Raw genomic sequence first — 48524 nt, forward strand, 5'->3', positions numbered from 1 at the left:
TGCGAGGGGCCGAGGCGCGGCAGGGCGGCGATGTCAGCGAGCAGCGCCCGGTCATGCAGCGTGGGCCGGGCATAGTCCGCCGCCCGGGCGAGCGGCAGAACCATTGCGCCGCGGGTGCCGGCGGCGTTGCGCATGACGATCTCGCGCCCGCCCTGGCCCTCGCGCACGCGGGCGAAGGCGAAGGCGGGCGTGGTGGCAGGCAGCACCACCCCGCGCTCGCGGAACGAGCCGGGCGACAGCGCCGCGTCCGGCGCGGCGCTGGGGGCGACGTCGCTGGCCGTGCTGGCAGGGCTCGTGCGGGCAAGGACTGGCATTGCCCGAGACTAGTCAGACAGACGTAACCGCTGCCTTAACCGGACCCCGCCCGGGCGTGCCTAGAGCAGCGCCCGACCTTCCGATCGATTGATTCCAATCCATCGGATCGTGCTCTAGAGGCTCAACGCCCCTGGAAAACGGGCTTCTTCTTCGCGAGGAAGGCGCGGAAGGCGTTCTGGAAGTCCTCGGTGCGCACGAAGTCGTTCACCGCCGCCTCCTGCTCCGCCGAGATCGGCAGCGGCCCGCGCAGCGCGACGAGCGCGCGCTTGTGAAAGCGCGCCGACAGCGGCGCTCCCTCGGCGATGCGGCGGGCGAGCGCCATCGCCTCCTCCTCCACCCTGTCGTCCGGCACGACGCGCGACAGCAGGCCCTTCTGGTACGCCTCCGTTCCGTTGAAGATGCGCCCCTCGATGAAGATCTCGGCGGCCACGGCGGTGCCGGCGATCTGCACCACCGGGTCCATCTCCGCGTAGGGGTACCAGATGCCGAGGTTGCGCGCGGTGATGCCGAAGCGGATGCCTTCGCCGGCGACGCGGAAGTCGCACATCGTGGCGATCCCCGCGCCGCCGCCGATGCAGACGCCGCGGATCATCGCGACCGTCGGGTGGATGCAGGCGCGGATCGACTGCATGCCCTGGTGCACGATCTCGCCGTAGTGGTCCTCCTTCTCGCGCGTGCCGCGTTCGGCCTCGAAGGCAGAGATGTCGGCGCCAGCGCTGAACGCCTCGGCGCCCGCGCCGCGCAGCACCACGGCGCGGAGCGAGCCGTCATCGGACAGCGCCCGCATCGTCGCCGCGAGCGACTGCCACATCGCGAGGTTGAAGGCGTTGCGCTTCTCCGGACGATCGAACACCACGACGGCGATCTCGCCGTGCCGTTCGGTGCGTATATGGGCGTTGTCTGTCACGAAGTCGGTTCCTTCCGGGTTCGTATCCGAGATCAGCTGTCGAAGGCGGGGCGGCTCTTGAGGTGCCGCCAATGGTGCCAGAGAAGCCGGGCGGCGAGGCCGCGATACGGCGCCCAGGGTTCGGCGAGCGCGCGCAGGCCCTTCTCCGAGGGCCGCGCGTCGAGCCCGAGCAGGGCCTGGGCGGAGCAGGCGAGCGCAAGGTCCGCGGCGGGGAACACGTCGCGCCGCTGCATGGCGAACAGGAGGTAGATCTCTGCCGACCAGCGGCCGAAGCCGTTCAGCGCGCTGATCGCCTCGATCACCGCCTCGTCCTCCATGGCGGCGAAGCGCTCGGGGTCGATCCGCCGGGTGACGACCGCTTCGGCAAGCCCGCGCGCATAGGCGATCTTCGGGCGCGACAGCCCGGCCTCGCGAAGCCGCTCGTCAGGCAGCGCGAGCAGGCGCTCCGCGCTCGGCGGCGCACCAAGCAGCGCGACCACGCGCGTCCAGATCGCCGCGGCGGCGAGGTTGCTGATCTGCTGGCCGACGATGGCGGCGAGAAGCCCCGGGAACCCGGCCTCGCGGGTGCGCCAGGGAAGCGGGCCGGCCGCCCGCAGGACCGGCGCGAACTCGGGCGCGCGCGAGACGAAACGGCGGAGCGCGGCGCGCTCGGCGGGCGGAAGGGGAGGGGGCAGGGCGGCATCGGACACGGCGGAGAGAATGCCTTCCCGCCGCGCCGAGGCAAAGCCGCCGCGCGCCACGGCCCCCTGTCGCGCGCGGCCCGACCCTGCGGCCCCTTCGGGGTCAGCCGATCCGGCGGACGCGACCCGTGTCGCGGTCCATCGTGAAGCGGGCGATGACGCCGCCGTTCTCGGTGGTCAGCGTGAACTCCGCGGCGCGGCTGCCTGCGTCCTTCACCTCGCCGATGCGCCAGTTGCGCTCGCCGAACCAGAGAAGCCCTGCCTCCGCGATCTTCTTCACGTCGTCATTGGTCAGGTTCTTGTTGTCGCGGTTGATGAAGAACTGCGCGAACGTGCCGCCGCGGCCGCCATGCGCGTGGTAGCCGCGATGGTCGCCGCGCCGGCCATGCTCGCCCATCATCCATTGCGGCTGGCCGCCTTCGCCGCGCGGACCCATCATTCCCGGACCCATCCCGGGGCCGCGCGGGCCGCCCTCGGTCATCATGCCCGGGCCGGGGCCGGGGCCGCCCTGGGCATAGGCGCCCATCTTGCCCGCGCCGTAGCCGACGAGGCCCGCGCTCGCGAGCCCGCCCGCGACCAGCGTCACCTTGATCCAGCGATTCATGGCTGCTCGTTCCTTCTCCGTGTTGCCCCGTCGGTCCGGGGATGGGGCGAGCATCCGCCTGCGAGGTTGCCGGCGTTTGTGGCGCCGTTGCGCGCCTGTGAGCGAGTGTAACGGCGTGTTGCAGGCGCCCCTCCGGCAACGCGGCGTGACAGGCCGGCGATTGCCCGCCCGGCGTGCCCCGCGCCAGAGTGCGGCCATGGCAGAGCCTCTTCCGCACATCCTCGTCGTCGACGACGACCGTGAGATCCGCGACCTGCTTGGCCGCTTCCTCGAGAAGCACGGGTTCCGCGTCACCACGGCGCGCGACGGGCGGGAGCTTCGCCGGCTCTGGCCGTCGGCGCGCTTCGCGCTGGTCGTGCTCGACCTGATGCTGCCTGGCGAGGACGGGCTCGCGCTTCTCCGCTTCATCCGAGGCGAGGGGCGCACGCCGGTGGTGATGCTGACGGCGATGGGCGAGGAGACCGACAGGATCGTCGGGCTCGAGCTCGGGGCGGACGACTACGTGCCGAAACCCTTCAACCCGCGCGAGCTGCTGGCCCGCATCCGCGCGGTGTTGCGTCGCGCCGAAGGCGCGGCGGAGGACGCCAACCCGTCGGCCGCGACCTACCGCTTCGCGGGCTGGACGCTCGAGACGGCGCGTCGGCGGCTGATCTCGCCTGCCGGCGTCGAGGTGCCGCTGACGGGGGGCGAGTACGAGCTTCTTGCCTGCCTCGCGGACAGGGCCGGGCGCGTGCTGACGCGCGAGATGCTGATGGACCTTCTGCACGGCCGCACGGCGGGGCCGTTCGACCGGGCGATCGACGTCGCGGTCAGCCGCGTGCGCCGCAAGCTCGACGACGATGCGAAGAACCCCGCCCTGATCAAGACCGTCCGTGGCGGGGGCTATGTGCTCGCCGCGGAAGTGGAACGGGCATGAAGCTTTGGCCCCGCTCGATCGCCGGGCGCACCTTCCTCGTGCTCCTGCTTGGCCTGTTCGCCGTGCAGGTCGTGGCGCTGACCATCCATGCCTTCGACCGGGTGGAACTCCAGCGCGCGGCGCAGGCGCGCGAGGCGATCGGGCGGACCGCCGCACTTTGGCGCGCCATGCAGATGACGCCGCCCGACCGGCGCGACGCTGTCGCGCGAAGCTACGACCTCCCCGACGGCCTTGCCGCGACCGTCGATGCCCGCCCGCTAGCGCCCGAGTACGGGCTCGCGCCCAACCCCGCGCTCGACCGCCTCGCGGCAGGGCTCGGTCGCCTCGGCCCGCCGGCGATGCGCCCGAGGGAGGTTCTCGTGGGCGGCGAGCCGCGCCGGGCGGTGATGGCGAGCCTGAGGCTTGCGGACGGCACCTGGCTCAACGTCGCGCACCGGCCGCCGCCGCCGCGCCCCTGGTCGAACCCCGGCTTCCTCGCAGCGCTCGCGCTGATGACGGGGGCGGTCGCCGCGCTCTCCTTCTGGGCGGTGCGGCGGACAACCCGGCCGATCAGCGATCTCGCCGCCGCGGCAGAGCGGCTCGGGCGCGACGTCAACGCCCCGCGCCTGCCCGAGGCGGGCCCGGCCGAGGTGGCGCAGGCGGCAGCGGCGTTCAACACGATGGCCGATCGCATCTCCCGCTTCGTGGCCAACCGGACCGCGATGCTCGCCGCCATCGGCCATGACCTGAAGACCCCGATCACCCGGCTCAGGCTTCGCGCGGAGTTTGTCGAGGACGACGCCGTGCGGGGGAAGATCCTCGCCGATCTCGACGAGATGGAGAGGATGATCGCCGGCACCCTCGCCTTCGCGCGCGACGAGGCGGCAGCCGAGCCGATGGGGCGCGTCGATCTCGCGGTGCTGCTCCGCACGGTCGCGGACGAGGCGAACGACGTCGCCGGCGAGGAGGTGGTGACGCTCGCGGCCCCCGAGCACCTGCCCGTGCAGGGCCGGCCGCTCGCGCTCAAGCGGGCGGTGGCCAATCTCGTGGGCAATGCGGTGGCCTATGCCGGGCGGTGCGTGGTGCGGCTCTCGGGACCCGAGCATGGGCTCGTTCGCGTCGCCGTCGAGGACGACGGGCCAGGCATCCCGGAGGCCGAGCTCGAGCGCGTGTTCCAGCCCTTCCACAGGCTCGAGGCGAGCCGGAGCCGCGAGACGGGCGGCACGGGGCTCGGGCTCACCATCGCGCGCTCGATCCTGCGCGGCCATGGCGGGGACGTGACGCTCGCGAACCGAACCCCGCGGGGCCTCGCGGCAATCGCGACGCTGCCGGCCTGACCGGGGCTTAGGCGAGCAGGGCGCGCAGCCGCTCCACCGCGCTGTCTGGCGTCGTCAGCACGCGCCTGCCCGTGGCGGCGGCGACCGCTCCCGCAGCGCGGGCGAGGCTGAACTGCGCGAGCGCGATCACGTCGGCCCCCGCGAGCGTGGCGGCGACCGTCGCCGCCTCACGGTCATGCCCCACGCCGTCGCCGGCATCGAGGGCGGCGAGCGCGGCCGGCGCGCAGGCCTCCTCGAGCGCGAGCGCCACGCCGCGTGCGGCGGCCGCGTCGGCGAATTCCGGCCGCATCGAGGGAAGCGTGGCGGGAAAGGTCGCGAGAAGCCCGATGCGTCCCGAGGGCGCTGCCTCGAGCGCGGCGTCGATCATCGCCTCGTTCGGCTTGAGCACGGGGATGGTCGGGTGCGCGGCCTTCACCGCATCGATGCAGGGGCCGAAGGCGGAGCAGGTGAACAGGATCGCATCCGCCCCGGCGCGTCGGACATAGGCCGCGAGTTCGAGGAAGCGCTGCGTCATCGCCTCGGTGATGCGGCCGTCGCGGGCGAGGTCGGCAGAGAGGCTGTCATCTAGAAGGTTGGCGAGCGTCGGCGCTGGCCAGAGCCGGGCGAAGGCCGCAGCGATCGGCCCAGGCGAGTGGCGCAGCGCGTGGATCAGCGCGATTCGCGGTGTTGCCATGAGGCGCGCGCGCTCAGGGAACCGGGCAGCGGACGAGAGGCGAGGGGAACTCGACGCAGCCCGGGAACTCGATCTCGTGCTCGCCGATGCGGCGCACCGTCAGCACGTTCGGGTTGGCGCAGCCGAAGCCGCCGGCGCTCATCGCCTGGCCGAACTGCCCGCCCTGGCGCGGCAGCGGGCGGAAGCGGAACTCGATGCCGCCATCGGCTGTCGCCCGCGCCGTCTCGACGATGCGCTGGGTGTAGATCGGCTCGAGCAGGGTGGTGCGAAGGACGATGTCGCGCGTGAAGATTACGCTCGGGCTGGCGTAGCAGGCTTCCGCGTCCTGGCCGCGGACAGGCGGCAGGCTTCCCCCTGTCCAGGAGCCGTAGAGCCAGGAATGCGGCTCGTTCTGGGCGGAGGAGGACAGGGGGGCGAGAAGCAGGAGGGCGGCAAGGATGATGCGGTGCACGGCGTCGTCCCGGGTGATGGTGCTGCGCCGAGGTTAGCCGACCGTGGCCTCCTGCGAAACCGGGGCCCCTTCAGGCGCGTGCGGGAACGGGCGTGCGCGGGTCCTTTACCGGCAGGTTCACGAGCGAGGCGAAGCCACCCGCCGCGATCGCGATCAGCCACATCCCGTCATAGCTGCCGGTGCGGTCCCAGATCACGCCGGCGAGGCTCGCGCCCATGAAGCCGCCGATCTGGTGGCCGAGGAAGACGAGGCCGAAGATCGTGGCGAGCCACTGCGTGCCGAAGCGCCGCGCGACGAGCCCCACGGTCGGCGGCACGGTGGAGAGCCAGAGCAACCCCATGGCTGCCGAGAACATGATCAGCGTCGTCTCGTTCTTCGGCGCGAGGAAGAACGCCGTCATCACCGCCGCGCGGGCGCCGTAGATGAAGACCAGAAGCTCCCGCCTCCGCCAGCGGCCGGAGAGCTCGCCCGAGATCATCGCGCCCATGATGTTGAAGAGCCCGATGATGCTGATCGAGGTCGCGCCCCAGGAGGGGTGAAGCCCGCAGGAGGCGACGAAGCCAGGCAGGTGCACCGTCAGGAACGAGACATGCACGCCGCAGACGAAGAAGCCGAAGAACAGGCACCAGAAATGGCTGGTGGACAGCGCCTCCTTCAGCGCCGCGCCTGCCGCCTGCGGCCGACCTTCGTGCTTGGGTTGGGGACGGTCGGCGAGCGGCAGGGCGAGCGGCATCGCGAGGATCGCCACCCCCGCCATGGCGAAGAGAGCGCCCTGCCAGCCGAAAAGGTCGATGCCGGCCTGCACGATCGGCACGACGGAGAATTGCCCGAAGGAGGAGCCGGCCGTGACGAGCCCCGTCGCCCGGCCGCGCATCTCCTGCGGCAGGAGCCGCGACAGCCCGGCCATGACGATGGGAAATCCGGCGGCAGAGACGGCGACGCCCAGCACCAGCGCCGCGCCGAAATAGAACAGCGCGAGCGACCCGGCGATCGCCATGACCACGAGCCCGATCGCGTAGAGCACCCAGCCGCTCCAGAGCACGGTGCGGCCGCCGAACCTGTCCGCCACGTTGCCGCAGATCGGCTGGCTGATGCCGTTGAGCAGCACCTGCAGCCCGATGGCGAGCGCGAAGGCAGAGGCGGTCCAGCCGTGATGGGCGGTCATCGGCCCGAGGAACAGCCCGAAGCTCTGCCTCAGCCCCATCGAGATGGCGCAGAGCACGACGGCGCAGGTCAGAAGCAGGCGGGGGCTCACGGGCATGCGCGCGGGAGCTTAGCGGCCCGGCACGCCCGACCCCAAGGCATAGGTGTGATGATATCCATGCGCGCCGATGATGGCCGGCTTGCGCGAGGGGGGCGCGGCGTGGCAGGTGCTGCGCGCCGGACCCTCCGCCCTCCCGCCAGGACCCATCCGTGGAACTTCCCTTCATCCGCCCCCTCTACGAGTGGACGCTCAGGCTCGCCGCCCACCCGAAGGCGAAGCTCTGGATGGCCGGCATCTCCTTCGCCGAGTCGAGCTTCTTCCCGATCCCGCCCGACGTGATCCTGGCGCCGATGGCGGTGGCTCGCCCGGAAGGGTGGTGGCGCGCGGCGCTGATCTGCACCATCGCCTCCGCGCTCGGCGGCGTTGCCGGCTACCTGATCGGCTGGGGGCTCTACGAGGCCGTCGCGATCCCGATCATCAACGCCTATGACCTGCACGAGGCGAACGAGCGGTTCCGCGAGCTCTATCTCGAGTATGGCTGGGTCGTCGTCGCGATCGCTGGGTTCACGCCCATTCCCTACAAGCTCGCCACCATCGCGTCCGGTGCCGTCGGGATGGCGATCATCCCCTTCATCCTCGCCTCGGTGCTGAGCCGCGGGGCGCGGTTCTTCATGGTCGCCTTCGTCGCCGCACGGTTCGGCCCGCCCGTGCTCTCGATGATCGAGAAGCGGCTGACCTTCTTCACGATCCTCTTCCTCGTCCTGCTCGTCGGCGGCTTCGCCCTCGTCCGCTTCATCTGACGATCAGCGTGGCGCAACGAGGGCGCTGATCTCCTCGAGGCTCGCAGGGTCGTCGATCGTCGGGGGCACGGTGAAGCTCTGGCCGTCCGCAATCCTGCGGATCGTCGCGCGCAGCACCTTGCCCGACCGCGTCTTCGGCAGGCGCGGCACGACGCGGGCCGACTTGAAGGCCGCGACGGGGCCGATCCTGTCGCGCACCATCCGGACGAGCTCCGCCTCGAGCGTCGCCTCGTCCTTCGCCACGCCCGCCTTCAGCACGACGAGGCCAAGCGGCACCTGGCCCTTCAGCGTGTCGTGCACGCCGACGACGGCGCATTCCGCGACGTCGGGATGCGCGGCGAGCACCTCCTCCATCGCGCCGGTCGAGAGCCTGTGGCCGGCGACGTTGATGATGTCGTCGGTCCGGCTCATCACCGAGACGTATCCCTCCTCGTCGATCATCCCCGCGTCCGAGGTCGTGTAGTAGCCGGGGTGCTGGGCGAGATAGGCGTCGCGGAAGCCCTGCTCGTTGTTCCAGAGGGTGGGCAGGCACGAGGGCGGGAGGGGAAGCTTCACTGCGAGATCGCCGATCGTGCCGGCTGGGACTTCCCGCCCCGCCTCGTCGAGCACGCGCACGTCGTAGCCGGGGGAGGGCTTGCCGCCCGAACCCGGTTTGGTCGGGAACAGGCCGAGGCCCCGGAAATTGCCGGTGATCGCCCAGCCCGTCTCTGTCTGCCACCAGTGGTCGATCACCGGCTTGCCGAGCAGCCGCTCTGCCCAGACGACCGTGTCGGGGTCGCACCGCTCGCCGGCGAGGAAGAGGGCCTCGAGGCGGGAGAAGTCATGCCGCCGCATCAGCGCGCCATCGGCATCCTCGCGCTTGATAGCGCGGATGGCCGTCGGCGCGGTGAACAGCGCCTTCACCCGATGCTCTGCGCAGACGCGCCAGAACGCCCCGGCATCGGGCGTTCCCACCGGCTTGCCCTCGTAGACGATGGTGGTGCAGCCGGCGAGAAGCGGGCCGTAGACGATGTAGCTGTGGCCGACCACCCAGCCGACATCCGACGCCGCCCAGAACACGTCCCCCGCGCCGACGCCGTAGAGCATCGACATCGAGGTCGCGAGCGCGACCGCATGCCCGCCATTGTCGCGCACGATGCCCTTCGGCCGCCCGGTCGTTCCGGAGGTGTAGAGTATGTAGAGCGGATCGGTCGCTGCGACCGGAACGCAGGGATGCGGCGCGGCGGCCCGCTCGGCCTCCGCCCAGTCATGGTCGCGCCCCGCGGTCATCGCCGCCTCGAGTTCGGGCCGCTGCAGGATCAGGCAGGCGGAGGGCTTGTGCGGGGAGAGGTCGATGGCCGCGTCGAGAAGCGGCTTGTAGGCGACGGTGCGCCCCGGCTCGAGCCCGCAGGAGGCCGAGACGATGACGCGCGGCGTCGCATCGGCGATGCGCGAGGCAAGCTCGGCCGCCGCGAAGCCGCCGAACACGACGGAATGGACGGCGCCGAGCCGCGCGCAGGCGAGCATCGCGATAACCGCCTCGGGCACCATCGGCATGTAGACGATCACGCGGTCGCCGGCGCGGACGCCGAGCGCGGCGAGCAGGCCTGCGACACGGGCGGTGCGCTCGGTGAGTTCGGCGAAGCTATAGCGCACCTGCCGACCCGTCATCGGGCTGTCCCAGATCAGCGCGGCCTGATTTCCGCGCCCGGCGAGGACGTGGCGGTCGAGCGCGTTGTGGCAGGTGTTCAGCGCCCCGTCCGGAAACCAGCGGCCATACACGCCTGCCTCGGCGTCAAAGGCGCGGCGCGGCTTCACCTGCCACTCCAGCGCTTCAGCCTTGGTGGCCCACCAGGCGGCGGGGTCTGCGCGCCAGGCGGCGTACGCCTCTGCATAGCCCGAGGGCGGGGATCCTGTTGTCATTGCTGCATTTTCCGCTTCGTCCCAACCGCGTCCGGACACCGTGCGCCTGCCTGCCGCGGCGTGCCAAGACTGCGCCGTACGGCGCGGTGCTGCAACGACTCTCGCGCCGCGCGCACCACTTCGCGCTTTCGGTTCTGTCTTCTCGCCTCGGACAACAGAGCGTAGATTCCCTCTAGCGACTCACACTCATGGGTTGTTTTCTCACGAAAAAGAGAGCACGGTTGTCGCGTACACAGTCGTATGCGCTGAACCGGGAGCACCATGACCGCGTCATTCCGTCCCCCGCCCCCCTGCGCCTCGCCTGCGGGCCTGTTCGAATGCCTGCGCGTGTTGGCGGAGGAGGCGCGTGCGATCGGCCTCGACGAGGCTGCCCGCACCATCCTGCTCGCCGCAGACTTCGTCGCCATCGAGGCCGAGGAGCATGGGCTCTCGGTGCGCGACTCTCCAAGACGCCCACGCGACGCACGCGTCGGCTGAGGACTCTTCCCCGGCGCTGCGTGCCGCGGCGGGGAGGCTGGCGCATCGTCACGCAGCCGGCTGCTGCGCAGCCGATGCGTTCTACGCGCCATCTGGTGCAAGCATCTTCACGCATCCCGTTGCTGCGCAGCGGATGCGATCTGCTCTAGCCTTTACCGCGGATGGCACCGCCACGACATCGCGGGCAGGGACCCGGGCTGATCGGCCGCATTCTGCGCGCCGCCGCGGATGCATTGCTGAGCCCGAACGCCGAGGAACGCAGGGCACGCCACGCCGCCCCGCTCCTGCTCCCCGAAGGCCCGCTCGCGTCCTGCCGCTATGTCGTGTTCGACCTCGAGACGACCGGCCTCTCCCCGAGCTTCGGCGACAGGATCGTTTCGATCGGCGCAGTGCGGGTCGAGCAAGGGCGGGTGCTCGAGGCGCCGCGCTTCGCGAGCTTCGCCCAGCCGGGTCGGCCCATCCCGCCCGCCGCGACCGCCATACACGGCATCACCGACGCGATGGTCGCGCACGCCCCGACCTGGCCGGAGGCAGTGGCCGCCTTCCACGGCTTCGTGGGCGATGCCGTGCTCGTCGCGCACAACGCCGCGTTCGACATCGCCTGCCTGCACGCTGCGGAGGGCCAGGCGGGCGTGCACTTCGCCAACCCTGTGCTGTGCAGCCTTCGCCTCTCGCAATGGCTCGACCCTGACGAGGCGGCGCATGACCTCGATGCGCTCGCCGCACGCCACGGCCTCGTCGTCTCAGGCCGCCACGATGCGCTGGGCGACGCGGAGGCGACGGCGCATCTCTTCTGCGACATGCTCCGCCGTGCCGAGGCCCGACGCATCGCCTCGCTCGGCGAGCTGTTCCGGCGCACCCGCATGGCCGAGCAGATCGCTGCCGGCGCGGAACGGTTCTGACGCTCAGACCCCGCCCGTCAGCGCAGCGACCGTCGCTCGCTGGAACGAGGAGACGGCCTTCAGCGCGTCGCGCAGCGCCGCGCGGTCGGGTTTCGCGAGCGCGGCCGTGTCGACGAGGTTGCCCGCCTCCAGACCCTGGGCGAGATCGTCCAACTGTTGCCGCAGCATCCGCTCGACGATCAGGCCGAAGGCGTCCTCGAGCGCCCTGCGGTCGCCCGCCGACACGCTGCCTTGGGCTGCGAGCGCGGCAAGCCGCGCGCGCGTGCCTGTCTCTGCCACGCCATGGTGGAGCGCGAGAAGCCGCACCGAGGACACGAGCGGCATCAGCCCCGACAGCTTCAGGTCGGTCCGCGTTCCAGGGCCCGGTTCGTCGTCGCGGAACCCGCCCCAGAAGGAGAGGCCGACGGAGAATTTCGCATCCTCCGCCGCAAGCGCTGCGAGGAAGGCGGGCCTTGCGACCAGCGCTTTGGTCAGGTGCGCGCGAAGCTCCGCCGCCGGCCCGGCCTCTCCGCAGGCCGGGCGGAAGTCGAAGGCGATGTCGCCGAAAAGGAGGGCCGCTGGCGTGCGCCGTGCCGTCCAGAGCGTGAACTGCTCCTTCCACTCCCCGAGCGTCTTCCGCCACAGCGGGTTGCGCGCCATCACGCCCCCCTTGCACAGCGTGAAGCCTGCCGCGGCGAGGCGTGCGTTCAGGTCCTCGGAGAAGGGGATGAACCAGGCATCGACCTCCGCATGCCGATCGTCGGGCCGGTCGCCGAGGATCAGGCCGTTGTCCTGGTCGGGGAACAGGAAGCTCTCCCCGCGCCCGGCCGAGCCCATGACGAGGAGCGTGAACGGGACCGGCGGGGGCGAGCCCATGTCTGCGAGCGCGCGGGCGACGCAGGCGCGATGGATGTCGAGGTTGATCTCCGAGACGACGCCGATCACGTCGGCTGCGGCCACGCCGTCGTCGAGCAGGGTGCGGGCGAGGCCGGACTGGGCGGCGCGGGTGCGGGCGAAGCCTGCCTCGTCATCCTCCGCCGCGAGCGATTCCAGCATGTCGAGCAGCCGCCCGGACGCGGCGGCATAGGTCTCGAATCGGTGCAGCATGCCGACGGGCCGCCCGAGCCCGTCGAGCACCGGGAGGTGGCGAAGCCGCCTCAGCCGCATGCGGCCCACGGCGCGCCAGAGCTTCTCCTCCGCCTCGACGCCGAGCACGGGCGCGGTCATCACCGCCCCCAGCGGCGTTTCGGGGGCGGTTCGGAAGGCGATGCGGCGGGCGATGTCCTGCTCGGTCAGGATGCCGATCGCACGGCCCTCGGCATCGACGACGAGCACGGAGGACTGCCGCGCCGCCGCCATCGCCGCCACCGCCTGGGCGACCGGGGTGTCTGGTGGGAGGCAGGGCGGAGGCGGCACCATCGCCGCCCTGGCCGTTCCGGTGAAGGCGGCCGGCCGCCCTGTCATGGGGGCAGCGCGGCGAGGGCCGCCGCGAGGGGGACGGGCTCGAACTGCCGCTCGAGATCCTGCTCCGCCGAGACGAGGTGCATCCTCAGCGCCCCGAGGATCGAGGGGGTTTCGCCCTTCCTGAGGTTCGGGTGGATCGGCAGCGTCTCGAGAAGCACGGGCGCGGCTTCCATGGGCAGCTCCGTCACCTTCCTGGGCGCGGCGAGCTGCAGCCGGGAGAGGCGGGGGGCGAGAGCGGCGATCGCGGCCTCCGCCTCCCGGCTCAGGTCGTCCGGCACGCCAGCGGTCCTGATCGCCGCTGCGGCGAGGCCGGCGAGGGGGGCGACGAGCCGGGCAGGCTCGGCGGCGTGCGGGCGGAGCCAGGCCTCGGCCATCGCCGCGACATCGCCCTGCGCGGCGAGATAGGTGCGCCAGCGGCAGGCGGTGAGCGGGGTGGTGAACACCGGGTCGTGCAGGGCGTTGTGCCAGTTCACGCCGAGCTTCACGGCGCAGTAGTCGAGCACCGTCTTCTGCGCGAGATAGGCGCCGCGTGCTGCGAGGAAGGCGGCGAAGCGGTCGGTGTCGGCGCTTTTTGTGCGGCGCAACAAACGGTTCAGCATCGCCGTGCCGGGCGTTTGTGAAAGACCTGAAAAGCGCTGTAAACGTTTCGCATTACTTCACAAACCCGTTGGCGACGCGACGGGCACCGTGCTACCAGCGAATCAGACGTCTGGGGAAGCACCGTGTCGCGGCGCCACGCCGTGGCCCGATAAGACGACCGCAGGACGCGACATGGCGGCACCAGCCGCAGCGAGGGGAGAAGCAATGGCAGGAATAGTCGAGCCAGGGAAAACCGCGCCGGCAGCGCCGCCCGCAGTGGTCGATCCCGCGACGGCGGCTGCATACTGGAAGAAGACGTCCGGGCTGATGTGGACGATGCTCGCCATCTGGTTCGTTGCGGGCTTCTTCATCCACCTCTTCGCGCCGACGCTGAACACCATCCACGTCTTCGGCTTCCCCTTGGGCTTCTACATGGCCGCGCAGGGCAGCCTCATCATCTTCGTCGTGCAGCTCTTCTGGTTCGCAAGGCGCCAGAACGAGATCGACGAGGAATTCGGCGTGGCCGAGGAGTGACCTGACCATGGCCGCAGAGAAGGACGCCTTCCTCTCCCAGCTCAACAAGATCTACGCCGGCTATGTCGGCGGCTTCGCCGTGTTCGTGGTGATCCTCGCGGTCCTCGAGCAGATGGGCGTGCCCGACCGCGTGATCGGCTACCTGTTCGTGGCGCTGACCATCGGCGTCTACGCCTATATCGGCATCCTCAGCCGCACGATGCAGGTCAGCGAGTATTACGTCGCGGGCCGCCGCGTTCCCGCCATCTACAACGGCATGGCGACGGGGTCCGACTGGATGTCGGCCGCGAGCTTCATCGGCATGGCGGGCAGCCTCTACCTGCTCGGCTATGGCGGGCTTGCCTTCATCCTCGGCTGGACCGGCGGCTACGTGCTCGTCGCCATCCTGCTCGCGCCGTATCTCCGGAAGTTCGGCCAGTACACGGTGCCCGACTTCCTCGGCGCGCGCTTCGGCGGCAACGCCGCCCGCTTCGTGGGCGTGATCGTGCTGATCACCGCCTCGTTCACCTATGTCGTGGCGCAGATCGTCGGCGTCGGCATCATTACCCAGCGCTTCCTCGATGTCGGCTTCGCGGTGGCGGTGTTCATCGGGCTCGCGGGCATCCTTGTCTGCTCGATGATGGGCGGCATGCGCGCCGTCACCTGGACGCAGGTGGCGCAGTACATCGTGCTGATCATCGCCTACCTCATCCCGGCGATCCTGATGTCGGTGAAGCTCACCGGCGTGCCGATCCCGCAGCTGATGTACGGCGTCGCGCTCGAGAAGATCGAAGGGCTCGAGGCCGCGATGCGCGCCGCGGGCCAGGTGGTTCCGTTCCACACCGGCGCCTTCGTGACGCCGACCGGCGCGTTCTCCATGCCGGCGGCGATCAACTACTTCGCGCTGATCTTCTGCCTCATGGTCGGCACCGCCTCGCTGCCGCACATCCTGATGCGCTACTTCACCACGCCTTCGGTGCGCGAAGCGCGGCAGAGCGTGGCATGGTCGCTCTTCTTCATCTTCCTGCTCTACTTCACCGCGCCGGCCTATGCCGCCTTCGCCAAGCTCGAGATCTACCAGAACGTGATCGGCCAGCCGATCGCGAGCCTGCCGGACTGGCTGCAGAACTGGCAGCTGATGTCGCCCTACGGCACGCCGTGGATCAACATCACCGACCGCAACAACGACGGCATCCTCCAGCTCGCCGAGTTCGCCATCCATCCTGACGTGATCGTCCTGGCGACGCCCGAGATCGCGGGCCTGCCCTACGTGATCGCCGGGCTGGTGGCGGCGGGCGGCCTGGCCGCTGCGCTCTCGACCGCGGACGGGCTGCTTCTCGCGCTGGCCAACGCGCTCAGCCACGACATCTACTACCGGATGGTCGACCCGCACGCGCCGACCAAGCGTCGCCTCTATGTCGCGCGCGTGCTGCTCATCGTCGTGGCGCTCATCGCGGCCTACACTGCGGGCAATCTTGGCGCAGACATCCTGTTCCTCGTCGCCTGGGCGTTCTCCATCGCCGCCGCGGGGCTCTTCGCCGCGCTGGTGATGGGCGTCTGGTACAAGCGCACGACGAACACGGCAGCGATCCTCGGCATGGCCGTCGGCTACATCGTCACCTTCGGCTACCTGCTCTGGACCGAGTTTGCCGGCCTCCACTTCATGGAGATGTTCGGCACGAAGGAGACGATCACCGCCGCCTACCGCCAGTATGTCGGCATCGCCGCGATCAGCGCCGAGGCGAAGGCGCCGATCCAGGCGCTGCTCGCCAGCCCCGACCAGATCACCGCCGGCCCGCTCTCCGGCTGGCTGTTCTGGGCGGACTCGGCTGTGGCGCGCAACCGGGTTGGTGCGAGGCTCTGGGGCATCAACAACATCGCCGGCGGCATCTTCGGCGTGCCCCTGTCGTTCCTTGTCATCTACGTCGTGAGCCAGATCACCCCGGCTCCGTCGAAGGCGATGCAGGACTTCGTCGAGAGCATCCGCATCCCGAGGGGCGGCGTGAAGCTGGTCGACCAGGAGCATGCCGTCGACTGACGCCGGCGTCTCCCTGGCTTCCCGTGCGGGGCGGGGCGGATCATTCCGCCCCGCCCCTGCCTTTGCGCCCTTCGCCTGCTTTGCCACCCCGCCGCCCGCCGCCGGCTTCACCCCGCCCTCGCCATCGGAACGATGACGTCCGAGCCGCACTTCATCCTCTCCTACCTGCCCTTCTGGGTGGTGACCTACGGGCTCGCCGTGCTTGCCTGGACGTCGGCCGGGCGATTCCTGCTCCAGGTCATGGTCGCTCCCGACAGCCGCAACTACATCTGGCGCGGCTTCCGCTTCCTGACGGACTGGTGGCTCGCCGCAATCCGGTTCGTCACGCCGCTCTACGTGCTGCCGTTCTACCTTCCGCTTGTCGCCGCCTTCTGGGCCTTTCTTCTCCGCTACATCGCGACGCTCGCGATGTTCGCGATGGGACTCGCGCCCCGGCTCTCGACCATGCAGGGCGGCTGAGGCCATGACGCCGCAGACGCTCTTCGTTCTCACCGTCGGCGTCGCCGCGCTGGCCGGCCTCGCCCACATGCTCGGACAGACGCTCCTCTTCGCCATCGTGTTCGCGACCGCACCGATCTGGTGGCCGGAGGTGTTCGGCTTCTACCCGGCGGTGATCGCCTATGCCGCCTCGCTCCTGATCGCCACGGCGACGCTGCTCGCGGGCGGCATTCCGGCTGCCCTTGCCGAACGGTCGAGCGGCCAGGCGGCGCCGTCGGTCTGGCCGATGACGGTCTGGCTCGTCGCGGTCTCAGCGCTCACCCTCGCGGGACTGGCGATAGGGCGGGCTTAGGCGCACAATGGCGGGCTTCAGGGAGCCTCGGCCATGGAGCAAATCGTCTCGGTCGCGGATCAGACCATCAGGCGCGCCTGCGGCTTCGCCGCGTTCGGCGTCTCCGCAACCATGCTCGCCCTCTGTTTCGACCTCGTGCTCGCGCTCCGCGTCGGCGCGGTGCTGACCTCCGCGATCTGCCTCTCGCTGTTCATCCAGGCCTGCCGCGCGCCTTTCGCCGACGTGCGACGGACGGAGCTCTACAGCGTCGTCGGACGGAGCCTTTCCCTGCCGCGCGATCGGACGCAGCGCCTGCTCGGCGAGGTGTTGGCCGAGCGGTATCTCTGGCACGCCGACCGGGCGGCCGTGGCCGCGATCGCGCTCTGGGCAGGGGCGTTGATGCTCGTCTGCCTGCGCCTGCTGCGCGCCCTGCTTCTCGGGTAGCGACGCGAGAACTCAGCCGGTCAGCACGGCCTTGCCGATGCGGGTGACCGACAGCGTCAGCGCGCCCTCCGGCAGAACGGGCGAGAGGCCTGCGATGACGAGCACCGCGCCGGCCGGAAGCTCGCCCACCGCGCCCGCAGCCTCTGCCACGTCGCGCAGCGCAGCCGCGACATCGATGCTGCCCGACCAGGCCACGCCGCCATCGGCGCCGGTGACGGTGGCCATGCGCGGCACGGCCGCCGCCTCCTGCCAGCCCGCGCGCGCCGGACCACCGAGCACAACCGCGCCGAACCCGGCGAGGTCTGCCATGAAGCAGGGAAGGTCGGCCGGCCCGGCCGTGTAGCGGCTCGCGGCGACGTCGAGCGCCGCGTGCAGCGTGCCGATGCGCGCGATCACCTCGCGGGCAGACCAGGGCCTGGCGCGGGCCGGAAGGGGCTTCGCGAGCTGAGCGATGAGCGCCGCCGTCACGGCGGGGCGGTGCAGCGGCGGGGCGGCCACCGGCCCATGCAGGAGGCGGGGTGCGAAGACCGGTCCCGCAATCGGCGGGCCATCGGGCATGCCTTCCGGCCTGGGGACGAGGCGGACCCCGACATTCGGCAGCCCCAGCGCCGCTGCGGCAAGCGAGGCGATGCGGCGCGCCTGCGCAGGCGTCGTCGGAGCGAGCTCGGCCGGGAAGGGGGCGAGCGTGTTGCCGCTCGTCACCGCCTCGACGAGATACTCCGCCGCCCGCTTCTGCGCCTCGGCCGAAAGCCTTGGCATCGGCCTAGTTTAACGACGGCAGCGCAGGCACGAGATCCTCCGTCTGGAAGCCGCCTTCGGGGATGCCCGATGGCGCCACCGCCGGGGCGTTCGGGTCCGGTCCGTAGAGGTAGTCGGGCAGGAACTCGACGATCCCCGGGAACACGTAGACCGCGAACATGCAGAGCACGACGATGAAGATGAACGGCATCACGCCGGAGAAGATCTCCTCGAGCCGCACATGCTTCGGTGCCACGCCCTTCAGGTAGAACGGCGCCATGGCGACGGGCGGCGACAGGAAGCTCGTTTGCAGGTTGAGCGCGACGATGATCCCGAAGAACAGCGGATCGATGCCAAAATTGTCGAGCAGAGGCAGGAAGATCGGAACAAAGATGACGATGATCTCGGTCCACTCCAGCGGCCAGCCGAGGACGAAGATGATTGCCTGTGCGAGCAGCATGAACGTGAAGCTGTTGAGGCCGAGAGAGAGAACGAAGTTCTCCACGACGCTCTGGCCGCCGAGATACCCGAACACCGAGGAGAAGATGAAGCTGCCGATGAACAGCCAGCACACCATCGCTGAGGTGCGCGCCGTGAGGTACACGCTTTCGGCGAGCTTCTCCCAGGTGAAGGCGCGGTAGATGATGGCAAGGATGATCGAGCCGAGGCTGCCCATCGCGGCGGCCTCCGACGGCGTCGCCCAGCCATAGATGATCGCACCAAGGACGAGCGCGATCAGGCTCGCGAGTGGGAAAAACCCTGTCGCAAGCGAAATGAGGACGGTGCCGAACGGCACGTTTCGCTCTTCCGGCGGAAGCGGGGGCGCCCAGCTCGGCCGCAGCATGGAGATGCCGATCGCGTAGGCGACGTAAAGGGTTGCGAGCATGAGGCCGGGAATGAAGGCCGCGGCATACAGCTTGACGACCGACACGCCGGCCGTCGCGCCATAGAGGATCAGCATGATCGAGGGCGGGATGAGAATTCCAAGGCAGCCGCCCGCGCAGACCACGCCGGAGGCAAGCCGAACGTCGTAGCCGGCCCGAAGCATGGCGGGGAAGGCGAGCAGGCCCATCAGCGTCACCACCGCGCCGACGATGCCGGTGGCGGTCGCGAACAGCGCGCACGTAACGAGCGTCGCGACGGCAAGCGCGCCCGGGAGGCCGCCGGAGGCGAGCTGGAGACTTCGGAACAGCCTGTCGAGGATGTTCGCCCGCTCGATGATGTAGCCCATGAAGACGAAGAGCGGGATCGATATGAGCACGTCATTGCTCATGACGGCATAGGTTCGCTGCACGAGCAGATCGAAGATGCGGCCTTCCATGCCGAGATAGCCGAAGAACAGGCCGAGCGCCATCAGCGTGAAGGCGATCGGAAAGCCGAGGCAAAGCAACACGATGAACAGCCCGAGCATCGTCAGGCCAAGCTGCGGATCGGTCATGGCCGCTCTCCCCCCCGGGCTTCAGACATCGCCATGGCGCAGGCCCTCGTCTTCCGCGCGGCGCATCTCGGCGAGACGTCGATCCTCCTCGGCCCTTGCGAGGATGATTTGCTCGAGCTCCTGCACGTCGGACAGACGCTGCGGCCATTCGCCCGTTTGCAGGCACTGGATGCAGCGCACGACCTCGGCAAAGCCCTGGATAAGCAGCAGCACCCCGACGACCGGGATCAACCCCTTGAACGGCCAGATCACCGGCCCGGTGGGGCTGAACATGCTGCGCTCGTTCTGCGCCATCGAGGCTTCGAAAAAGAACCATCCCGAGTAGACGAATGCGATCATCGCGGGGAAGAAGAAGAGGAAGTACAGGACCAGATCGAGGCCAGCCTGCGTGCGCGGCGCCCAGTTCCGATACAGGAAGTCACCGCGCACATGCCCGTTGCGTGACAGCGCATATCCGCCCGCCATCATAAACAACGTGCCGTACAGCATGTACGAGACGTCGTAGCCCCATGTCGTCGGCGCGGTGAACAGTTTGCGCGCCACGATCTCGTACGTCACCGTCAGCGTCAGCACCACGACTGACCAGGCGAAGAGCTTGCCGATGAAGGCGCTCATCCTGTCGATCGCAAGCAGGAGCCCTTGCATGGTCAGGTGCCTCCGAAGCGGTCAAGAAAAAGCCCGCCGGAGCGTGTCTCCGGCGGGCCCATTGCGCCGTCCGCCCTCAACCGCGGGCGAAGAAGTGGTTGAACGAGAGAACCGACGATGCGTCGTAGCGCAGGTAGAAGGTCTGCACCCGGCGGCACCAGGCACGCTGGCTGTCGCACACCTTCTTGAAGAATGCGCCGGCGGCCGGCGACGAGGTGTCGGCCTCGAGCTTCTGGATGACGGCGTCCCAGGCGCGGAGCTGGGCCTCGAGGACTGGCCGGGGCGTCGTCATGACGCGAACCCCCTGTGTCTGCGCCATCTCGTTCAGGTCCTTGGAGTACCGGTCCTGCTGCTTCCAGCTCATGTCAGCCGAGGCGGCCTCGGAGGCATGCCGCAGCACGCCCTTCAGCTCGGCCGGGAGCGCGTCGTACTTCTGCTTGTTGAACAGCACCTCGAAGGTCTCGGTGCGCTGGTGGAAGCTCTGGATCATGTACACCTTCGCCACGTCCGGGAAGCCGAGGACGCGGTCGGAGGAGGGGTTGTTGAACTCCGCGCCGTCGATCACGCCGCGCTCGAGAGCGGGCACGATCTCGCCGCCAGGCAGCGACACCACGGCGGCGCCGAGCTCGTTGAACAGGTCGGCCGCGAGACCCACGGTGCGGTACTTCAGGCCGCGGATCTGCTCGGCACGCTCGATCGGGTTCTTGAACCAGCCGAGCGGCTGCGTCGGCATCGGCCCGGTCTGGAAGCCGACCACGTTCACCTTGAGGATGTCGCCGATCAGCTCGTTGTAGAGGGCCTCGCCGCCGCCGTAGTAGAACCAGCCGAGAAACTGGTTGGCATCGCCGAACCACGGCGGCGCCGTGCCGAACAGGCTGAACGCCTTGTTCTTGCCGAACCAGTAGGCCGAGACGCCATGGCCGCCATCGAGCGTGCCGGACGAGACGGCATCGATGAGCTGGAACGCGCCGACGACCGCGCCAGCGGCAAGCAGCTCGAGCCGAAGGCGGCCACCAGCGATGGTGTTTACGCGCGTGACATAGTCCTGCGCGAACTCATGGAAGATGTCGCGCTGCGGCCAGGTGCTCTGGAAGCGCCACGTCACCGTCTGTGCGCGGCTGACCTGCGGCGCGGCGAGCGTGCCGGCCGCGGCAACGCCGCCGACCGCGGCAGTCGCCATGAAGCGGCGGCGGCCCGCTGCGGGCTTGCCTCCCTGAGTCGTCCCCTTGGTCATTCGTGTCCTCCTGTCCCGGCCGGCTGACCCGCTGGCAGATTTGCCGTTTGCCGGCTTCCGCAGGGCTTAACCACACCGCGCGAGGTTGCACAAGCGCCGCGGAGGGGCGCACGCGGCGGCATGCTCCCCACCGATACGCGCGGTTATACGATCACCGCGGTCGGAAACGAGCCCGGCATGCGCCTGTCACCCGCCCTGTGTCTGATCGCGACATCCCGGACTTCGGGGAAAGCAAGGAGACACCGATGCCGATGACCCGACGACCCTCCCGCCGCGCCGCCCTCACCCTCGCCCTCGGCCTTGCCGGACTGCTTACCGGAGCGGGCGCGATGGCCCAGCCGGCGGGCGATGCCGCACTCCCGCGCGGCGCCCGCCCCGAAGCCCAGCGCGAGCAGCTCACGCCCGAGCAGCGCGCCGCGCGCCGCGAGGAGGCCCGCAAGCGCTGGGAGGCGATGACGCCCGAGCAGCGCGAGCAGGCTCGTGCCCAGGCCCGCGCCCGCTGGGAGGCGATGAGCCCCGAGCAGCGCGAGCAGGCCCGTGCCCAGGCCCGCGCACGGTGGGAGGCGATGAGCCCGGAAGAGCAGGCGCAGGCCCGCGAGCGCATCCGCGCCCATCGCGAGCAGAAGCAGCGCGAGGCCCCCGCAACCCGCCAGAACTGACCCCGCGGCCTTACCCCGTGGGCTGACCCCGCAGGCTAAAGGCCCCGTCGCGGAAGGTTCCGCGGCGGGGCCGCGTTCGGTTCTTGCATCGGCGACCCGATCGTTCGTATACAAACGATCAGGACCCGAGCATGGCAGACGACACCGCCCTCCGAAGCCGAGACAGACGCCCCCGCCCGGGTGGCGAGGACGCCGCGCGCGAGGCGGCGGGGCCAGACTACGTGCTCGAGCACCAGGTCGGCCACCTCCTGCGCCGGGCGCACCAGCGCCATGCCGCCCTGTTCCAGGGCATGCTGGCCGACGCGGTGGGCAGCGACGCGGCGTTGACGCCCACGCAATGGGCCGCGCTGGTCAAGCTCGCAGGCCTCGGCGAGGCGACGCAGAACGCGCTCGGCCGTCTGACGGCGATGGACCCTGCGACCACCCAGGGCGTGGTCCGCCGCCTCATCGCGCGCGGCCTCGTCTCCCGCGCCGCCGACCCGGCCGACCGCCGGACGCTGAAGCTTTCCGTCACGCAAGCCGGCCGCGAAGCCGTCGCCGCCGCGCTTCCGGCCGCGTGCGCGATCAGCGAAGCGACCCTCGCGCCGCTCTCCGACGAGGAGCGCGACCTCTTCCTCGACCTCCTGCAACGGATGGCTTTCGCATGAGCGACCGCGCCCCCTCGGACATCCTCGCGGCTGCCGCCCGCCCGGCGCCGACGAGCGCCCTCAACGTCGAGACGGTGCTCACCGTGCACCACTGGACCGAGACGCTGTTCACGCTGACGACGACGCGCGACCCCTCGTTCCGGTTCGAGAACGGGCAGTTCGCGATGATCGGCATCCCCGTCAACGGCAAGCCGCTGCTCCGCGCCTACTCGATGGTCTCGGCGAACTACGAGGACACGCTCGAGTTCCTCTCGATCAAGGTGCCCGACGGGCCGCTCACCTCGCGGCTGATGCATGTCCGCCCGGGCGACGCGCTCTATGTCGGCCGCAAGCCCACCGGCACGCTGGTGATCGACTATCTCGTGCCTGGCCGTGCGCTGTTCCTTCTCTCGACCGGCACCGGCATCGCGCCGTTCATGTCGATCATCAAGGACCCCGCGACCTATGAGCGGTTCGACCGCGTGGTGCTGACGCATACCTGCCGCTTCGGCCGCGAGCTCGCCTACCGCGACTGGATCGAGAAGGAGCTTCCCGCGCACGAGCTGCTCGGCGAGGAGGCCTCCGCCAAGCTCACCTACTACCCGACCGTGACGCGCGACGGCGCTGGCCCCTGGCGCGAGGGCCGCATCACCGACCTGATCACCTCCGGCGCCTTCTTCGACCATCTCGGCCGCGGCCCGTTCGACCCTGCGTGGGATCGCATCATGATCTGTGGCGGCCCCGAGATGCTCGTCGATTGCCGGCGCATCGCCGAGGAGGCCGGGTTCGACGAGGGCTCCTCGAGCAAGCCCGGCACCTACGTGATCGAGAAGGCCTTCGTCGAGAAGTGACGACGCGCGCGAGAGCGCGCGCGGGCGATTGATCCTGCCTTCGGTCGCGGCCACACTCCCGCGCCGGGAAGGGGAGATCAGCCATGGCGCTTGCCGCTGGGCCCGAGAAGCAGGTCGGTAGACTCGTCATCCGCAATGTCGGGCTGATGCTCTCTGGCAAGCTCGAGGCGCCGATCCTCGATGCCGACACGCTGGTCGCCGAAGGCGGCAGGATCGTCGCCGTCGGCCGCGAGAGGGACGTCGATACCGACGGCGCCCGCGTCACGATCGACGCCAAGGGCTGCGCGGCGAGCCCCGGCCTGATCGACAGCCATGTGCACCCCGTGTTCGGAGATTGGACGCCGCGGCAGAACCAGCTCGGCTGGATCGACAGCATGCTGAACGGCGGCGTCACGACCATGATCTCGGCCGGCGAGGTGCACCTGCCAGGCCGGCCGCGCGACATCATCGGCGTCAAGGCGCTCGCCATCACCGCGCAGCGCGCCTACGAGAATTTCCGCCCCGGCGGGGTGAAGCTCCTCGCCGGCGCGCCGGTGATCGAGAAGGGCATGGTGGAGAGCGACTTCGCCGAGCTCGCCGCCGCCGGCGTGACGCTTCTCGGCGAGGTCGGGCTCGGCACGGTGAAGGCGGGGGAGGAGGCCAAGCAGATGGTCGCCTGGGCCCGCAAGCACGGCATCCAGAGCACCATCCACACAGGCGGGCCCTCCGTTCCCGGCTCGGGCTACATCGATGCCGACACGGTGCTCGAGGCGGATGCCGACATCATCGGCCACATCAATGGCGGCCACACCGCGCTGCCTCTCTCGCAGATCCGCTGCCTCTGCGAGAGCTGCGGGCGTGGCATCGAGATCGTCCACAACGGCAACGAGCTCGCCGGGCTCACCGCGCTTCGCTTCGCCAAGGAACTTGGCCAGCTCGAGCGGGTGATCCTCGGCACCGACAGCCCCGCCGGCTCTGGCGTCCAGCCCTTGGGGATCCTCCGCATGATCGCGATGCTCTCCTCGCTCGGCGACATGCCGGCCGAGCTCGTCTTCGCCTGCGCGACCGGCAACACCGCGCGCATGCGCAAGCTCGACTGCGGCATCATCGAGCCTGGCCGCGCGGCGGATGTCGTGCTGATGGACCGCGCGCAGCACTCCTCCGGGACCGACCTTCTCGACAGCGTCAGGAAGGGAGACCTTCCGGGCATCGGCATGGTGGTAATCGACGGAATCGTGCGCTGCGGGCGAAGCCGCAACACGCCGCCTGCGGAGCGCGTTCCGGAGGTCGTTTCGTGAGCGATGACGCGGATCGGAGTGACCGGGCAAGGATGCTGGCCTCGCTCTGGCGGATGTCGCGCCAGGAGGCTCATGAGGTGAACATGCGCATTGCGATGCTTGAACAGGCGGTCGCCCGGGCGGTCGCCGGTGAGCCGGTGCCCGGCTCCGACGAACGGTGGGCCCAGGCGCTGGGCGACGCGGAGCTCTGGCTCGAGCGAGCGATGGCGAACACACGCGATATCGCTGCGCTGATCGAGGGGCGCGCATCGTGAGCGGCGCGCCCCTCGGCCCGGAGGTCGACGCCACGCCGCGCCCGCTTCCCGCACGCATCGCCCATCGCGGCCGGTCGGTCGATCTCGAGCCGCTGCATGTCCGCCACGTGCCCGATCTCTGGCGCGCCGCGCAGCGAGCGGACGATAGCTGGGCCTATCTCGGCTACGGCCCTTTTGCCGACGAGGCGGCGATGCGCCGCCAGGTCGGCGCGCTCGCGGCGATGCACGACCCGATGTTCTTCGCCGTGCGGCCCCACGTCTCGGGCACGATCACCGGCTGGCTCTCCTTCATGGAGATCCGCCCCGGGGACGGCGACATCGAGGTGGGGCACATCTGGTTCTCGCCCTCGATGTCGCGCACCCGGGCGGCGACCGAGGCGATGGTGATGCTGTTCCGCCATGCCATGGACGATCTCGGCTACCGCCGCCTTGTGTGGAAGTGCCACGCGCTGAACGCGCCGAGCCGCCGCGCGGCCGAGCGGCTCGGCTTCACCTACGAGGGCACGCACCGCAACCACCGCATCATCAAGGGCCGGTCGCGCGACACGGCCTGGTACTCGATCATCGACAGCGAGTGGCCGGCCTGCCGCGCGGCGATGCTCGCCTGGCTCGATGACGGCAACTTCGACCACAAGGGCGTGGCGAAGCGGTCGATGGCCTCGTTCCGCGGCTGAGCCGGCGGCTCAGATGCTGAAGACGCGCATCGTTCCGATGTTGTATCCGCGCTGGGCGCCGAGCGCGGCCTGCACCTTCTTGATGAACTCGGGCTCGAAGGCGTTGAGCTTGTTTGGCTCGCCGAGGCCGGGCGTTGCGGGGTCGCGGATGAAGATGCAGCCGTTCGTCGCCTCTTCCTTGTGAAGGTCGATCCGCACCTTGCCCGTGCGGTAGTAGCCGAGCTTGTCGTCGATCATCAGGCCAAAGTATTTGATGTCGAAATTGGTGTTGCGGTACAGCGACACGCTCTGCCCGTCCCAGGCGTTGTACACCTTGTTCGCCGTATGCTCCGTCCAGATCGAGGGGTGCTTGATCGACAGCGGCCGGCGCAGGAGCGCCGCGGCGATGAGCTTGCCGCTCTTGTCGAAGGCGATGATGAGGTCGTTGTCGTCGAACACGATCTCGGTTCCGGCCGCGCCCGATGTCGTCATGCCGCCGCCCACCGTCACGCGGCTCGCGTCGATGCCTGCATAGGCCGCGTCGAGGAAGCCTTCGCCGCCGCCCTTGACGATGAAGAACTGCAGGCGCCTGGCACCGCCCACGATGACCTTCCCGCCCGAGACATGCTTGATCAGCGCCTTGAGGTAGCCCTCGTCGGTGAGGCTGAGCCCGCCGGGCGGCACGCCGCCGAGGATCGCCGCATCGACCTTCGCCTTCGTCGCCGCCTCCGCGGCCTTCGAGTAGGTACCCATCGCACGTCGCCTTTCGTCGAAGCGCGGCTCCCGACCTCCGCTGGTTTCACGTCTGCCCGCGCTGGCGGCATCGCCGCGCGCGCGGAACCTGCGGGCATCATCGCGAGACTATGTGTGAGAACGATTGCAGCGGTGTGAGGCGGATCAATCGCGCCCGGCGCACGTTTCCGCGCGCGTGGTCACACCGAGAGGTACTGTGCCTTCACCTCGGGCTCGTCCTCGAGCGTGGCGAGCGTGCCCTGCCAGCGCACGGTGCCCTTCTCGATGATCACCGCACGGTCCGCCACCCTGGCCGCGAAGTGCAGGTTCTGCTCCGACAGGACCACCGCGAGCCCCTCCTGCTTGAGCTGGCGTATGGCGTTGGCCATCTCCTCGACGATCACCGGCGCGAGCCCTTCCGACGGCTCGTCGAGCAGGATCAGCCGCGGGTTGCCCATCAGCGTGCGCGCGATCGTCAGCATCTGCTGCTCGCCGCCGCTCATGCGCCCGCCGGGCCTGTCGCGCATCCGGCCGAGATTGGGGAAGATCGCGAAGAGGCGCTCGGGCGTCCATGGCGCGAGGCCCTCGCGCGGCGCCTGGCGGCCGACCTCGAGATTCTCCATCACGGTGAGGTCGGTGAAGATGCGCCGCTCCTCCGGAACGTAGCCGAGCCCGGCGCGGGCGATCTCGTGCGGCGGGCGGCCGGCCATCTCCGCGCCGGCGAAGGTCACCGAGCTTCCCGCGCCGGGCCGCACGATGCCGATGATCGACTTCATCGTCGTCGACTTGCCCGCGCCGTTCCGCCCGAGAAGCACGAGCACCTCGCCCGACGCAGCCTCGAGCGATACGTCGTGCAGGATATGCGCGCGGCCGTAGAAGGCGTTGAGGCGGGAGACCGAGAGCATGCTCAGTGCCCCCCGCTCGTCGCGCCCGAGCCGAGATACACCTCGCGCACGGCCGGGTCGTTGCGCACCTGGTCTGCCGTGCCTTCCGCGATCAGCCGGCCCCGGTTCATCACGATGATGCGGTCGGCCTGGCCGAACACCACGTCCATGTCATGCTCGGTGAAGAGGCAGGCGAGCCCGCGCGCGCGCACGATGCCGCGCGTCAGGTCCATCAGTGCCGTGCGCTCCTTCGGCGCCATGCCGGCTGTGGGCTCGTCCATCAGCAGCAGCTTCGGGTCATTGGCGAGTGCGATGGCGAGCTCGAGGCGCTTGAGGTCGCCATAGGCAAGCACGCCGCAGGGCCGTCCGGCCTGCTCCGCCATGCCGACCTGCGCGAGCAGCGCCTCGGCCTCGGCGCGGAACTGGTCGGTCGCGCGCGCGAGGAACGACCAGAGCATGCGGCGGTGGCTGATCAGCGCCATCTGCACGTTCTCGCGCACCGTCATCGAGGCGAAGGTCGCGGTGATCTGGAACGTTCGCCCGACGCCGAGGCGCCAGATCGCGCGCGGGCGGAGCCCCGCGAGGGACTGCCCGCCGAGCCGCACCTCCCCGCCATCGGCGCGGAGCTGGCCGTTCACCAGGTTGAAGCAGGTGCTCTTGCCTGCGCCGTTCGGGCCGATCAGAGCGAGCATCTCGCCGGCCGCGACCCGGAACGACACGCCAGCGACGGCATGGACGCCGCCGAAGCGCTTCTCGAGCGAGACGGCTTCGAGAACGGGCGCGCTCATGCCGCCTCGAGACCCCTGGCGCGCTCCCAGCGGTCGCGGGCGAAGCCGGCGATGCCTTGCGGAAAGGCGAGCACGAGCACGACGATGGCAAGCCCGAGTGCGGCGCGCCAATACGCGGTCGCCTGCAGGATGCCGACGAACAGCCCGTGATAGGCGATCGCGCCGACGATGGGGCCGGTCACCGTCTGCACGCCGCCGAGCAGGACCATCAAAAGCGCGTCGACCGATTTCGGGATGGAGATGTAGGTCGGGAACACCGATCCCTTGGCGTAGGCGTAGACGCCGCCCGCGAGCCCCGCCGCTGCCGCGGCGATGGCGAAGGCGGCGAGGCGGAGCCGCGCGGTGTCGAGACCGATCGCCTCGGCGCGGAGCTCGGAATCGCGCGCCGCGCGCAGCCCGTAGCCGAAGGGCGAGAACACGAAGCGCCGGAGCAGAAGCGTTCCGCCGATGCAGAGCGCGAGCGCGAGCCAGAGATAGACCGACTTGTCGGCGGCCCACGCGGACGGCCACACGCCGAGGATGCCGTTGTCGCCGCCCGTGACGTCGACCCACTGGAAGGTCGCTGCCCACACGATCTGCGCGAAGGCAAGGGTGAGCATCGCGAGATAGACGCCGGAAAGGCGCACGACGAATACGCCGAACACCACGCCGAAAAACCCGGCGAAGAGCGGCGCGGCGACGAGCCCGGCCTCCATCGGCAGCGCGAGATAGCGCAGCCCGAGAGCGGCCCCGTAGGCGCCGAGGCCGAAATAGGCCGCGTGGCCGAAGCTGACGACGCCGCCCGGGCCCATCATCAGGTGCAGCGAGGCGGCGAATAGAACGAACACAGCGAGTTCGATCAGAACCGTGATGGCGTAGGCGCCCGCCCAGAACGGCGCGGAGGCCGCGATCAGGAGCGCGGCAAGCCCGGCGAGCCCGAGGATGTTGGGCGCGGGCCGCAGCGTCGGCTCGACCGCGCCGGAAGCCGCGCGCGCGTGCGCCTGCGGCTTGCCGAGCAGCCCGTAGGGGCGGACCATCAGCACAGCGGCCATCACCAGGAACACGAGCACGAGCGTGATCTTCGGCAGGAGCACGATGCCGAAGGCCTGCACCTCCGCGATCAGCAGGCTCGCCAGGAACGCGCCCGTCACGCTTCCCATGCCGCCGACGACGACCACGACGAACGCTTCTGCGATGATGGAGAGGTCCATCTGCAGGTTCGCCGACTGCGAGGGAAGCACGAGCGCGCCGCCGAGGCCCGCCAGGGCCGAGCCGAGGAAGAACACGCCGGAGAACAGCTTCTTCTGGTCGACCCCGAGGGCTGCGACCATCTCGCGGTCCTGCGTCGCGGCGCGCACCAGGATGCCGAAGCGCGTGCGGTGGAACAGCAGCCACAGCAGCGCCAGCACCACCGGGCCGATGATCGCGAGGATCAGGTCGTAGCGCGGGAAGCGCGAGCCTGCGATGTCAATGAAGGCGCGAAGCCAGGGCGGACGGGGAAGCGGCAGGTCCTCCGGCCCCCAGATCGCGAGCGTCGCGTCCTGGATCATCAGCACCACGCCGAAGGTGGCGAGAAGCTGGAACAGCTCCGGCGCGCGGTAGATGCGGCGGAGAAGCGTCATCTCCATCGCGACGCCGATCAGCCCGACAACGACGGCGGCGGCAAGCACGCCGAGGACGAAGAGATAGGGCTCGCGCCCGCCCCAGTCCCAGAACGCGCGGACGATCGTCCACGCCAGGTAGGCGCCGAGCATGTAGAAGCTGCCATGCGCGAAGTTCACGATGCGCGTGACGCCGAAGATCACCGTGAGCCCCGAGGCGATGAGGAACAGCGCCGAGGCGTTCGACAGGCCGGTCAGGAACTGGATCAGAACGAAGTCCAAGCAGGCGATCTCCGCAAGGAAACGGCCCGCGCGGTCGCCGCGCGGGCCGCCTCGATTGTCCTGTCGCTACGCGCCCTGCGGCCGCATCCGCCGCACCTCGTCATCGGGCGGCAGGTAGTTCGCGCCGTCCGCGTACCGCCAGTCGACCATCGTGCCCTTGTTGTTCTTCAGCGCCGTCTTGCCGACATAGGCGCCGAGCGTGGCCTGGTGGTCGAGCGCGCGGAAGGTCACGGCGCCGAAGGGGGAGGTGAAGGGAATGCCCTTCATCGCATCGATCACCTTCTCGTTGTCCACCGTTCCGGCCTTCCTGATCCCCTCGGCGATGGCCGAGATCGTGTCGTAGCCGACGACGGTGCCGAGCCGCGGATAGTCGTTGAACCGCGCGCGATACGCATCGCGGAAGGCGGTGTGTTCGGGGGTGTTGATCTGGTCCCACGGATAGCCGGTGACGATCCAGCCCTCGGGCGTCTCGTCCGCCAGCGGGTCGAGATACTCAGGCTCGCCGGTCAGGAGGCTCACCACCGAGCGGCGCTCGAACAGCCCGCGCGTGTTGCCCTGGCGGACGAAGTTGGTCAGGTCGGGCCCGAAGGTGACGTTGTAGATCGCCTCCGGCCGTGCCTGGGCGAGCGCCTGCACCGTCGCGCCGGCATCGATGCGCCCGAGGGCCGGCCACTGCTCGGCGACGAACTCCACGTCCGGCCGCTTGGCGGAGAGAAGCTGCTTGAACCACTTCACGGCCGACTGGCCGTATTCGTAGTTCGGCGACACCGTGACCCAGCGCTTGGCGGGAAGCTTCGCCGCTTCCTCGACCAGCATCGCCGCCTGCATGTAGGTGGAGGGGCGCAGGCGGAAGGTGTAGCGGTTGCCCTTCTCCCATACGAGCGCATCGGTCAGCGGCTCGGAGGCGACGAAGAGGCGCTTCCTCTGCAGCGCGAAGTCAGCCACGGCCAGGCCGATATGCGAGAAGAAACTTCCCGCCAGAAGGTCGACGCGCTCGTTGTCGAGCAGCTCGCCCGCGAGCCGAACCGCATCCTGCGGCCGCCCGGCATCGTCGCGCCACACCACCTCGAGCGGCCGGCCGAGCACGCCGCCCGCGGCGTTGATCTGCTCCACGCGGAGCTGCCAGCCATTGCGGTAGGGAACGGTGAAGGCGGGAAGCGTGGTGTAGCTGTTGATCTCGCCGATCCTGATCGGCTGCGTGCCCTGCGCGCGCACGAGCGCGGGCGCGGCAAGCGTGGCGGCGGAGGCGGCGAGAACGCCGCGGCGTGTTATCCTCATCGTGATGTCCCCTCTGTCCCTGTCGTTCTTGGGTGCCACTCTAGCGCAGCCCGTCCTTGCCTTCGATCTGATCCACCGTGAGCCCGCCGATGCGGGCGAGCGGCCTGCCGCTGTCGGTCACCACGATCGCGACGACGATCTCGTCCCGCCGCGGCGCGTCCGGCACCCGCACCTCCATCGCGTCGAAATGGCTGCGCACGTAGGCCGCGTCCTTGTGCCCGAGCGGCACGTCGATCGCGGTGCCCATGCCGCCGCGCTTCTTGGCCGACGGGATAAGTGCGGCGCCTTTCTCGAGCACGGCGCGCACCGGCGCGCCCAGCTTCGGATGCAGGATGGCGGCTGCGTGCTCGAGCTCGCCATCCTCGCCGACGATCGCAGCCTTGCCATAGCTTTCCGCCTCGCCGCCTTCGATGCCGAGCGCGGCGACGGCGCGTTCGGCGAGAAGCTGGCCGAGCATCGCGCCGACCTCGACGAGCTCCTCGAGATCGGGCGCGTAGCGGCCGGCGAAGGGATTGCCGATGACGGCGACGGCGGCAGCCTTGCGCGTCGGCGGCCCGAGCGCCTCGTCTGCCTCGCGGTGCGTTTCCTCCACCGTCACGAGCAGCTTGCGGATCAGCGGATCGGCCATTCCATCCCCCTTGTGGTTGCGCCCTCAGGCAGCGAGCGCGAGCGGCCCGGCGCCGATGATCGAGCGCTGGGCGCGGAGATGCAGCACCGCGGCACGGATCAGCCCTCGCCTGGCGCAGTGTTGCGCGACACGAGCGCCGGCTTCCAGCGCCGCATCGATCTCGCCCGGCGTGAGGGGGCCAACATCCCAGGTGACGAGGCGGTCGCCGAGATCGCTGTCCGGGTCGATCTCCGAGGCGGGGCGGCGCGCGATCGCGGGATGGCCGCGAAGGTCGACCGCGTTGGCGATCACCGTCGCCGCGGCATCGGCCGCCGCGGCGCTGTCGGCGAGAACCGTCACCGCATCGGCGATGCCAAAGGAGAAGGAGCGGCCCCCCTTGCCCTTGCAGCGCCACCCGCTGGTGGCGATGCCGCCGATGCCGTCACCCGCGCCGATCGCTGCGATCGCGTCCAGCCCCCCGATGTCAAGCTGGGGCGCGGCGAGATCGGCGACGATGCCGCACCGGAAGCCCTGCCCCGGGGCGAGATGGAGCGCGATGTCGCCGCCGTCGTTCACGAGCGCGCGGCTCAGCGTCCGCCCCGCCATGAGCGCGGCGAGAAGCGCATCGGCGACCGCGCCGGCGACGGCTGCCATCGGCGTGATGAACCGCTCGGCGTAGGGAACGGTTGCGGCGTGCATGCGCCGCGCGACGGCGCCATGCGGCATCGGTGCCGGAAGGGGGGTGCGGAGAAGGGTGAGCTCGGCACAGAGCGCGGGGAGGATCGCGGGGAAGGCGCGCGCGGCCTGGGCATAGGCTTCGCGCACCTCCGCCTCCTCTCCCCAGGCCTGCACGATCGCGTCGATCGGGCCGTGCTGGAGATGCAGCCTCCCTCCCGGCAGAAGCGCGGCGACGGCGCTCATGCTGCGGGTTTCTCGAGCGGCCAGGGGTTCGCCGCGTCCCACGCCTCTGCGCGCAGCTTCTCCACCTCGCGCAGCGAGGCGAGGGGGCGAACACGGTCCATGTGCCCGCCCATCGCGGCATAGTCTGCGAGCGGCAGGGTGAACTCGATGGGCGCCACGAGCGCCGGCGTCGGCACATGGCCGAAGGAGCCGTCGGGCATCGCGAGCACGTCGGCCATGTAGGTGATTCCGCCGCCCGGCCAGAGATACACCGGTGCCCCGCCGGATGTGACGCGGGTGAGGGAGGCGCGCACGGAGCGGGTGAGCCGCACGGGATTGTCCGTCACGCCTGCGCGGAGCGAGCCGCCAGCGCCCGCCATGAACACGACGGAGGCGAGCGCGGGCTCGCAGTTCTCGCCGATGCGGTCGACCACCTGCGCGATCGCCGGCGGCATGGCTGCCGGAACCGGGGTGAGCGCATCATCGAGCACGTACCAGGCCGCATGCTCGCCGGTGGTGCTGACCATCAACAGGCGAAGGCCCGGCCAGGCGGTCCTGGGGTCGATCTTCTCGATGATGGCGAGAGGATCGGTGATGTCGGTTCCGCCCCAGCCCGTGCCGGGGTTCGCCACCTGGAAGTAGCGCCCTGGCGTCGAGCGGCGCCCGCGCACGCGGATGCCGGAGGGGCGCATGTCGAGGAAGCGGCCCGCCTGGTGCTCGGTCAGCACGCCGGTGATGTGATCATCGACAACGATCACCTCGTCCGCGTGGCCGAGCCACTGGCGCGCGAAGATGCCGATCGTGGCGCTGCCGCAGCCGACGCGCATGCGCTCCTCATGCACCCCGCCGATCACCGGTGCGTGGCCGGCCTGGATCGTCAGCGTCGCGCCTCCGTCGATGCTCACCTCCACCGCGCCCTTGTTGGCAAGCGTGAGCATCGTGTCGCAGGTGGCCACACCTTCCTTCTTCCCCCCGCCCGTGAGGTGCCGCACGCCGCCGAGCGAGAGCATCTGCGAGCCGTACTCGGCCGTGGTGACGTGGCCCACCTGCTCGCCGTTGACGCGCACGGGTGCGCATTCGGGGCCGATGAACCGGTCGGTGTCGATCTTCACCTTCAGCCCGCAATAGCTGAAGATCCCCTCGGTCACGACCGTCACCATCTCGACGCCGTCGATCTCGGACGACACGATGAAGGGGGCTGGCTTGTAGTCCGGGTAGGTCGTGCCGGCGCCGATGCCGGTGACGAAGGCGGTCGCACCCGACAGAGCCGAGCCGTCCCAGCCCGCGCCGAGGAAGGGGATCACCCCGTCGCGGCCGGCGCGCGCGGCGATCACCAGCGGCTCCATGCGGATGAGCCTGCCCGCCTCGTTGCCGTAACGGTCGCACGCGCCGGTCTTGCCTGGTCGGATGCGGCAGAGCACGGGGCAGGCATCGCAGGTAACGATGCCGCCATCCTTGTCCTTCGCGTGCGCGAGCGCCTCTGCGTCCGGCGCGTCGGTCGATTGCTTCGTCTCGGTCATCGTGCCGCTCCCGCGGCCAGCAGCGCGGCGCGCACACGGTCGGGCGTTGCGGGAACGCGGGTGATGCGCACGCCTGTCGCGTGGTGGATCGCGCCGAGGATGGCAGGCGCGGTCGCGATCAGCGCAGGCTCGCCGATGCCCTTCGCGCCGAACGGACCGAGCGGATCGGGATCCTCGATCAGCGTGGCCTCGATGGGCGGGATGTCGCCGATGGTCGGGATCAGGTAGTCGTGCAGGTTCTCGTTCCGGCCGGGAAAGAACTCCTCCATCAGTGCGAGGCCGAGGCCTTGCGCGATGCCGCCATGGATCTGCCCCTCCACCTGCGTCGGGTTCACGGCGCGACCGACATCGTGGGCGGCGACGATGCGCAGCGGCTTGATCGTGCCGAGTGCGGTGTCGACCTCCACATAGGCGACCTGTGCCGCGAAGGCGTAGGCAGCGTAGGGAATGCCGCGCCCGTCGGCGTCGAGCGCGGTCGTCGGCGGGTCGAACCGTCCTTCGCCGACAAGCGCGTCGCCATGACTGTCCGCCGCGTGGCGCATCAGGTCGAGCGGTATCGAACGCCCGCCATCCTCGATCAAGATTCCGCCTGGAACGGGCACGATCCGCGCCTCCGGTCCGGCATTGGCGAGCGCGAGGATCCTGCGCCGCAGGTCCTCGCCCGCGAGCCGCGCTGCATTGCCCGAGACGAAGGTCTGCCGGCTCGCGGACGTCTTGCCCGCATCCCGCGTCAGGTCCGTGTCGGCCTCGGTGATGCGGAGCGAGGCAACGGGAATGCCGAGCGCATCGGAAGCGATCTGCGCCATGATCGCCTTGGCGCCCTGGCCGATGTCCATCGCCCCGCAATAGAGGGTGAGCGTGCCGTCGCGCGCGAGACCGATCGTCATGTCGGAAGGGTTCGACATGGAGGTGTTGCCGATGCCGTACCACATGCAGGCGACGCCCGCGCCACGGCGGATCGCGCCGTTCTGCGCGCGGTTGAACGCCTCCGCCTCCGCGCGCAGCGCCTGCCACCGTTGCTCGAGCGCCTCGAGGCAGGCGGCCATGCCGACGGCGTGCTCCAGCACCTGGCCTGTCGCCGTCGCGTCGCCCGGGCGGATGGCGTTGCGGAGGCGGAACGCAAGCGGATCGAGGCCGGAGCGTTCCGCGAGCATGTCCATCAGCGCCTCGTGCGCGATCGCCGCCTGCGGCACGCCGAAGCCGCGGAAGGCGCCGGCCGGCGTGTCGGTGGTGTGGATCGCGGCGGAGGTGGCAAGCACGTTCGGCACGGCATAGGGGCCGGTCGCGTGTACGGGAACGCGGTTTGCGACGGTCGGGCCCCAGCTCGCATAGGCACCGGTATTGAAGTCGCCATGAAACCGGTAGGCGACCAGCCGCCCCTCGGCATCGCAGGCTGCCTCAGCGGTGATGCGCGCCGGATGGCGCTTGGTGGTCGACGCTATGCTCTCGGGCCGCGTGTAGACGCAGCGCACCGGCCTGCCCGTGATCCACGCGGCGACTGAGACGAGGGGCTGAAGCGAAAGGTCGAGCTTGCCGCCGAAGCCGCCGCCTGTCGCGGTCGGGATCACGCGCACCTGGTTCTGCGTCACGCCGAGGATGAGGGCGAGCTCGTCACGATCCATGTAGGGCGTCTGCGTGCAGGCGACGATCTCGATGCGCTCGCCGACGCGTCGGGCATAGCCCGCCTCCGGCTCGATATAGGCGTGCTCGACGAAGCCTGTCTCGACCGAGACCGCTGCGCGGTGCGGCGCGGTCTCGAGCGCAGCCGCCGCATCGCCGGCCTTCACCCGGCCGCGGATCAGCACATTGCCGGGCGCGTGCGGGTGCATCTCCGGCGCGTCGCCCGAGAGCGCGCGGTCGAACGTCACGGGCTCGAGCACGCCCCAGGTGATCGGCAGGTCGTCGTCGCGGATCGCAGCGACCGTCTCCGCGTCGCCGACGAGTGCGGCGATCGCCTCGCCCCGCATGCGCACGAGGCCTGGCGCGAGCACGGGCTGGTCCTTGCCGGTCGGGTAGATGCCGAAGAGGTTCTGACCTGGAACGTCCGCGGCGGTCAGCACCCGCACGAGGCCGGGGAAGCGCGCGAAGAGGGGCGCGAGATCGCCGATCTCGAACCGCGCATGCGGGTAGGGCGAGCGCACCGCGCGAAGCGTCAGGAACGCTTCCTCGGGAAGCGCATCGGCGCCGAACCGATGCGTGCCGGTGACGATTTGCGTCGCGTCCGGATGGCGGAGCCGCGCACCCACCGCGCGACCCGCCGCGGGTGCCTGCTGCGCCGCCGTCTCGCCGAGGCTCAGCACCGCCTCGACGATCTTGCGGTAGCCGGTGCAGCGGCAGAGCACGCCGCCGAGCGCATCGAGAACGGCGGGCTCGTCGGGCTGCGGGGTGCGCGCGAGCAGGTCGGCCGCCGCCATCAGCATGCCGGGGGTGCAGATGCCGCACTGTGCCGCGCCATTCCGGGCGAAGGCTTCCTGCAGCGCCGAGACGGTCCCGTCCTTCGCGAGCCCCTCTACGGTGACGACCTCGCGGCCCGATACCTGTCCGGAGGCAACGAGGCAGGCGCAGACTTGCCGTCCGTCGAGCAGCACGGTGCAGGCGCCGCAATCGCCCGCATTGCAGCCGATCTTGGTTCCCGTCAGCCCGAGCGTGTCGCGCAGGAGATCGGCAAGCCGCGTCGCAGGCGGGGCGTGCACCTCCACGCCCGCGCCGTTCAGCGTGAAGGCGATGCGTTCTGCCGGCGATCTCATCGGAGAGCCTCCACGGCGCGGCGGAGAAGCGTGAGCGCTGCGTCGCGGCGATACGCGGCCGAGGCGCGCACGTCATCGATCGGCGAGAGCGGCGCGAGATGCGCCTCCGCCACGAGCGCTGGGTCTGGACGCTGCCCGGCGAGCGCCGCCTCGAGGGCCGGAAGCCGCACCGCGGCGGCAGAGCAGGAGCCGACGGCGATGCGCGCGGACGCGATCGTGCCGTCCTCGTCGAACTCCGCGACGGCGGCCACCATCACGATGCTGATGACGAGGTAGCGCCGCGCCCCGAGCTTCAGGAACACGCTTCGCGCGGCGCGCTTCGGGCCGGGGATGTGGATGGCCGTGACGATCTCGTCGGCCCGCCGGGCGGTCCTGCGGTTGCCGTGCACGAACTCGGCCACAGGCAGCACCCGGTCACCCGAGGCGGAGGCGAGATGGACGGTGGCACCCAGGGCTAGCAGGTTGGGGATGCCGTCCGCGGCAGGCGAGGCGTTGCAGAGATTCCCCGCAACCGTTCCCGCGTTCTGGATCTGCGCCCCACCGACCTCGCGCGCAGCAGCCTTCAGCCCGTCGAAGAGAGGCGGAAGCGGCGCCTCGACCACCTCGGTCCAGGTGGTCGCCGCGCCGATGCGCCAGCCCTCCTCCGTCTCGGCGATGCCGGCGAGCGCGGGAATGGCGGTGATGTCGAGCAGGTCATCCTCGGGCGGGCGGCCGACCCGGGCCGGGTAGTAGTCGGTTCCGCCGGCCAGCACGATTCGCGGCGTTGCGGCGAGCGCCGCAAGCGCCTCAGGCAGGGATGTCGGCCGCAGATAGCTCCCCATCGCCGTCTCCGGATCGGCGCGGCGTGCTCCCTCGCCGTCGCCCAGGGTCTCGCCTCAGATTGTTCGTGTGCATACGATCTCCCGCTTGCGCGGGCGCTGTCAATCATGACGCATGCGCGACCGTGGCAGCCGCGCGATGACGGGCGGCGGGCGGAGGCGGGGCTTCCGGCGCGGGGGGCTCTGACCTACCCTGCCGCTTCAGCGGAAGGGGAGGGGTCATGGCGCGCATCGGCTTCATCGGTCTCGGCAACATGGGAGCGCCCATGGCGCTCAACCTGGTCAAGGCCGGCCATGCGCTCACCGTGTTCGACCTCACGCCGGACCGGACGGGCGTGCTCGTCGCCGAAGGGGCGGTGGCCTCCGAGACGCCCCAGGGCGTGGCGGAGGGGGCGGAGGCGATCATCACGATGCTTCCCGCCGGGCGGGAGGTGCGTGCCGTCTATGGCGGAACGGGCGGGCTGATCGAGGTGGCGCCACCCGGCTGCCTGCTGATCGACTGCTCGACGATCGATGTCACCACAGCCCGCGAGATGGCGGCCGCGGCGAAGGAGGCGGGCCTCTCGATGCTCGACGCGCCCGTCTCCGGCGGCGTGGGCGGCGCGACGGCGGCAACGCTCACCTTCATGGTGGGCGGTGACGAGGAGGCGGTGGAGCGCGCCCGGCCGCTTCTGGCCTCGATGGGCCGCAGCATCGTGCGCGCGGGCGAATCGGGCGCGGGCCAGGCCGCGAAGATCTGCAACAACCTGATCCTCGGCATCTCGATGATCGGGGTGGCGGAGGCCTTCGTGCTTGCGGAGAAGCTTGGCCTCTCGCACCAGGCGCTGTTCGACATCGCCTCGACCTCCTCGGGCCAGTGCTGGTCGCTCACCAGCTACTGCCCTGTGCCTGGTCCCGTTCCGACGAGCCCCGCCAATCGCGGCTACGCGCCGGGCTTCACCGCCGCGATGATGCTGAAGGACCTTGAGCTCGCGCGCGGTGCGGCGGACGCGACGGGCGCGCACGCGGAGCTTGGCGCGCTCGCCGCCGAGTTTTACCGCCGCTACGCCGCACGCGGCGGCGCGCCGGTCGATTTCTCCGGCATCATCACGATGATCCGTGGCTCCTGAGGCGCTGGCGGAGGCGCGGCTCGAGGAGACGCTTCGCCGCCGCTTCGGCTTCCCCTCGTTCCGCGAGGGGCAGGGGGCGGTCGCGCACGCGCTCGAGGCCGGGCGCGACGTACTCGCCGTGATGCCCACGGGAGCGGGCAAGAGCGTGTGCTACCAGGTACCCGCCGCCGCGCGGCACGAGGCCGATGGCGCGATGGCCGTCGTCGTCTCGCCGCTGATCGCACTGATGGCGGACCAGGTGCAGCGCCTCACGGCGAGCGGCGTGCCCGCCGGCGCGATCAACAGCGCCGCCGACCGCGCCGCGAACGTCGAGACCTGGCGGCGCGCCGCTCGGGGCGATCTCGCGCTCCTCTACATGAGCCCCGAGAGGCTGACCGACGAGCGGATGCTCGCCGCACTCACTCGCCTGCCGCTTTCGGCGATCGTGGTCGATGAGGCGCACTGCGTGAGCCAGTGGGGGCATGATTTCCGCCCCGAGTACATGGCGCTCTCCTGCCTGAAGGACCGTTTCGAGGGGGTGCCCATCGGCGCCTTCACGGCGACGGCCGATGCGGCGACGCGGCGCGAGATCGCGCGCGTGCTGCTGCGCCACGGCGCGCTCGTGCAGGTCCTCGGCTTCGACAGGCCCAACATCACGCTCGCGGTCGAGCGCAAGGGAAGGAAGGACGAGGCGGGCGAGCGCATCGCCGAGCTGATCGCCGCGGAGAAGGGCGCTGCCGGCATCGTCTATTGCCTGAGCCGCAAGGACACGGAGGCGACGGCCGCGCTCCTGGCCGCGCGCGGGTTCAACGCGTTCGCCTATCACGCCGGCATGAGCACCGAGGCGCGCACCGAGGCGCAGGACCGGTTCATGACCGAGCCCGGCCCCGTGGCGGTCGCGACCGTCGCCTTCGGCATGGGCATCGACAAGCCCGACGTGCGCTTCGTCATCCATGCCGGGCTGCCCGGCGGCGTCGAGGCCTACTACCAGGAGATCGGCCGGGCGGGCCGTGACGGTGCCCCCGCGCGCGCGACCATGCTGTTCTCGATGGCGGACGTCATGATGCGCCGGCGCATGATCGCCGACAGCGGCGCGCCGGAGGCACGCCAGAAGGCGGAGTTCGCCCGGCTTCGCGCGCTCGTCGACTACGCGGAGAGCAGCACCTGCCGCCGCGTGGCACTTCTTGCGCATTTCGGGCAGGAGAGCGGGCCGTGCGGAGCCTGCGACATCTGCGCCGGCGCGCGCGGGGTGCACGTGCCCGCGCCCAAGCCCCGCGCGGCGAAGGCGGCTGCACCAGCTGTCGATGCGGCAGACCCCTGCCTGGTCGCGCTGAAGGCGCTGCGGCTCATGCTTGCGCGCGAGCGCAAGGTGCCTGCCTACGTGATCTTCCCCGACGCGACGCTTGCCGCGATGGCCGCGGCGCGGCCGGCGACGCGCGAGGCGATGGCGGCGCTGCCTGGCGTGGGCGAGAAGAAGCTCGCCGATTTCGGCCCTGTGTTCCTCGCCGAGATCGCCCGCTGCCGTTGACCGCCGATCAGCCGCGCGCGAGAAGCGCCAGCGCGTGGCGGGCGATCATCCTCTCCTCGTCCGTCGGGATGCGGAGAAGCGTCACGCGCGAGGCGGGGGTGGAGAACACCGTCTCGCCGGCCTCGTTGGCGGTTTCATCCATCTCGATGCCGAGCCATTCCATGCCCGAACACACCGCAGCGCGGATGGTCGGGGAGTTCTCGCCGATACCTGCGGTGAACACGACCGCATCGAGCCCGCCCATCGCTGCGGCCAAGGCGCCGAGCTCGCGCCGGATGCGGTAGACGAAATAGCCGATCGCCTCCGCGGCCGCCGGGTCTGGCGAGGCCTCGAGGTCGCGCATGTCGTTCGAGACGCCGGAGAGGCCCTTCAGTCCGCTGTCGTGGTAGAGAAGCCGCGTCAGGCGCTTCGTGTCCCACCCCTCCGAGACGAGGTGCAGGATCACGCCGGGGTCGAGCTGGCCCGTGCGCGTTCCCATCGGCAGGCCATCGACGGCGGTGAACCCCATCGTGCTGTCGATGGAGCGACCGCCCGCGATGGCGCACATCGAGGCGCCGTTGCCGAGATGGGCGGCGACGACGCGCCCGGCCGCGAGCGCGGGAAAGTCCTCCGCCAGCCTGTGCGCCACGTACTCGTAGGAGAGGCCGTGGAAGCCGTATCGGCGGATGCCTTCGTCGTACATCGCGCGTGGCAGGGCATAGGCGTCTGCCACGAACGGATGGCCGCGGTGGAAGGCCGTGTCGAAGCAGGCGACCTGCGGTACGGCAGGATAGAGCGCGGTCATCGCGTCGATGCCTGCGAGGTTGTGCGGCTGGTGAAGCGGCGCAAGCGTAACGAGGTTCGCGAGCGCCGCGCGCACGGTGGCATCGACGATCACGGGCGCGGCATGGTCGGCGCCGCCATGGACGACGCGATGGCCGATCACCTCGACGCACCGCGCGCCGAGGAAACCGCCGAGCCAGGCCATCACCTCGCCGAAGGCATCGCGATGCGTCGCCGGCCCGTCGGCCTCCCAGGCACGCTGGACGAGCACCGCGCCTGCATCGTCCTTCGCGCGCATCGCCGGGCGCGAGCCGATGCCCTCGAACAACAGCGTGGCGAGAGAGGGAAGAGCGGCCTCGGCCCCGAACACCTCGAGCTTGATCGAAGAGGAGCCCGCGTTGACGACGAGGACGACGCCGGCCACGCGCGACGCCTCAGGCCGATGGGCCGGGCGCGATGACCGGGACCGCGCTCACCCCCGTTGTCGCCCAGTGCCTGTACAGCACCGCGAGCGCGGCGGAGGCGAGGCGGGCGCGCGCATCGTCCGCGCGGCTCGTCAGCATCACCGGGACGGCGGCGCCCAGAACGAGGCCCGCGGCATCGGCGTGCGCGACGAAGTTGAGGTTCTTCGCAAGCATGTTGCCTGCCTCGAGGTTCGGAACGACCAGCACCTCGGCCTGGCCCGCGACGACCGAGACGATTCCCTTGGTGCGCGCGGCGTCGATGTCGATGGCGTTGTCCATCGCCAGAGGGCCGTCCACCACGCCGCCGGAGATCTGCCCGCGATCGGCCATCTTCGACAGCACGGCCGCGTCGATGCTCGAGGGAATCGCTGGGTTGACGGTCTCGACCGCACTCATGATCGCGACCTTGGGCTTCGGAATGCCGATCGCGCGCGCGAGGTCGATCGCGTTCTGCACGATGTCCGCCTTGGTCATCAGGTCAGGCAGGATGTTGATCGCGGCGTCCGTCACCAGAAGGAGGTGCGGCAGCCCCGGCGCGTCGAGCACAAAGACGTGGCTGAGGCGGCGCTTGGTGCGCAGACCCCCGTCGCGCTTGATGATCTCGTGCAGCAACTCGTCCGAGTGCAGCGCGCCCTTCATCACGGCCTGCGCGCGGTCCTCGTGCACCAGCGCGACGGCACGCTCTGCCGCCGCGTGGCTGTGCGGCGCCTCGACGAGCTCGAACCCGCCGATGTCGATGCCTGCGGCCTTCGCCGCGGCCTCGATCTTCGCCCGCGGCCCGACGAGGATCGGAACGATCAGCCCCGCCTTGGCCGCCTCCACGGCGCCGAGCAGGCTCGGCCCGTCGCAGGGATGGGCAACGGCGGTCGGCAGCGCGGGAAGCCCCGCGCAGGCAGCGACCAGCCTGTCGAACTTTGCGTGCCGATGGAACACGAGGTCGGGCAGCGCCGCATCGCCGAGCGTCGCGCGGTGCGTCGGCGCGAGCACCTCGCACTCCGCTTCGGCGACCGTCTCGCCGCGCTGGTTGGTCACGCGGCCGTCGAACACGACGACGTTGCCGGACCGCTTCTCGCGCGCGGTGACGGATGCGGTCAGCGTGTCGCCGACATGGGCGCGGGCGAGGAACCGCACGGCCTGGGCGCTGTAGAGCGTGCCAGGCCCTGGAAGCGTGTTGCCGAGCACGGCGGAGAGAAGCGTGGCCACCCACATGCTCGGCGCGACTGCGATCTCGGCATCGCCCTCGCCCTGCATCCCCTCGAGATGAAGCGGGTTGAGGTTTCCCGAGGCATGCGCGAACACGAGGAGATCGTTCGGCGTCAGCGTCCGGGTGACGGAGGCGCTGTCGCCGACCGTGATCTCGTCGAAGGTGCGGTTGGCCCGCTCCACCGGTGCCGGCTCAGCGCGGCTGCAGCGCGTTCATCAGGACCATGGCGCCGAAGGCATCGCCCGGCCTGCGGCCGGGGAAGTGGCGCTCCGCGATCTGGACGATTCCGCCCTCGCGGTAGAGGCGGGCGATCGCACGGTCTGCCGCGAGGCGGAGCGCGCTCTCGCCGAGCGGCACGGCGACGGCATAGGTCTCGAGCGTCATCAGCCTGTCGGCGATCACGAAGCTCTCCGGCGTGGTGGTGCGGGAGCGGAGATCGACGAGGATCTCGAGATCGGCAGCGTAGCCGTCGAGCAGCCCGGCGCTGAGCGCGGTGACGCCGTCGCCATGGGTCGCGACGTCGATGACCTGCGCGCTGAGCTGGCCGGAGGCGACGAGCGCCTTCACCGCCTGCTCGGTCGTCGTGCCGGCGAGCACGCCGAGGCGGCGAGGCGGGGTGGCGGGCAGGCCGACGCCGCTGCCGCCGAGGGGCGGAACCGAGACGGGGCCTGGCGCGAGCCGGCCCATCAGCCCCGCGCCCGTGACGAAGGTAGGGATCGAGAAGTCGACGAGCTCGCGCCGCCCGAGCGTGACAGTGGAGGGCTCACAGAGCAGGTCGACCTGCTTGTCAGCGACCATGCGGAACCGGTTGCCCGCATCGACCGTGACGAAGCGGGGGCGAATCTCGCGCTGCGCCTCGCGGGAGATCTCTGCGACGATCGCCTGGCAGATGTCGACCTGGTAGCCGCCATAGCCACCCTCGGCGCGGGCGACCGAGAAAGGCGGGGCATCGGCGCGGACGCCGAGCCGGATCTCGCCGCGCGCAACGATGTCCTTCAGCGCGTCTGCCGAGGCCGGGGCTGAGGCAAGGACGAAGGCGAGGGCAGCCAGGCTCAGGCGTCGCATCGTGAAGTCTCCCCCAGGGTCGTGACCAGCATCGGTGTTCGTTCGGCCGCCGGGATGGACGGCGCGGTCCGGGCGAACCATGCGTCGCCTTGCCGCGCCGGCGCAAGCGGGTCCGGTCAGGAGGCGATCGCGTCCGCTCCCGCGCCGCAGACGATGGCGGCCACGCGCTCCTCCCGGCCGGGCCGGTAGGCGCCAGCGAGGAGGGCGGCCGCGGCCGCCGCACCGGAGAGATCGGCGGCGATCCCGTACTCGGCCCAGAGATGGCGGCTCGCCCGCTCGAGGTCGGAATCCTCGACGAGCACCACCTCAGAGACGTGGCGGCGGATCAGGTCGAAGTTCGCCTGCTCGGTGCGGCGTGCGGCGAGGGTTGGCACCTTGGTCGTGACCTTGTCGAGCGTGACGACCTCGCCCGCCTTCAGCGACTCCGCGAGCGTCGGCGCGCCGACGGGCTCGACGCCGACGACGCGGATCGAGGGGTTGAGCGCGCGGGCGGCCGCGGCGATGCCGGTGATCAGCCCGCCGCCGCCGATCGCGACAAGAAGCGTCTCGATGGAGGGGTCATCCTCGAGCATCTCGAGCGCGATCGTTCCCTGGCCGGCGGCGACGGCCGGGTCTCCGAAGGGGTGGACATAGGCGCCGCCCGTCTCCTCGGCAATGGCGCGGGCCCGGGCGTTCGCCTCGTCCCACACCGCGCCTTCGATGATGAGCGTCGCGCCGTAATTTCGGATGCGGGCCGCCTTGTCGGGGTGCACACCCGTCGGCACGACGACGGTGGCGGGAAGCCCCGCCGCCCGCGCGGCATAGGCGATGGCGATGCCGTGGTTGCCGCCCGAGGCGGTGACGAGCCCCCCCGCGCGCGCCGCCTCGCCGAGCAGGGTGAGGCGGCTGAAGGCGCCGCGCGCCTTGAAGCTTCCCGAGACCTGGAGGCATTCGAGCTTGAGGCTCACCGGCGAGGCGCCGGCGAGCGGTGCGTGGGCCGGAAGCGCGCGCATGCTCGGCGTGCGCCGCACGAACGGGGCGATGCGGGAGGCGGCGGCGCGGACGTCGTCGAGATCGATCATGGGCGCGAACCCTAGGCCCGGTTCGCAGCCCCGTGAAGCGCGTGCAGGCTGCTCAGGCGGTGGCCGATGCGGCAGCGGCGTACGGGCATTCGCCTTTCCGGCGCTTGCGGCTCGCCGTGGCGTAGCGGCCACGGCTTCGATCAGGGTCCGTGCAGGGCTCGACGACGGTGGCCCGGTAGTCGGCCCAGTCCTCGTCCGTCATGTGCGCGATGTCGCCCACGACCCGGCCGGTGTTCTGCAGCTCCTCGCCATACATCATGCGCGGCACGGGGACGGCGGTGGCGAAGGGGAAGTCGGGCTCGAGCCGCACGGGCACGTCTGTCTTGATCAGCCGGATATTGGTGAAGAGGGGGCCGAACCAGTGGTCCGTCTCGACGATGCCCTCGTACACCTCGTAGCCGGGCGCGCGGGGAAGGTTGGCGGGCGGGCGGATGAGGAGCCCCCAGCCGGGGGCCGTCCGCGCGATCAGACCCGACCAGATCTGCACGACGCCCGGCTCCTTCAGCGCAGCGACGAAGGGGGGAGAGAAGCCGCGCACGCTCTCGGGGGCGGCGGCGTCGAAGGCATCGGCGAACCCTGGGAACTGCGCAACCGTGAGCGGCAGAAGACCGTGCTCCTCGCCGCCATCCCAGGTCCAGAAGATCTGCGTGCCGTCCCACACGAAGGTCAGGCCGATGGGGGGGAAGACGTACCAGCCGAGCCCCGTGGCGGTGGTGACCGCCTCGCAATAGCGGAACGCGCGCGTCGGCAGGGTGCCGGCGGCCGAGCGGTCTGCCCGCTGCGGCGGGCGCGCCGAGGCGATGAGGCGGTTGAACGTCACCAGGGCGGTGCGGGGGGCGACCTCTGCCGTATTCGCATGCGTCTTCATGGGACCATCATCCTCTCGGGCATCTCCGCTGGCCTGGCGGGTCGGACCGCGCGCTCGGCGAGGGGCCGTCCGTCAAACCTCCCCCGTTCTGGGTTGTAAGTGCGGGGGTGTGCGGTTGTGGTGGGTGGGCGGAAGTGGAAGGCAGAAACGGGGTGGGGTGCGCGAGGCCCGGCGGGGAGGGGGTGAGGCACCGGGCCTCGCGCATCCTCTGCATTCCGCCGCGGAGGGTGACGCGGCGGAGGCAGCCTGGGATCAGACGATCGGGGCGATGCCGCCGAGGCGCACCTTGCCCGCGTCGGCCACCACGCGCGGCAGCGGGTTGATGATGCCGCCGAGGCGGACCTTGCCGACATCGATGGTGACGGCGGGAAGGCGGATGCGCTTGCTCATCATTCGAGCCTTCATGATTGCTGAGACCGACCATTCGACCTCGCACACATTTTGGTATGCGAAAGTTGCTAACAAATCGTTCTAGCCTGCGCACTCTCAACGGAACTATAGGCTGTAACTCGCTGATTGAGTCAGAATGTAGGTTTGCGGCGAGTGTGAAGACTGGGAACAAGGTGTGGGCGCATCGGTCGTAGCGCATGGCGGTGCGTCGCCAGTCCTTGATCTTGCCGAACAAGTTGTCGATGCGGTGGCGCTGGCGGTAGTGGGCTGATGCAGCGGCGACAAGCCCCTTTTTTGAGGAGGCCGGCGGCAGTGCGATGCGCCTTGAGGTGGGAGCATCGATCATCAGCGGTGCTGGCGGGGCGCCCTCGGCGGCCAGCGCCGCGAAGAACCGGGCGAATACGCCCATCCGGCTCCATCGGACGAAACGGTTGCAGAGCGTCTTGTGCGGGCCGTAGGCCGCAGGCGCCTTGCGCCACTGCAGGCCGTGACCGACCACGTAGATGATGCCGCTCAACACGCGGCGATCGTCCACCCGCGGGATCCCGTGCGAAGGCGGAAACTACGGCAACAGGCGGCGCTTCTGAGCGAGCGTCAGAACGAACGGCGGTGTCGGGTGGCCGTCGCAGCACCGCCGACATACCCAAAATCACACCTACCCGCGTCGCTCCAAACCATCAATCAGTAAGAAAGCCTAGGGTGTTTGGTCCCGGGTTTTGGTGTTGCATTTCTCGCCGGGATGGGGGACGCGCTATGCGCAAGGTTCTTTACGGGAGCGCCCGCACGACGGTTCCTGTCTGTTTGTGCGACCCACCTTAGTCAAGCGAGCCTTAGGGCTGGCGAAACGCGACGGTATCGATCCTAGAACTGTTGCCAGGTGCACGAAGCGCCAAATTGGCGCGCGCCGCCCTGCCGGCCCCAGGGAGCCAAAATTCCCCGCCCTGTCGGCGGAAGACGGAGCCATCGTCCTCGCCTTCCGCTGTCATGCCCCCGCTCGACGATTGCCTCTACGCGCTGCAGACGACCATCCCGCACCAGACACGATCACCCCTGCACCCCTACCTGTAGCGCCATGGCATCGGGCAGCCCCCGAGATCGAGTGCGACAAACCGACGAAGAAAAACTTTAAATTATACCAGATCGGCTTCTTCCACATCCACATAGTCGAGGCGCAGACCGCCGAAGGCAGTTCTACCCTTTCGTGGCCATCGACCGCACCTCGAAGTTCGCCTTGGTCCTGCTGGCGCAAAGCGCCACCGCGTCTCCGCCTCGGCCATCCTCGAAGCCTCACGGCATCCAGTTTCGCTTCGCACTCCGCTACGCCAACTTCCTGCTATATGACATAAATGTTCGGAATGCGCTGCCGCGAACATGGGATCAAGCAACATTTAACCAAGGTCCACCGTCACTTGTCCTACGGTCAGGACATGCGGATGAACCGCACCAGGCTGCACGCCACAATCAAACATTTATCCTGCCACAGCAACGCCCAGTTGCGACGACACCTCGATGAATGCGTCGCCATCTATAACTTCGGCGACGTCTCAAGCGCCTGCGCGGCCTCACACCCTACGAATTCATCTGGAGAACGTCGGCAGACGAAACCCAGCACTTCAAGGCAAATCCGCCCTAACAGCAAATCAGCCCCAACAAATTCTAGCGGCGATTACATAAAGAGGATAAAGTTATGCGTGGTTTGTCTGTTGTGGCTCTGTGGCACCCTTCCTGAGCGATAACGGCTGCCACGGAACATCGGTGCGCCTGTCGTAGGTGGCCTACCGTATTCAGGCGTAGTATGCTTGCGCAGTGGCGCCTCCATAACGCAAGCCGTGGTTCGATGCCTGATGGGATAGGCGATGCTCCGCTGCCGGCGGGGCAAACTGAACAAGTAACGCTGCGTCTGCGCCTGATCGGCACGATGGATGCTTGGGGTCTCGCGAGCGAGCGCGTCCTCCCCCGCGTGCGCAAGACCCGCGGTGTGCTGGCCGTTCTCGCGCTCTCCGCCGGCCGGCCGGTGCTGCGCTCGCGCCTGACCGGCCTGTTCTGGAGCACGCGCGACCGCGAGCAGGCCCGTGCCTCGCTGCGCCAGTCGCTGCATGAACTCAGCCACGCCCTCGCCGCGTGCGGGCAGGTGCTCGTCACGACCCGCGAGACTGCGATGCTCGCCGCGGACAGGCTCTGGGTTGATGCGACCGAGGTGCTGCGGATCGGCGCAGGCGAGCCGGCTGCGCTCGATGTGGTGGAAGGGCCCCTGCTCGAGGACCTCGACGGGCTTGACCCCGCCTTCGATGCCTGGCTTGCCGACGAAAGGCGCCGCTTCCGCGAGCGCGCCCGCTCGCTTGCGGAGGCGCATTTCTCCGCGCACGACCCCGCCGATGCACGCGCCACCGCCGCACGGCGGATCGTCCATATCGAGCCGGGACACGAGCCGGGGTGGCTCGCCCTGATGCAGGCGCTCGGCGACATCGGCGACCGCGCCGGAGCGCTTGCGGCCTTTGAGCGCTGCCGGGCCGGCCTCGCCTCAGCCGGTGCAGCGCCCTCCACCGAGACCGAGGGACTCGCGCAGCGCCTGCGGGCCGAGCTTCGCGCGGAGGGCACGCATCGCGGCGAGGCGGGGCCTTCGCCTGCCGCGCCGGCGCCCGCCCGCCCG

The 48524-nt window shown here is 70.2% G+C and carries 49 protein-coding genes and 1 pseudogene; 19 read left to right on the forward strand and 31 right to left on the reverse strand.

Translation table 11 applies throughout. The annotated features are described in order from the left end of the window. From FIF60_RS16320 to FIF60_RS16335, 4 genes are all read right to left on the reverse strand, one after another. On the reverse strand, positions 1-314 hold a 314-nt coding region (locus FIF60_RS16320), incomplete at its 3' end, for a hypothetical protein (protein WP_144299356.1). Between the two features lie 122 nt (positions 315-436). Then, complete coding sequence (locus FIF60_RS16325; RefSeq protein ID WP_144299357.1) at positions 437-1222, reverse strand: enoyl-CoA hydratase/isomerase family protein; 786 nt, start codon at positions 1220-1222, stop codon at positions 437-439. A 32-nt stretch (positions 1223-1254) separates the two neighbouring features. Continuing rightward, positions 1255-1962 (reverse strand): DNA-3-methyladenine glycosylase family protein, encoded by a 708-nt coding sequence (locus FIF60_RS16330; RefSeq protein ID WP_204251221.1) that lies wholly within the window; start codon positions 1960-1962, stop codon positions 1255-1257. 43 nt (positions 1963-2005) lie between these two features. Continuing rightward, entirely contained in the window at positions 2006-2506 is a 501-nt protein-coding gene (locus tag FIF60_RS16335) for a hypothetical protein (protein WP_144299358.1), read from the reverse strand. A gap of 196 nt (positions 2507-2702) precedes the next feature. On the opposite strand from FIF60_RS16335, the gene FIF60_RS16340 reads away from it, so the two are divergent. Beyond that, positions 2703-3422, forward strand: coding sequence for a response regulator (locus FIF60_RS16340; protein ID WP_144299359.1), 720 nt, complete (start codon positions 2703-2705; stop codon positions 3420-3422). Continuing rightward, positions 3419-4738 carry an ATP-binding protein gene (locus FIF60_RS16345; RefSeq protein ID WP_144299360.1) on the forward strand — a complete coding sequence of 440 codons (1320 nt, stop codon included), beginning with the start codon at positions 3419-3421 and terminating at the stop codon, positions 4736-4738. Before FIF60_RS16340 ends, FIF60_RS16345 begins: the two co-directional genes overlap by 4 nt. Positions 4739-4745: 7 nt before the next feature. Here the strand turns inward: FIF60_RS16345 and FIF60_RS16350 are convergent, their stop codons facing one another. The 3 genes from FIF60_RS16350 to FIF60_RS16360 all read right to left on the reverse strand — a co-directional run bounded on the left by FIF60_RS16350 (position 4746) and on the right by FIF60_RS16360 (position 7123). Continuing rightward, positions 4746-5411: an aspartate/glutamate racemase family protein gene (locus FIF60_RS16350; RefSeq protein WP_144299361.1), complete on the reverse strand. Its 666-nt coding sequence runs from the start codon at positions 5409-5411 to the stop codon at positions 4746-4748. Between the two features lie 13 nt (positions 5412-5424). After that, entirely contained in the window at positions 5425-5862 is a 438-nt protein-coding gene (locus FIF60_RS16355) for a hypothetical protein (RefSeq protein ID WP_144299362.1), read from the reverse strand. Between the two features lie 70 nt (positions 5863-5932). Further along, entirely contained in the window at positions 5933-7123 is a 1191-nt protein-coding gene (locus tag FIF60_RS16360) for an MFS transporter (RefSeq protein ID WP_144299363.1), read from the reverse strand. A 152-nt stretch (positions 7124-7275) separates the two neighbouring features. On the opposite strand from FIF60_RS16360, the gene FIF60_RS16365 reads away from it, so the two are divergent. Beyond that, positions 7276-7866 carry a YqaA family protein gene (locus FIF60_RS16365; RefSeq protein WP_239451675.1) on the forward strand — a complete coding sequence of 197 codons (591 nt, stop codon included), beginning with the start codon at positions 7276-7278 and terminating at the stop codon, positions 7864-7866. Positions 7867-7869: 3 nt separating this feature from the next. Here the strand turns inward: FIF60_RS16365 and FIF60_RS16370 are convergent, their stop codons facing one another. Continuing rightward, complete coding sequence (locus FIF60_RS16370; RefSeq protein WP_144299364.1) at positions 7870-9768, reverse strand: propionyl-CoA synthetase; 1899 nt, start codon at positions 9766-9768, stop codon at positions 7870-7872. Between the two features lie 261 nt (positions 9769-10029). Between FIF60_RS16370 and FIF60_RS16375 the strand changes: the two genes are divergently transcribed. Together FIF60_RS16375 and FIF60_RS16380 are read left to right on the forward strand one after the other, a co-directional pair. After that, positions 10030-10245: a hypothetical protein gene (locus FIF60_RS16375; protein ID WP_144299365.1), complete on the forward strand. Its 216-nt coding sequence runs from the start codon at positions 10030-10032 to the stop codon at positions 10243-10245. Between the two features lie 161 nt (positions 10246-10406). Beyond that, positions 10407-11147, forward strand: a complete 741-nt coding sequence (locus tag FIF60_RS16380) for a 3'-5' exonuclease (protein WP_144299366.1) — start codon at positions 10407-10409, stop codon at positions 11145-11147. Between the two features lie 3 nt (positions 11148-11150). On the opposite strand, the gene FIF60_RS16385 is transcribed toward FIF60_RS16380, so the two are convergent. Together FIF60_RS16385 and FIF60_RS16390 are read right to left on the reverse strand one after the other, a co-directional pair. Next, positions 11151-12590, reverse strand: a complete 1440-nt coding sequence (locus FIF60_RS16385) for a DUF294 nucleotidyltransferase-like domain-containing protein (protein ID WP_144299367.1) — start codon at positions 12588-12590, stop codon at positions 11151-11153. Beyond that, a complete protein-coding gene (locus FIF60_RS16390; RefSeq protein WP_144299368.1) occupies positions 12587-13174 on the reverse strand; it encodes a hypothetical protein in 588 nt (195 codons plus the stop codon). The genes FIF60_RS16385 and FIF60_RS16390 overlap by 4 nt, the downstream gene beginning before the upstream one ends. 220 nt (positions 13175-13394) lie before the next feature. Here FIF60_RS16390 and FIF60_RS16395 point away from each other — a divergent pair, with 220 nt between their 5' ends. The 5 genes from FIF60_RS16395 to FIF60_RS16415 all read left to right on the forward strand — a co-directional run bounded on the left by FIF60_RS16395 (position 13395) and on the right by FIF60_RS16415 (position 16933). Further along, on the forward strand, positions 13395-13703 hold the full coding sequence (locus FIF60_RS16395; protein ID WP_144299369.1) for a DUF4212 domain-containing protein: 309 nt from the start codon (positions 13395-13397) through the stop codon (positions 13701-13703). Between the two features lie 7 nt (positions 13704-13710). After that, positions 13711-15720 (forward strand): sodium:solute symporter family protein, encoded by a 2010-nt coding sequence (locus FIF60_RS16400; protein ID WP_144299370.1) that lies wholly within the window; start codon positions 13711-13713, stop codon positions 15718-15720. 132 nt (positions 15721-15852) lie between these two features. Further along, positions 15853-16179, forward strand: coding sequence for a YggT family protein (locus FIF60_RS16405; protein ID WP_144299371.1), 327 nt, complete (start codon positions 15853-15855; stop codon positions 16177-16179). Positions 16180-16183: 4 nt separating this feature from the next. Then, a complete protein-coding gene (locus FIF60_RS16410; protein ID WP_144299372.1) occupies positions 16184-16510 on the forward strand; it encodes a hypothetical protein in 327 nt (108 codons plus the stop codon). Positions 16511-16543: 33 nt separating this feature from the next. Beyond that, on the forward strand, positions 16544-16933 hold the full coding sequence (locus FIF60_RS16415; RefSeq protein WP_144299373.1) for a hypothetical protein: 390 nt from the start codon (positions 16544-16546) through the stop codon (positions 16931-16933). A 12-nt stretch (positions 16934-16945) separates the two neighbouring features. Here FIF60_RS16415 and FIF60_RS16420 read toward each other — a convergent pair whose 3' ends face one another. The 4 genes from FIF60_RS16420 to FIF60_RS16435 all read right to left on the reverse strand — a co-directional run bounded on the left by FIF60_RS16420 (position 16946) and on the right by FIF60_RS16435 (position 20988). Then, positions 16946-17692 (reverse strand): hypothetical protein, encoded by a 747-nt coding sequence (locus FIF60_RS16420; RefSeq protein WP_144299374.1) that lies wholly within the window; start codon positions 17690-17692, stop codon positions 16946-16948. A 4-nt stretch (positions 17693-17696) separates the two neighbouring features. Continuing rightward, positions 17697-19109: a TRAP transporter large permease gene (locus FIF60_RS16425; RefSeq protein ID WP_144299375.1), complete on the reverse strand. Its 1413-nt coding sequence runs from the start codon at positions 19107-19109 to the stop codon at positions 17697-17699. 21 nt (positions 19110-19130) lie between these two features. Then, positions 19131-19724 (reverse strand): TRAP transporter small permease subunit, encoded by a 594-nt coding sequence (locus tag FIF60_RS16430; RefSeq protein WP_239451676.1) that lies wholly within the window; start codon positions 19722-19724, stop codon positions 19131-19133. A gap of 106 nt (positions 19725-19830) precedes the next feature. Then, complete coding sequence (locus tag FIF60_RS16435) at positions 19831-20988, reverse strand: TRAP transporter substrate-binding protein (RefSeq protein ID WP_144299377.1); 1158 nt, start codon at positions 20986-20988, stop codon at positions 19831-19833. Positions 20989-21239: 251 nt separating this feature from the next. Here FIF60_RS16435 and FIF60_RS16440 point away from each other — a divergent pair, with 251 nt between their 5' ends. From FIF60_RS16440 to FIF60_RS16465, 6 genes are all read left to right on the forward strand, one after another. Further along, positions 21240-21647 carry a DUF3106 domain-containing protein gene (locus FIF60_RS16440; RefSeq protein ID WP_204251222.1) on the forward strand — a complete coding sequence of 136 codons (408 nt, stop codon included), beginning with the start codon at positions 21240-21242 and terminating at the stop codon, positions 21645-21647. Positions 21648-21778: 131 nt separating this feature from the next. Continuing rightward, positions 21779-22294: a MarR family winged helix-turn-helix transcriptional regulator gene (locus FIF60_RS16445; protein WP_144299379.1), complete on the forward strand. Its 516-nt coding sequence runs from the start codon at positions 21779-21781 to the stop codon at positions 22292-22294. Beyond that, positions 22291-23124, forward strand: coding sequence for a ferredoxin--NADP reductase (locus FIF60_RS16450; RefSeq protein ID WP_144299380.1), 834 nt, complete (start codon positions 22291-22293; stop codon positions 23122-23124). The genes FIF60_RS16445 and FIF60_RS16450 overlap by 4 nt, the downstream gene beginning before the upstream one ends. An 83-nt stretch (positions 23125-23207) precedes the next feature. Continuing rightward, positions 23208-24401 (forward strand): amidohydrolase family protein, encoded by a 1194-nt coding sequence (locus FIF60_RS16455; protein WP_144299381.1) that lies wholly within the window; start codon positions 23208-23210, stop codon positions 24399-24401. Positions 24402-24433: 32 nt separating this feature from the next. Beyond that, a complete protein-coding gene (locus FIF60_RS16460) occupies positions 24434-24655 on the forward strand; it encodes a hypothetical protein (protein ID WP_144299382.1) in 222 nt (73 codons plus the stop codon). Then, positions 24652-25329, forward strand: coding sequence for a GNAT family N-acetyltransferase (locus FIF60_RS16465; RefSeq protein ID WP_144299383.1), 678 nt, complete (start codon positions 24652-24654; stop codon positions 25327-25329). The genes FIF60_RS16460 and FIF60_RS16465 overlap by 4 nt, the downstream gene beginning before the upstream one ends. Positions 25330-25338: 9 nt before the next feature. Here the strand turns inward: FIF60_RS16465 and FIF60_RS16470 are convergent, their stop codons facing one another. The 10 genes from FIF60_RS16470 to FIF60_RS16515 all read right to left on the reverse strand — a co-directional run bounded on the left by FIF60_RS16470 (position 25339) and on the right by FIF60_RS16515 (position 37447). After that, entirely contained in the window at positions 25339-26061 is a 723-nt protein-coding gene (locus FIF60_RS16470) for a hypothetical protein (protein ID WP_144299384.1), read from the reverse strand. A 179-nt stretch (positions 26062-26240) separates the two neighbouring features. Next, positions 26241-26945, reverse strand: a complete 705-nt coding sequence (locus FIF60_RS16475; RefSeq protein ID WP_144299385.1) for an ABC transporter ATP-binding protein — start codon at positions 26943-26945, stop codon at positions 26241-26243. Between the two features lie 2 nt (positions 26946-26947). Then, positions 26948-27712, reverse strand: a complete 765-nt coding sequence (locus FIF60_RS16480; RefSeq protein ID WP_144299386.1) for an ABC transporter ATP-binding protein — start codon at positions 27710-27712, stop codon at positions 26948-26950. Beyond that, positions 27709-29574: an ABC transporter permease gene (locus tag FIF60_RS16485; RefSeq protein WP_144299387.1), complete on the reverse strand. Its 1866-nt coding sequence runs from the start codon at positions 29572-29574 to the stop codon at positions 27709-27711. The genes FIF60_RS16480 and FIF60_RS16485 overlap by 4 nt, the downstream gene beginning before the upstream one ends. A gap of 66 nt (positions 29575-29640) precedes the next feature. After that, positions 29641-30852, reverse strand: coding sequence for an ABC transporter substrate-binding protein (locus FIF60_RS16490; protein ID WP_144299388.1), 1212 nt, complete (start codon positions 30850-30852; stop codon positions 29641-29643). Positions 30853-30892: 40 nt separating this feature from the next. Then, on the reverse strand, positions 30893-31480 hold the full coding sequence (locus tag FIF60_RS16495) for an amino acid synthesis family protein (protein ID WP_144299389.1): 588 nt from the start codon (positions 31478-31480) through the stop codon (positions 30893-30895). Positions 31481-31504: 24 nt separating this feature from the next. After that, positions 31505-32380 carry a UPF0280 family protein gene (locus FIF60_RS16500; RefSeq protein WP_144299390.1) on the reverse strand — a complete coding sequence of 292 codons (876 nt, stop codon included), beginning with the start codon at positions 32378-32380 and terminating at the stop codon, positions 31505-31507. Further along, positions 32377-33879 (reverse strand): 6-hydroxynicotinate reductase, encoded by a 1503-nt coding sequence (locus tag FIF60_RS16505; RefSeq protein ID WP_204251223.1) that lies wholly within the window; start codon positions 33877-33879, stop codon positions 32377-32379. Before FIF60_RS16505 ends, FIF60_RS16500 begins: the two co-directional genes overlap by 4 nt. Continuing rightward, the gene (locus tag FIF60_RS16510) at positions 33876-36626 is read right to left on the reverse strand and encodes a molybdopterin-dependent oxidoreductase (RefSeq protein WP_144299391.1); all 2751 of its coding nucleotides are present in this window, start codon (positions 36624-36626) and stop codon (positions 33876-33878) included. Before FIF60_RS16510 ends, FIF60_RS16505 begins: the two co-directional genes overlap by 4 nt. Further along, complete coding sequence (locus FIF60_RS16515; protein ID WP_144299392.1) at positions 36623-37447, reverse strand: FAD binding domain-containing protein; 825 nt, start codon at positions 37445-37447, stop codon at positions 36623-36625. Before FIF60_RS16515 ends, FIF60_RS16510 begins: the two co-directional genes overlap by 4 nt. Positions 37448-37665: 218 nt before the next feature. On the opposite strand from FIF60_RS16515, the gene mmsB reads away from it, so the two are divergent. Together mmsB and FIF60_RS16525 are read left to right on the forward strand one after the other, a co-directional pair. Further along, positions 37666-38553: a 3-hydroxyisobutyrate dehydrogenase gene (gene mmsB, locus FIF60_RS16520; RefSeq protein ID WP_144299393.1), complete on the forward strand. Its 888-nt coding sequence runs from the start codon at positions 37666-37668 to the stop codon at positions 38551-38553. After that, complete coding sequence (locus tag FIF60_RS16525) at positions 38543-40060, forward strand: RecQ family ATP-dependent DNA helicase (protein ID WP_144299394.1); 1518 nt, start codon at positions 38543-38545, stop codon at positions 40058-40060. The genes mmsB and FIF60_RS16525 overlap by 11 nt, the downstream gene beginning before the upstream one ends. Positions 40061-40067: 7 nt before the next feature. Here FIF60_RS16525 and FIF60_RS16530 read toward each other — a convergent pair whose 3' ends face one another. The 7 genes and pseudogenes from FIF60_RS16530 to FIF60_RS22420 all read right to left on the reverse strand — a co-directional run. Continuing rightward, complete coding sequence (locus FIF60_RS16530) at positions 40068-41246, reverse strand: acetate/propionate family kinase (protein WP_144299395.1); 1179 nt, start codon at positions 41244-41246, stop codon at positions 40068-40070. 10 nt (positions 41247-41256) lie between these two features. Continuing rightward, positions 41257-42672 (reverse strand): bifunctional enoyl-CoA hydratase/phosphate acetyltransferase, encoded by a 1416-nt coding sequence (locus tag FIF60_RS16535; RefSeq protein WP_144299396.1) that lies wholly within the window; start codon positions 42670-42672, stop codon positions 41257-41259. A 10-nt stretch (positions 42673-42682) separates the two neighbouring features. Beyond that, on the reverse strand, positions 42683-43555 hold the full coding sequence (locus FIF60_RS16540; RefSeq protein ID WP_158639266.1) for an amino acid ABC transporter substrate-binding protein: 873 nt from the start codon (positions 43553-43555) through the stop codon (positions 42683-42685). 116 nt (positions 43556-43671) lie between these two features. Next, positions 43672-44616 (reverse strand): threonine ammonia-lyase, encoded by a 945-nt coding sequence (locus tag FIF60_RS16545; protein ID WP_144299398.1) that lies wholly within the window; start codon positions 44614-44616, stop codon positions 43672-43674. A 52-nt stretch (positions 44617-44668) separates the two neighbouring features. Then, on the reverse strand, positions 44669-45484 hold the full coding sequence (locus FIF60_RS16550) for a DUF6065 family protein (protein ID WP_144299399.1): 816 nt from the start codon (positions 45482-45484) through the stop codon (positions 44669-44671). A 252-nt stretch (positions 45485-45736) separates the two neighbouring features. Beyond that, positions 45737-45874 carry a hypothetical protein gene (locus FIF60_RS21705; protein WP_158639267.1) on the reverse strand — a complete coding sequence of 46 codons (138 nt, stop codon included), beginning with the start codon at positions 45872-45874 and terminating at the stop codon, positions 45737-45739. Positions 45875-46241: 367 nt separating this feature from the next. Next, a pseudogene (locus tag FIF60_RS22420) lies at positions 46242-46472 on the reverse strand (transposase); the annotation flags it as partial. Between the two features lie 1320 nt (positions 46473-47792). Between FIF60_RS22420 and FIF60_RS16565 the strand changes: the two are divergent. Further along, the coding region (locus tag FIF60_RS16565) for an AfsR/SARP family transcriptional regulator (protein WP_275426723.1) at positions 47793-48524 on the forward strand (732 nt) is incomplete at its 3' end.

The sequence above is a fragment of the Elioraea rosea genome (genome assembly GCF_007644105.1).
GTDB classification, from domain to species: Bacteria; Pseudomonadota; Alphaproteobacteria; order Acetobacterales; family Acetobacteraceae; genus Elioraea_A; species Elioraea_A rosea.

Excerpts from the sequence above, each read along its gene's own strand:
- FIF60_RS16335 (WP_144299358.1), bottom strand. The coding sequence starts at position 2,506 with ATGAATCGCTGGATCAAGGTGACGCTGGTCGCGGGCGGGCTCGCGAGC.
- FIF60_RS16340 (WP_144299359.1), top strand. The coding sequence starts at position 2,703 with ATGGCAGAGCCTCTTCCGCACATCCTCGTCGTCGACGACGACCGTGAG.
- FIF60_RS16345 (WP_144299360.1), top strand. The coding sequence starts at position 3,419 with ATGAAGCTTTGGCCCCGCTCGATCGCCGGGCGCACCTTCCTCGTGCTC.
- FIF60_RS16350 (WP_144299361.1), bottom strand. The coding sequence starts at position 5,411 with ATGGCAACACCGCGAATCGCGCTGATCCACGCGCTGCGCCACTCGCCT.
- FIF60_RS16360 (WP_144299363.1), bottom strand. The coding sequence starts at position 7,123 with ATGCCCGTGAGCCCCCGCCTGCTTCTGACCTGCGCCGTCGTGCTCTGC.
- FIF60_RS16370 (WP_144299364.1), bottom strand. The coding sequence starts at position 9,768 with ATGACAACAGGATCCCCGCCCTCGGGCTATGCAGAGGCGTACGCCGCC.
- FIF60_RS16375 (WP_144299365.1), top strand. The coding sequence starts at position 10,030 with ATGACCGCGTCATTCCGTCCCCCGCCCCCCTGCGCCTCGCCTGCGGGC.
- FIF60_RS16380 (WP_144299366.1), top strand. The coding sequence starts at position 10,407 with ATGGCACCGCCACGACATCGCGGGCAGGGACCCGGGCTGATCGGCCGC.
- FIF60_RS16385 (WP_144299367.1), bottom strand. The coding sequence starts at position 12,590 with ATGACAGGGCGGCCGGCCGCCTTCACCGGAACGGCCAGGGCGGCGATG.
- FIF60_RS16395 (WP_144299369.1), top strand. The coding sequence starts at position 13,395 with ATGGCAGGAATAGTCGAGCCAGGGAAAACCGCGCCGGCAGCGCCGCCC.
- FIF60_RS16400 (WP_144299370.1), top strand. The coding sequence starts at position 13,711 with ATGGCCGCAGAGAAGGACGCCTTCCTCTCCCAGCTCAACAAGATCTAC.
- FIF60_RS16405 (WP_144299371.1), top strand. The coding sequence starts at position 15,853 with ATGACGTCCGAGCCGCACTTCATCCTCTCCTACCTGCCCTTCTGGGTG.
- FIF60_RS16410 (WP_144299372.1), top strand. The coding sequence starts at position 16,184 with ATGACGCCGCAGACGCTCTTCGTTCTCACCGTCGGCGTCGCCGCGCTG.
- FIF60_RS16415 (WP_144299373.1), top strand. The coding sequence starts at position 16,544 with ATGGAGCAAATCGTCTCGGTCGCGGATCAGACCATCAGGCGCGCCTGC.
- FIF60_RS16420 (WP_144299374.1), bottom strand. The coding sequence starts at position 17,692 with ATGCCAAGGCTTTCGGCCGAGGCGCAGAAGCGGGCGGCGGAGTATCTC.
- FIF60_RS16425 (WP_144299375.1), bottom strand. The coding sequence starts at position 19,109 with ATGACCGATCCGCAGCTTGGCCTGACGATGCTCGGGCTGTTCATCGTG.
- FIF60_RS16430 (WP_239451676.1), bottom strand. The coding sequence starts at position 19,724 with ATGAGCGCCTTCATCGGCAAGCTCTTCGCCTGGTCAGTCGTGGTGCTG.
- FIF60_RS16435 (WP_144299377.1), bottom strand. The coding sequence starts at position 20,988 with ATGACCAAGGGGACGACTCAGGGAGGCAAGCCCGCAGCGGGCCGCCGC.
- FIF60_RS16440 (WP_204251222.1), top strand. The coding sequence starts at position 21,240 with ATGACCCGACGACCCTCCCGCCGCGCCGCCCTCACCCTCGCCCTCGGC.
- FIF60_RS16445 (WP_144299379.1), top strand. The coding sequence starts at position 21,779 with ATGGCAGACGACACCGCCCTCCGAAGCCGAGACAGACGCCCCCGCCCG.
- FIF60_RS16450 (WP_144299380.1), top strand. The coding sequence starts at position 22,291 with ATGAGCGACCGCGCCCCCTCGGACATCCTCGCGGCTGCCGCCCGCCCG.
- FIF60_RS16455 (WP_144299381.1), top strand. The coding sequence starts at position 23,208 with ATGGCGCTTGCCGCTGGGCCCGAGAAGCAGGTCGGTAGACTCGTCATC.
- FIF60_RS16460 (WP_144299382.1), top strand. The coding sequence starts at position 24,434 with ATGCTGGCCTCGCTCTGGCGGATGTCGCGCCAGGAGGCTCATGAGGTG.
- FIF60_RS16470 (WP_144299384.1), bottom strand. The coding sequence starts at position 26,061 with ATGGGTACCTACTCGAAGGCCGCGGAGGCGGCGACGAAGGCGAAGGTC.
- FIF60_RS16475 (WP_144299385.1), bottom strand. The coding sequence starts at position 26,945 with ATGCTCTCGGTCTCCCGCCTCAACGCCTTCTACGGCCGCGCGCATATC.
- FIF60_RS16480 (WP_144299386.1), bottom strand. The coding sequence starts at position 27,712 with ATGAGCGCGCCCGTTCTCGAAGCCGTCTCGCTCGAGAAGCGCTTCGGC.
- FIF60_RS16490 (WP_144299388.1), bottom strand. The coding sequence starts at position 30,852 with ATGAGGATAACACGCCGCGGCGTTCTCGCCGCCTCCGCCGCCACGCTT.
- FIF60_RS16495 (WP_144299389.1), bottom strand. The coding sequence starts at position 31,480 with ATGGCCGATCCGCTGATCCGCAAGCTGCTCGTGACGGTGGAGGAAACG.
- FIF60_RS16500 (WP_144299390.1), bottom strand. The coding sequence starts at position 32,380 with ATGAGCGCCGTCGCCGCGCTTCTGCCGGGAGGGAGGCTGCATCTCCAG.
- FIF60_RS16505 (WP_204251223.1), bottom strand. The coding sequence starts at position 33,879 with ATGACCGAGACGAAGCAATCGACCGACGCGCCGGACGCAGAGGCGCTC.
- FIF60_RS16510 (WP_144299391.1), bottom strand. The coding sequence starts at position 36,626 with ATGAGATCGCCGGCAGAACGCATCGCCTTCACGCTGAACGGCGCGGGC.
- FIF60_RS16515 (WP_144299392.1), bottom strand. The coding sequence starts at position 37,447 with ATGGGGAGCTATCTGCGGCCGACATCCCTGCCTGAGGCGCTTGCGGCG.
- mmsB (WP_144299393.1), top strand. The coding sequence starts at position 37,666 with ATGGCGCGCATCGGCTTCATCGGTCTCGGCAACATGGGAGCGCCCATG.
- FIF60_RS16540 (WP_158639266.1), bottom strand. The coding sequence starts at position 43,555 with ATGCGACGCCTGAGCCTGGCTGCCCTCGCCTTCGTCCTTGCCTCAGCC.
- FIF60_RS16545 (WP_144299398.1), bottom strand. The coding sequence starts at position 44,616 with ATGATCGATCTCGACGACGTCCGCGCCGCCGCCTCCCGCATCGCCCCG.
- FIF60_RS16550 (WP_144299399.1), bottom strand. The coding sequence starts at position 45,484 with ATGAAGACGCATGCGAATACGGCAGAGGTCGCCCCCCGCACCGCCCTG.
- FIF60_RS21705 (WP_158639267.1), bottom strand. The coding sequence starts at position 45,874 with ATGAGCAAGCGCATCCGCCTTCCCGCCGTCACCATCGATGTCGGCAAG.